This is a genomic window from Tabrizicola flagellatus (assembly GCF_046295235.1).
Lineage (GTDB): Bacteria > Pseudomonadota > Alphaproteobacteria > Rhodobacterales > Rhodobacteraceae > Tabrizicola > Tabrizicola flagellata_A.
The window spans coordinates 1-56,281 of sequence record NZ_JBKBLV010000019.1 but is presented as its reverse complement, the minus strand read 5'-3'; the positions used below and the strand labels follow the sequence as shown (position 1 = coordinate 56,281).

Genomic DNA, 56,281 nt, shown 5'->3' with positions numbered 1-56,281 from the left:
TGCCATTTCACCAGCGGCGTCTTGTTCATCGCCGGCGCGCGTTTCGGCCGGTCGGTGAAGAACAGCCGCGCCCGGGGGCCGCCCTGGATCCAGAGGTTGCGATACAGGGGGTTGCGGCTGATGACGTAGTTGCCGCTGTCGAAATACTGCGCGATCTCGAAGGGGTTCTGCCCCTCGCGGTAGGGCTGTTCGTGCATCGCGCCCCTGGGATACATGTCCAGCATCATGGCCGAGAAGCTGGGCGTCTCGGCGCTGTCGAGCCAGTCGGTCAGCGCACGCAGCGGGCGGGTCTCGCAGAAGGGATAGACCAGGAATTCGTCCACATCCACGGTCAGGCACCAGCGCCCGTGACCGTGCCGGCGCAGAAGGTGCATCAGCCAGTCCATGCCGAAGCGCGACTGTCTGTAGCTGTGCGTGGTGGACCAGAGCGAAACATCGGGCTGATCGGCCAGATATTCCCGAGTGCCGTCGTCGGACCCGTTGTCGACGATGAGGAAGTGGTCGATCCCGAGCCTGCGGTAGTAGGTCAGGAAGTAGGGCAGGCGGATGCGCTCGTTGCGCATGGTCGAGAACAGCAGGATCGGCTGCGCCGGAAGGGTGGCGGTGCGGTCGGCGACGGCGGTCAGCTGGCGGCCCCGACGCCAGGCCCGGGCAAGCAGGTAGCGCCGCTCTGTCCGCAGCCGGATCAGCATCCTCAGACCCATCGCCCGCCCCCTGCGTCCGAGACCCGCCCCGTCATATCCAGCCGCCCCGCGACATCAGGCCCAGAGCCTCCATCTGCCGCCAGCCGGTGTATCGGGTGGACGCGCCACAGTGCAAGACCGGGTCGGCAGTCAGCCGGTCGTAATAGGCGGCATACTGGGCCGCATCCCCGAAATGCTGGCCGCGCGCCTTTTCCTCGGCCGACCGTTCGGTAATGCCGGGCAGAAACTTGGTGTGCAGAAGGATACCCGAGGTCAGCTCTCCGCCATCGGTGGCATAGACCTGGTTCAGCCAGGCGGGCAGAAGGGAATGGGTCGAGTTGACGTAGGCCTGCCGCCAGTGCCAGCGGACCAGCGGGATCTTGTTCAGCGTTGGGGCCTTGCGGGGGTCCGCCGCGAAGAAGGCCCGCGCCCGGGCGCCGCCCTGGATCCACAGGTTGCGCATCCGTGGCTGGACCTGGACCTGGTAATTGCCGGCGTCGAACCAGCAAAGATGCGCCAGCGGATCCTCGTCCGGCGCGACGGCACCCTGCGAGACCTGGCCTTCGGGATACATGTCCACCGTCAGCGCGCCAAGGCTCGACCGGCCCTGCCGGTCCAGCCAGTCGGTCAGCGCGGGAAGCGGTCGGGTCTGCCAGTAGGGGTAGATCAGAAGCTCGTCGGCATCCAGCGTCAGGCACCAGTGCCCGTGCCCGTAGCGCATCAGGAGCCAGGTCAGCCAGTCCATCCCGAAGCGCGAGGCCTTGTAGCTGCCCTGAGTATGCCAGAGCGAGACATCGGGCTGATCGGCCAGCAGCCGGGACGTGCCATCCGTGCTTGCATTGTCCACGAAAAGGAAATGCCGCACCCCCAGCGCGCGGTGGTGACGCAGGAAATGCGGCAGACGGTGGGCCTCGTTGCGGACACAGGAAAAGCCGAGGATATCGCCCGCGGCGATCTGCGCCGTCCGGTCGGCCAAGGCAGACAGCTGTCCCCTGCGACGAAGGGCTCGCAGCAACAGACGCTGCCGGTTCCGGCGCAGCCTGAGCGCAAGCAGCGCGCCTGTCAGCCCGCGTGGAGGGTCGTCCAGGGCGCCGATCGGGCAGGCATGTGGCAGCCGCCGAATGGGCGAGAGTGCCGATCCCAAGCCTATTGCGCCGCCTTCTGCATCGCGGTCAGGTCGTTGAGGAAGCTGGCGAATTCCTGCCCGAACTCGGGCCGGGCCAGGCCGAAGGCGACGGTGGCCTGCAGGAACCCGATCTTCGAGCCGCAGTCATAGCGCTGGCCGCGGAAGCGCAGGCCGAAGACCGAGTTGGGCTTCTTCGCTTCTTGCGCGATGGCGTCGGTCAACTGGATCTCGCCGCCGGCGCCCTGCTTGATCTTGTTCAGATTTGTCAGCACCTTCGGCGTCAGGATGTAACGGCCGATCACCGCCAGGTTCGAGGGCGCATCCTCGGGGCGAGGCTTTTCCACCATGCCCTTGACGCTGACGATCTCGCCATCGTCCCGGTCGATGTCGAGGACCCCATAGCTGGAGGTCTTCTTCGGAGCGACTTCCATTGCCGCGACCATGCAGCCGCCGGTTTCGGCATGGGCCTCGACCATCTGTTGCAGGCAGGGCTTCTCGGCCGCGATCACGTCGTCGGGCAGAAGCACGGCGAAGGGTTCGTTCCCGATCAGGCGACGGGCGCACCAGACGGCATGGCCAAGGCCCATCGGCCGGTTCTGCCGGACATAGGCGATGGCGCCGGAATCCATGTTGGTGTCCTTGAGGATCTCCAGCAGGTCGGTCTTGTTCTTGCGCCGCAGTTCGGCCTCGAGCTCCGGCGCGTGGTCGAAATAGTCCTCAAGCGCCGACTTTCCGCGCGAGGTGACGAAGATGAATTCCTTGATCCCGGCCGCGCGCGCCTCGTCGATGGCGTACTGGATCAGCGGACGATCAACGAGAGTCATGATCTCTTTCGGGATCGACTTGGTCGCGGGGAGGAATCGCGTGCCAAGCCCCGCAACCGGGAATACCGCCTTGGTGATCTTTCTGCTCTTCATCTGACTCGTCCCAACTTCGTCCGGTCTGGCGCAATGCTTCTGGCTCAATGCTGATCGCAGCCGAATCTGACCTTAAACGGGCAGCGCCGCGGCAATATTCGTAACCTGCATCAGTCCCCCGGCCTTCGCATCAAAAAAAGACTACAAAAAGACAATCCATACCGCCGTTGGCGGAATCACGGGGAATTTTCGGCAAGCATCGTCTCGATGACCGGCACGTCGGACGGGTTGTTCAACTCCCAGAACTGGCGGCCGCGCGATTGCACCTCGACACACAGCACCGGACGACCCTGTTCGAGGAAGCGCAGCTGTTCCAGCCCTTCCAGCTGTTCCAGCGGGCCCATGGGCCAGGTCGGATAGGCAGCCAGCGCGGCGGGGCGGTAGGCATAGACCCCCACATGGTGAAAGACCGGCGTAGGTTCGTCCGGGGCATAGTCGGACCCGGTATAGGGGATGACCTCCTTCGAGAAGTAGAGCGCGCGGCCCCCGGCGCCGAAGACGGCGGTCGTCCCGCCCACCCGGCCGGCGCGGCGGTCGGCCAGAAAGCCCGCGACCGCCCGGCCGTCGCAGCGCAGGACGGGGGTCGCGATGTCGGCCTGCGGATCCCTGGCGAGCCCGGCCACCAGATCCTCGACGAACCAGGCCGGCGTCAGCGGCGCATCGCCCTGGAGGTTCACCACCACGTCGAAACCCGGCAGCTTCGCGGCTACCTCGGCACAACGTTCGGTGCCGTTTCTTGCGGCGGATGAGGTCATCACCACCTCGGCCCCGAAGCCGCTTGCATGGTCGGCGATGCGGTCGTCGTCGGTGGCCACCACCACCCGGTCGATGCCCTTCACCGCCATTGCCGCTTCCCAGCTGCGGCGGATCAGGGTTTTTTCGCCGTCCGGGCCGCGCAGCGCGACCAGCGGCTTGCCGGGATAGCGGGTCGAGGCATAGCGGGCGGGAATGGCGATCAGGGTCTTCATTTCAGCACGACTCCCGGGGCGAAAGCGATGAAGAACGGGTTGTCCCAGCCAGGCTTGCCATAGCCCAGCGCAGCATGGTCGTCGAAGCGCACGACCCGCCCGCCCGCGGCGCGCAGGACGGCGTCGCCCGCCGCCGTGTCCCATTCCATCGTCCGGCCGAGGCGGGGGTAGAGGTCGGCCTCGCCACTTGCCACGAGGCAGAACTTCAGGCTGGAGCCTGCGCTGGTCATGTCGCGCACGGCGTAGCGGCCGATGTAGTCGTCGGTGGCCTGGTCGCGGTGCGATTTCGAGGCCACCACCATCAGAGCGGCATTGTCGGGGGTGGAGACGCGCAGTTGCCGCAGCGGTCCGGGCTCGGGACCGAAGGGGCCGGTCTCCTCGACCGCCGTGCCGTCGGGCCGGGTGTAGAACAGCCGCGCCTTCGCGGGCGCATAGACGATGCCGCAGATCGGCACGCCGTCCTCGACATAGGCGATGTTCACGGTGAAATCGCCGCGGCGCTGGACGAATTCCTTGGTACCGTCCAGCGGATCGACGATGAAGAAGGTTCGCGCGGTCAGGGCGTGGCTTGCGACCTGTTCCTCGGTGATCAGCGGCACATCGGGAAAGGCCGCGCGCAGACCGGCCGAGATCACCGCATCGGCTGCCATGTCCGCCTCGGTCACGGGCGAGGCATCGCCCTTGGCGCGGACCTCGAAATCGGGGCCCGCATAGACCTGCATGATCCGGTCGCCGGCCTGCAACGCCAGTCGGCGAAAAAGCGGCACGAGTTTCTGAAGATCCATGACCGCTCCCGTGGCGATTGAAGAACCTGACGCGCGCCCTTATCCTGCCTCGTCAACGGAACGGCAAGGTTTCCTGTGGAAACATGCCGGACGAGACAGGGTTTGCGGCATGTTCCGGCACCGGCAATACGACCGATCGTGGTTCAGTCTGGGGTTCGAGACCCTGGAACTGATCTACCATGTCGCGGTGCGCAACATGCGCAAGACCCATCACAATGCGGTCCTCGGCCTTGTCATGGCGATCATCCAGTCGCTGCTGATGCTGCTGGTGATGTATTTCATGATGAGCCTGTTCGGCATGCGCAGGATCGCGGTCCGCGGCGACTTCATGCTGTATGTCATGTCGGGCGTCTTCATGTTCATGACCCATATCAAGGCGATCGGCGCGGTCGCCTCGGCCGACGGGCCGACCTCGAGCCTGATGATGCATGCGCCGATGAATCCGATCATCTCGATCATGGGGGCAGCACTGGGGTCGCTCTACCAGCAGACCCTGGCCGCTGCGGTCATCCTGTTCGTCTATCATGCCGCCATTACCCCGGTGACGATCGATGACCCGGTCGGCATGATGGGCATGTTCCTGTTGTCGTGGTTCAGCGGGATCGGCATCGGCATGATCTTCCTGTCGGCCATGCCCTGGCAGCCCGAGGCCGTCAGCATCATCAAGACGCTCTATCAGCGGATCAATGTCCTTGCCTCGGGCAAGATGGTGCTGGCCAACAACCTGCCGCCAACCCGCAGGGACTGGTTCGACTGGAACCCGCTGTTCCACACCATCGACCAGGCGCGCGGCTTCGTGTTCCTGAACTACACGCCGCGCTATACCAGCTATGACTATGCCATCTGGTTCGCGCTGGCCTGCATCCTGATCGGCCTGATGGCCGAGTTCTTCACGCGCCAGCACGCCTCGGCAAGCTGGAACAAGCGGCACTGACCGGAGCAGGTCGAGGGACTTGCCCTGGAAGTTCAGTCATCCAGCAGCCGGTCCATGGCGGCGGCGGCATGGTCCGGGTCGCCCTTCTCGATGGCGGCGACAAGGGCTTCGTAGTGCGGGGTCCGCGCGGCCGCCAGTCCTTCGGGCGGGGCGAGGAGATCCGAGGTCAGGCGACCTTGCACCGCATGCGCGATGCCGAACTCCAGAAGCGCGGTCGCGGCGCGCAGGAAGGGATTGCCCGAGGCCTCGGCGATCACGCGATGGATCTCGAACTCGGCCATGGCGAAGGGTTCCGGCTGATGGGTCATGACGCTGCGCTGGTTCAGCCAGTAGTAGAGCAGCCGCACATGTTCCGCCTCGCGGTTTGCCGCAGCCTGGCGGGCGGCCTGAAGCTCCAGCCCGCGACGCACCAGCCGGAAATCGGCCAGGAAGGCGGGCGAGGGGCCGCTTTCCAGCTTCCAGGTCAGGATCTGGCGGTCGAAGAGGTTCCAGCGCGACTGCGGCAGCACGCGGGTGCCGACCTTGGCGCGCGCCTCGACCAGGCCCTTGGCCTCCAGCGTCTTCAGCGCCTCGCGCAGCACGGTGCGCGAGACGCCGAAACGGTCCATCATCTCGGCATCGCCCGGCAGGCTTGAGCCTACGGGCATCTCGCCGGACACGATGGCGCGGCCGACCTCGTTTATGACGTAGGAATGGAAGTTCCGCGCCGTCTGCCGCCCGGAGAGCGTTCGGATCAGGCTCCCGGGTTCGCTCATCTCGCTTGGTCCAAGAGGTTACGTTCGGCGCGGTCCGGCCCGGAACACCAGGCGTTGCAGCACGATGAACATAAACAAAAGCACGCCGACGACAATCTTGGTCCACCAGCTGCTGAGCGTGCCGTCGAAGACGATGTAGGTCTGCACCAGGCCCTGCAACATGACCCCGATGAAGGTGCCGGCGACAAAGCCGTAGCCGCCGGTCAAGAGCGTGCCGCCGATCACCACGGCGGCGATGGCGTCCAGTTCCACCCCAAGGGCGTTCAGGCTGTAGCCGGCCGAGGTGTAAAGCGAGAAGACCACCCCGGCGAGGCCGGCGAGGAACGAGGACAGCGCATAGATCGCGATGGTGGTGCGGGCGACGGGCACACCCATCAACGCGGCGGAGGTTTCCGACCCGCCGAGCGCATAGACGTTGGATCCGAACCGCGTGCGGTGCGCAAGAAGGATCGCCACGGCAAAGACCATGAGCATTATGATCCCGACCACGGTCAGGCGGCCTCCGCCCGGCAGGAGGATATAGCTTTTCGATACCCCTGAATAGAAGGCGTGCTGGATGCCGATGGAATCCGGCGACAGGACCGAGGCGCCGCCTCGGGCGAGGAACATGCCGGCGAGGGTCACGATGAAGCTGGGCACTTTCAGATAGTGGATGGCCGCCCCCATGATCGCTCCGAACCCGGCGGCGACGGTCAGGGCGATGGCGAAGGCCACCAGCGGGTGCAGGTTCAGCCACATGATGAGGACGGCGATCAGGACGGTGGTGAAGCCGATCACAGCGCCCACCGACAGGTCGATCCCGCCCGACAGGATCACGAAGGTCATGCCGACGGCGGCAATCCCGAGGAAGGCGTTGTCGGTCAGGAAGTTGCCCAGGACCCGGGTCGAGAACATCGCCGGATGCTGCGTCACCGCCAGAAGGTAGGCGAACAGGAAGATGAGCGTGGTGGCCAGAAGCGGGCGCAGGCTGCGGGTCATTGCGATTTTCCGGGCAGGCGGCGGAACAGGCGCGCCGACAGGGGGGATTGCAGGACGAGGATCACGATGATGACGGCGGACTTCACGACCAGGTTGAACTCGGGCGAGAAGCCCGAGATCAGGATGCCGGTGTTCATCGCCTGGATGATCATCGCGCCCAGGACCGCCATCGGGATCGAGAAGCGCCCACCCATCAGCGAGGTGCCGCCGATGACTACGGCAAGGATCGCGTCCAGCTCCAGCCAGAGGCCGGCGTTGTTGGCATCCGCACCGCGGATGTCCCCGGCGACGATCAGGCCGGACACCGCGGCGCAGAAGCCCGCGAAGGTATAGACGATGAGAAGCAGCGCGCCCGAGGACAGCCCGGCGAACCGCGCGGCCGAGCGGTTGATGCCCACCGCCTCGATCAGAAGGCCAAGCGCGGTGCGGCGGACGATCAGCGTGGCCAGAAGCATCAGCGTGAAGGCGATGACCACGGGCATCGGGAAGCCGAGGAACGACCCGGTGCCGATGAAGATCAGCACGGGGTCCGAGAAGGTGACGATGTAGCCTTCCGTGATCAGCTGGGCGAGCCCGCGGCCCGCGACCATCAGGACCAGGGTCGCGATGATCGGCTGGATCTCCAGCACGGTGACGAGGATCCCGTTCCACAGCCCGCAGACCAGCCCTGCGCCAAGGGCGGCCAGCACCGCCATCCAGGCGGGATAGCCCGAGGTGACCATGACCGCCGCAACGGCCCCGCTGATCGCCATGACGGCACCGACCGACAGGTCCACGCCCTTGGTGGCGATGACCATGGTCATCCCGATGGCCAGGATCGCGACCGGCGCGCCCCGGTTCAGCACGTCGATCAGGCTGCCGAAGAAGCGGCCGTCCTGCCAGGTGACGGTGAAGAAGCCGGGGAACAGTAGCCAGTTGACGAAGAGGACGGCGGCAAGGGCGATGACCTGCGGCCGGGTCACGAAGCTCGCCAGCGGGCGCGGGCGCGGCAGGGGCGGCTCGGTCGTGGGACGAAGATCGACGGTCTGACGGGTCACGGGCGCACCTCTTGCGGAGTTCCGGCGATAGCCTGGACGATGGCGTCCGAGGCGATGTCGGGGCCGGCGAGTTCCGCCACCATCTCGCGGTCGCGCATGACGACGATGCGGTTCGAATAGGCCACCACCTCGTCCAGCTCCGACGAGATGACGAACAGCGCCAGCCCCTCCTCGCGCAGGCGGTTGATGCTGCGGACGATCTCGGCATGGGCGCCCACGTCGATGCCGCGGGTGGGCTCGTCGAGGATCAGGAAGGTCGGGTCGATCGCCAGCCAGCGGGCGAGGATCACCTTCTGCTGGTTGCCCCCGGACAGAAGCTTGACCGGCATGTCGTGGTTGGCCGCGCGGATGTCCAATGCCTCGGCATAGCGGCCTGCGAGTTCGACCTGGTCCTCGCGGTTCAGGGCCTTGAACCAGCCAAGCTTGGCCTGAAGCGCGATGATGATGTTTTCCCGCACGGAAAGGTCGCCGAAGATGCCGTCCAGCTTGCGGTCCTCGGGGCAGAAGCCGAAGCCCGCCGCCACCGCCTGCGCCGGGTTGCGGATCGTCACCGGCTTGTCATCGACAAGGACCTGCCCGCCCTCGGCGCCGTCGACGCCGAACATCAGCCGCGCCACCTCGGTCCGGCCCGAGCCGAGAAGCCCTGCCACCCCGACGACCTCGCCTTCGTGGACCGCGAGGTCGAAGGGGGCCAGTCCCTTGCGGTTCAGCCCCTTGAAGGCGACGCGGACCTGGCCGCGCGTCGATCCGGCCAGCGCGGTCGGGTGGTGTTCGAAGGCCACGTCCTTGCCCAGCATCATGCGCACGACATCGGTGGTGTTGAGTGTGGTCAGCGCCTGGGTCGCGACCTTGCGGCCATTGCGCAGGATCGTCACGCGGTCGGCCAGGTCGAACACCTGGTCGAGGAAATGGGTGATGAAGATGATCGCCAGACCCTTGGCCTTCAGTCCGCGCACCACCTCGAACAGGCGTTGCACCTCGTTGCGGTCAAGGCTGGCGGTCGGTTCGTCCAGCACCAGAACCTTGCCCGACAGTTCCACCGCGCGGGCGATGGCGACGATCTGCTGGACGGCCACGGAATATTCGGAAAGCTCGGCCCGCACGTCGATATCAAGCCCGTAGCGGGACAGAAGCTCGCGCGCCAGGGCGTCGATCCGGCGGCGATCGACCAGGCCGAAGCGCGTGGGCTGGCGGCCGAGGAACAGGTTTTCCGAGACCGACCGGTTCGGCAGGAGATTGACCTCCTGATAAACCGTGCCGATCCCGTAGCCTTGCCCGTGCAGCGGATCGCGCAGGTGGATCGGCTGGCCGTCAAGCAGAAGCTCGCCCCCGTCGGGCTGATAGGCGCCGGTCAGGATCTTGATCAGCGTGGACTTGCCCGCGCCGTTCTCGCCCAGAAGCGCGTGCACCTCGCCGGCATTGGCCGCGAAATCCACATTGTCCAGCGCGCGGTGCTGGCCGAAGACCTTCACGATCCCCCGCGCCTCGAGCACCGGCCGTGCGGTTCCATCGGTCATCACTGCCTCCCGTTCCGTCCGCCAACTGTCCGCCGATCCCGCGGATAAAGCAATTCCGCCGGGCGGGGCCCCTCGCCCCGCCCGGCGGCGCCCCGGAGAGGAAACCTAGTATCCGAGGCCTTTGCGCCGCTCGTATTCGCCCTGCGGGTCGTCTGCCGGGGTGTAGAGCTTCGACTCGGTGATGATGAACTTCGGCGGCACGGTGCCGCTGTTCAGATAGGCATCCAGCGCCTCGAAGGCGGGGCCGGCCATGTTCGGGGTCAGCTCGACCGTGGCATTGGCCTCGCCCGCGACCATCGCGGCGAAGATGTCCGGGACCGCGTCGATCGACACGACCAGGATGTCCGAGCCCGGCTTCAGGCCCGCATCCTTGATCGCCTGGATCGCGCCCACCGCCATGTCGTCGTTGTGGGCATAGACCGCGCAGATGTTCTTGCCCCCGTCCTCGGCCTTGATGAAGCCCTCCATGACTTCCTTGCCCTTGGACCGGGTGAAGTCGCCGGTCTGGCTGCGTATGATGGTCAGGTTGGCCTTGCCCGCGATGGCTTCCTCGAAGCCCTGCTTGCGGTTGATCGCGGGCGAAGAGCCCACGGTGCCCTGCAGTTCGACGACATTGCACTGCTTGTCGCCGACGGCACCCACCAGCCATTCGCCGGCCACGCTGCCTTCCTTCACCTGGTCTGAAGCGACCGAGGTCAGGTAGAGGTCTTCCGGCCCTTCGATGCCGCGGTCCAGAAGGACGACGGGGATACCCGCTTCCTTGGCCTCGGTCAGCACCTCTTCCCAGCCGGTGGCCACGACCGGAGCGACGAGGATCGCATCGACGCCTTGCGCGATGAAGCCGCGGATCGCCTTGATCTGGTTTTCCTGCTTCTGCTGCGCATCGGCGAACTTCAGGTCGATGCCCAGATCAGCCGCCACCTGCTTGGTCACCGAGGTCTCCGCCGCGCGCCAGCCCGACTCGGACCCGATCTGCGAGAAGCCGATGACCTTGCCCTGAAGACCTTCCGCATAGGCGGCTGAAAGCAAAAAGCCACTCAGTCCCGCGCCAAGCGCGAGAGCCTTGAAAACGTTCATGATTTCCTCCCAATGGAAAACTTGGCCACTCTCCTCGGGTGGCTCAGGGGACGTTATCAAAAGTATTACTATATGCAACAAATTTGTTCCCTGTGCCTTGCGTGACCCAGCCGGACGCGGCCGTCGGGACGGTCGATGCCGGTTTCTGCCCAGAGCCCGACCGGATAGCGCGCAAGGCCCCCTGCACCAGATGCAGAGCATCATCTTATGCGGGCGCCCCAGCCAATTCCGCTACAGGTCCGCACCGATGCGGAAGATTCGCCACAATGCCCGTCATGCAACCGTTGCAGGCCGGAAAACGCCTGCCTATATACGCCTCACACGGGCGCCGGGCCGCCAGACCCGACGTCTTCTCTCAAGGCGGGGATGCCTTCTGATCCAGGGTCCTTGCCGGAACATCGCCTGAACCAAAGGGATACACACATGGCCAAAGTCATCGGTATTGACCTCGGGACGACGAACTCCTGCGTTGCCATCATGGATGGTTCGCAGCCCCGCGTCATCGAGAACTCGGAAGGCGCGCGCACGACGCCTTCGATCGTCGGCTTCACGGAAAGCGAACGCCTTGTCGGCCAGCCCGCCAAGCGCCAGGCCGTGACCAACCCCGCAAACACCATCTTCGCCGTCAAGCGGCTGATCGGCCGCCGCCTGGGCGACCCCGAGGTCGAGAAGGACAAGAAGCTTGTCCCCTACAAGATCGTGGACGGCGGCAACGGCGACGCCTGGGTCGAAGTGCGCGGCGAGAAATACAGCCCCAGCCAGGTCTCGGCCTTCATCCTGCAGAAGATGAAGGAAACCGCCGAGTCCTATCTGGGTGAACCCGTCACCCAGGCCGTCATCACGGTTCCGGCCTACTTCAACGACGCCCAGCGTCAGGCGACCAAGGACGCCGGCAAGATCGCGGGTCTGGAAGTCCTGCGCATCATCAACGAACCGACTGCGGCCGCGCTGGCCTATGGCCTCGACAAGAAGGAATCGAAGACGATCGCCGTCTATGACCTTGGCGGCGGCACCTTCGACATCACCATCCTGGAAATCGATGACGGCCTGTTTGAGGTAAAGTCCACGAACGGCGACACCTTCCTTGGCGGTGAAGACTTCGACATGCGCATCGTCCAGTACCTCGCGGACGAGTTCAAGAAAGAGCATGGCGTTGACCTGACGCTGGACAAGATGGCGCTGCAGCGTCTGAAGGAAGCGGCGGAAAAGGCGAAGATCGAGCTGTCGTCGTCCCAGCAGACCGAGATCAACCAGCCGTTCATCAGCATGGACAAGAACACCGGGCAGCCTCTGCACCTGGTGGTCAAGCTGACCCGCGCCAAGCTGGAGAGCCTGGTCGATGACCTGATCAAAAAGTCGATCAAGCCCTGTCAGGCCGCGCTGAAGGATGCCGGCGTGTCCAAGGACGACATCGACGAGGTCGTGCTCGTGGGCGGTATGACCCGCATGCCGAAGGTGATCGAAGAGGTCACCAAGTTCTTCGGGAAAGAGCCGCACAAGGGCGTGAACCCGGATGAAGTCGTGGCCATGGGCGCCGCGATCCAGGCCGGCGTGCTGCAGGGCGACGTGAAGGACGTGGTGCTGCTGGACGTGACCCCGCTGTCGCTGGGGATCGAGACGCTGGGTGGCGTGTTCACCCGCCTGATCGACCGCAACACCACGATCCCGACCAAGAAGTCTCAGGTCTTCTCGACCGCCGAGGACAACCAGAACGCGGTGACGATCCGCGTGTTCCAGGGCGAGCGGGAAATGGCCGCGGACAACAAGCTGCTCGGTCAGTTCAACCTGGAACAGATCCCGCCCGCGCCCCGCGGCGTGCCGCAGATCGAGGTGACCTTCGACATCGACGCGAACGGTATCGTGTCGGTTTCGGCCAAGGACAAGGGCACGGGTCGCGCGCAGCAGATCACGATCCAGGCCTCGGGCGGTCTGTCGGAGGCCGACATCGAGAAGATGATCAAGGACGCGGAAGCGAATGCCGAGGCCGACAAGGCCCGCAAGGAGCTGGTCGAGACGAAGAACCAGGGCGAAAGCCTGCTGCACTCGACCAGGAAGAGCCTGGCGGAACATTCCGACAAGGTGGACCCGTCCACCGTCGAGGCGATCGAGCTGGCGATGAGCCCGCTGGAAGACGCGCTGAAAGGCGAGGATGCCGGCAAGATCAAGTCGGCGATCCAGAACCTGACCGAGGCCGCGATGAAGCTGGGCGAGGCGATCTACAAGGCGAGCCAGGCCGAAGGTGGTTCGGGTGACGACGAGCCACGCCCGGTGGACGACGACGACATCGTCGATGCCGACTTCGAGGACTTGGGCAACAACAAGCGGAAGTAAGCCGCGGGAACACGGGAAGGGGGCGGTCTGGCAACGGGCCGCCCCTCCTCGGTTCCAGATGGGGGTTTTGCCGTGGCAAAGCGCGACTATTACGAAGTGCTCGGGGTCAGGAAGGGCGCTTCGGCCGAAGAGCTGAAGAAGGCCTATCGCCAGAAGGCGAAGGAACTGCACCCTGACCGGAACGCCGACAATCCGCAGGCCGAGGCCCAGTTCAAGGAAGTGAACGAGGCCTACGACGTCCTGAAGGACGAGCAGAAGAAGGCGGCCTATGACCGCTTCGGCCATGCAGCCTTCGAGGGCGGCATGGGCGGTGGCCCGCGTCCTGGCGGCTATGGCCAGCAGGGCGATTTCGCATCCGCGTTTTCGGATGTGTTCGAGGACCTGTTCGGCGATTTCATGGGCCGCGGTGGCGGCGGTGGTGGTGGTCGCAGCCGGGCGCAGCGCGGCTCGGATCTGCGCTACAACCTGCGGGTTTCGCTGGAAGAGGCCTATACCGGCATCCAGAAGACGATCCACGTTCCGACCTCGGTCACCTGCGACACCTGCCACGGGTCGGGGGCCGAGGGAGGCGCCGAGCCCGTCACCTGCCCGACCTGCAACGGCATGGGCAAGGTCCGGGCGCAGCAGGGTTTCTTCACCATCGAACGCACCTGCCCGCAGTGCAACGGCATGGGCCAGATCATCAAGAACCCCTGCCGGACCTGTGGCGGCCAGGGTCGGGTGCAGAAGGAGAAGCAGCTGTCGGTCAACATTCCGCCGGGGGTGGAGACGGGCACGCGCATCCGTCTGGCCGGCGAGGGCGAGGCGGGTCTGCGCGGCGGGCCGAATGGCGACCTCTACATCTTCATCGAGGTGAAGGAGCACGCGCTCTTCCAGAGGGACGGCATCCACCTGTTCTGCCGGGTGCCGGTCAGCATGCCGACGGCCGCCCTTGGTGGCGAGATCGAGGTGCCGACGATCGACGGCGGCAAGGCGCGGGTGAAGGTACCGGCCGGGGCGCAGTCGGGCAAGCAGATGCGGCTGCGCGGCAAGGGCATGCCGGCGTTGCGGTCGTCGAACACGGGTGACATGGTGATCGAGCTTGCGGTCGAGACCCCGGTGAACCTGACGGCGCGGCAGCGCGAGCTTCTGCGCGAGTTCGAGAAGCTGAGCGAGGAGAACAACCCCGAAAGCTCCAGCTTCTTCGGAAAGGTCAAGGGCTTCTGGGACGGGATGAAGGGCTGACCCTTTCGTAGGGTGGGCAAGTTGCCCACCCTAATCTTGCGCAGCGCCGTTAACTGTTCCTCAACCATGAGCTGCGTATCCTGGCGCTATGGTCAGGTCCTTCGACGAGCCGTTTCTGCCGTTGGTCGCGCCTGCGGGGGATGCCGATGAGGCGGAACCGCAGGCGCTGACCGGGCGGCTGCCGTCCTACATCGCCGACCACCGCCAGCGCCTGCGCGACCGGTTCATGCAGGCGGGCGGCACGGCGCTGCCCGATTACGAACTCCTCGAACTTGTCCTCTTCCGCGCCATTCCCCGGCAGGATGTGAAGCCGCTCGCCCGGCTCCTCCTCGACACGTTCGGGGATTTCAACCGGGTCATCACCGCCTCTCCAGCGCGCCTCCAGATGGTCAAGGGGGCCGGCCCTGCCGTGGTGCTGGAGCTGAAACTGGTCGAGGCCGCCGCGCAAAGAATGATGCGGGCGCGGGTGATCCAGAAGCCGATCCTGTCCTCATGGGACGCGCTGCTCGACTACTGCCACACCACCATGGCGCACCGCGAAACGGAACAGTTCCGCGTGTTGTTCCTCGACCGCAAGAACGTGCTGATCGCCGACGAGGAACAGGCCAAGGGCACCGTCGACCATGTTCCCGTCTACCCGCGCGAGATCGTCAAGCGGGCGCTGGAACTGAACGCCAGCGCGCTGATCCTCGTCCACAACCACCCCTCGGGCGACCCCACGCCCTCGGATGCGGACCTCAGCATGACCCATCAGGTCAAGGACGCCTGCGAGGCTTTGGGCCTGACGCTCCACGACCACCTCATCATCGGCAAGTCGCGCGAGCTGAGCTTTCGCTCACGGGGCTACCTTTAGCCCAACGGTTGCGCTACGCATGGGCGCATGAGCGAATTCGACCTTGTCATCTTCGACTGCGACGGCGTCCTGATCGACAGCGAGATCATCAGCGCGCGGATGCTGGTGGCCGAACTCGCGCGTCTTGGCCTGACCATCGACCTTCCTTACGTCGAGTGCCATTTCCTCGGCCGCAGCTACCCCGTGGTGATGGAAACGATCCGGCGCGAGTTCGGCCTGGACCTGCCGCCCGAGTTCGAGACGCAGTATCGCGAGGCGCTGCTGGCCGCCTTCCAGAGCAGCCTCAAGGTCGTCCCGCATGTCCACGAGGTGCTGACAGGGATCGGCGTGCCGTTCTGCGTCGCCACGTCTTCCTCCCCGCGCCGGGTGGAGATGTCGCTCAAGCTGGTCGGCCTGACCGATCTGGTCGGAGACCGGGTCTTCACCTCGACGATGGTCGCGCGCGGCAAGCCCGCACCGGACCTGTTCCTTCATGCGGCCGAAAGGATGGGGGCCGCACCTGGGCGGACGCTGGTGATCGAGGACAGCCTGACCGGGCTCCGCGCCGGGCTTGCGGCGGGAATGACCGTCTGGCGCTTTGTCGGAGCCAGCCACCTCGGACCGGAGGCTCCGGAAGAACCGCCGGATGCCAAGCCGCATCGCAGGCTTGTCAGCTTTGCCGACTTCTTCCAGATTGCCCCGGGTCTGAAATCCGTCCGGGAACCGGCATGAGCACCGAACCAAGCCTGCAGGACGAAGCCGCCCGGGCCGGATGGCTGTATTACGTCGCCGGGATGACCCAGGACCAGATCGCAGCCGAGCTGGGCGTCAGCCGCCAGCGGGCGCAGAGGCTGGTCAGCCGGGCGATGGCCGAGGGGCTGATCCAGATCCGCCTGGTGCACCGGATCGGCGCCTGCCTCGACCTGGAGCGGGCCCTGACGGAACGCTACCGCCTGACACGCTGCCGCGTGGCCCCGGGTCTTGGACCGGGGGGTGATCCGGCAAGAGCCATCGCCACAGCCGCCGCAGCCGAGCTGGAGCGCGTTCTGCGCATAGACACGCCGCAGGTCATCGCCTTCGGCACCGGACGCGCCCTGCGTGCGATGGCCGAACAGCTTACCCGCACCGACCCGGGGCAGCACCGCATCGTCTCGCTTCTGGGCAACATCGCGCCGGACGGGTCTGCAACGCTCTACGATGTGATCAGCCGCATCGCCGAGAAGCTGAACGCCACCTATTACCCGATGCCCGTGCCCGTGATCTCCGACACGCCGGAAGAGCGCGAGTTCTTCATGCATCTGCGCCCGGTGCGAACAGTGTTCAACCTGGCCCGGCAGGCCGACATCACCTTTGTCGGCGTGGGGCAGATGGGCCCCGACGCGCCCCTTGCCCTGGACGGCTTCGTGACACCCGATGCGCTGCGAGAGTTGCAGGAGCTTGGCGCGGCTGGAGAGATCTGCAGCTGGGTCTATGATGCTCAGGGTCGCTACATCGACACCCCACGCAATGCCCTTGTCGGCGGTGTGCGCGTCGAACCGGGGCAAAGCAAGCCGGTCATTGCGGTGGCGGCCGGCAGTGCAAAGGTCATGGCCATCCGGGCGGCGCTGACGGGGCGCATCGTCAACGGCCTTGTCACCGATGAGCCCACCGCCACCGCGCTTCTGGCAGCTTCCTGAACAGTGCACGCGCAGCGAAAGTTTGGGCTTGACGACTCATGGCGCATTGTGGGCATTTACTCATGCGGTGAGGATTTGCTCAACCGTCAGAGGGAGGAACTATAATGACCATCTCGCTCCGCGCCCTTCTGGGTGCGACGGCTTCGCTCGCCCTTTCGGGTGCGGCGATGGCCCAAACCACCATCACCGTCGCCACCGTGAACAACGGCGACATGGTCCGAATGCAGGGCCTGATGGACGACTTCAACGCCAAGAATCCCGACATCAAGGTGGAATGGGTGACGCTGGAGGAAAACGTCCTGCGCCAGAACGTCACGACCGATATCGCCACCGGCGGCGGGCAGTACGACGTGATCACCATCGGCACCTACGAGGTTCCGATCTGGGGCAAGCAGGGCTGGCTGGAAAGTCTGAACGACCTGCCCGCCGATTATGACGTGGACGACCTTCTGCCCGCGATCCGCGGCGGTCTTACGGTGGACGGCACTCTCTATGCCTCGCCCTTCTACGGCGAAAGCTCTATGGTGATGTATCGCACCGACCTGATGGAGGCCGCCGGGATGAGCATGCCCGAGGCGCCGACTTGGGCCGACATCGAGAAGGCCGCCGCTGCCATGACCAACAAGGATGCCGGCATCTACGGCGTCTGCCTGCGCGGCAAGGCCGGCTGGGGCGAGAACACGGCCTTCATCACCGCCATGTCGAACAGCTTCGGCGCGCGCTGGTTCGACGAGAACTGGGTGCCGCAGTTCGACCAGCCGGAATGGAAGGCCACGATCGACTTCTACCTCAACCTGATGAATAACTATGGCCCGCCCGGTGCCAGCAACAACGGGTTCAACGAAAACCTGACGCTGTTCCAGCAGGGCAAGTGCGGCATGTGGATCGACGCCACCGTCGCGGCCTCGTTCGTGACCAATCCGAAGGATTCGACCGTGGCCGACAAGGTCGGTTTCGCGCTGGCCCCGGACAACGGGCTTGGCAAGCGCGGCAACTGGCTCTGGGCCTGGTCGCTGGCGATCCCGTCTTCGTCGGATGCCAAGGACGCGGCCAAGGTTTTCATCGACTGGGCGACCAACAAGGACTATCTGGCGCTGGTCGCATCGAAGGAAGGCTGGGCGAACGTGCCTCCGGGCACGCGGACCTCGCTCTATGAAAACCCGGAATACGCCAAGGTGCCGTTCGCGAAAATGACGATCGACAGCATCAACTCGGCCGATCCGAACAACCCGACGGTCAAGCCGGTGCCCTATGTCGGTGTCCAGTTCGTCGCCATCCCGGAATTCCAGGGCCTTGGCACCACGGTGGGCGAGATCTTCTCGGCCGCGCTGGCCGGCTCCAAGACGGCCGACCAGGCGCTGGCCGAGGCGCAGGCTGCCGTCACCGAGGAAATGAAGGCCGCGGGCTACATCCAGTAACATCGACCGCGGGGGACTGCCTCCCATTTCCCCCGGGATCACCTTCGGCTTGCGGATCGCGATGTCCGCAAGCCGACCTTCCCCTCGATACGCGCACGAGCCGGTTGCGTGGCCCCCGTGGAGGCCGCACCCTTTCGTCATCTGCTTCGGGAGAGAGTCCCATGTCCACGCATTCCAGCCGCCTCGCTGCCCGGATGATGGTCGCGCCGTCGGTCGTCGTGCTGCTGATCTGGATGATCGTGCCGCTGGCGATGACGCTTTACTATTCGTTCCGGCTCTACCGACTTCTGTCGCCGGACCGGACCGGATGGGTCGGGTTCACGAACTATCTCTGGTTCTTCAACTCGCCCGACTTCTGGCTGGCCCTGTTCAACACGCTGGCGCTGGTGGGGGGCGTGCTGGTCATCACCGTCGTCCTCGGCATCCTGATCGCGCTTCTGATCGACCAGCCGGTGAAGGGCCAGGGCTTCCTGCGCATCCTGGTGATCGCGCCGTTCTTCGTGATGCCGCCCGTCGCCGCGTCGATCTGGGAGAACCTGTTCATGCACCCGCAGAACGGGTTGTTCTCGGCCATCGCCCGGGGCTTCGGGGCGCAGCCGATCCTGTTCCTGGAACAGTATCCGATGCTGTCGGTCATCGGCATCGTTTCATGGGAATGGCTCCCGTTCGCCACGCTGATCCTTCTCACGGCGCTGCAATCGCTGTCGTCGGAACAGCTCGAGGCGGCCGAGATGGACGGGGCGTCGGCCTTCAGCCGCTTCCGCTACATCATCCTGCCCCACATGACCCGAGCGATCACCGTGGTCATCCTGATCCAGACGATCTTCCTTCTGGGCATCTTCGGCGAGATCTTCACCACGACGCAGGGCGGTCCCGGATCGGCGTCCACGACGCTCCCCTACATGATCTTCAAGCAGGCCATTGCGGCCAAGGACATCGGGCGGGCGGCGGCGGGAGGCATCATCGCGGTGATCCTGGCGAACATCGTGGCCTATTTCCTGATGCGCGGCCTTGGCCGGAACCTGGAGAACTGACATGGCCCGCGCGCTTTCCCCCCGCCGCATGTGGATCACCACCGCCGCCGCCTGGGCCGTCGCCATGCTGATCTTCTTCCCGGTCCTGTGGATGATCCTGACCAGCTTCAAGACCGAGCCCTCGGCCGTTGCCATGCCGCCGCAGTTCCTGTCGGCCGACTGGACGCTGGAGAACTATGCCGAGGTCTGGGCCCGGTCGGATTACCCCCGGTTCTTCTGGAACTCGGTCGTCATCGCGGTCGGTTCCACCCTTCTGGGCCTGGTGATCGCCATTCCGGCCGCCTGGGCCATGGCCTTCGTGCCGGGCAGGAAGACCAAGGACCTTCTGATGTGGATGCTCTCCACCAAGATGATGCCCGCCGTCGCGGTGATGATCCCGCTGTACCTGATCTTCCAGCGGCTTGGCCTGATCGACACCAAGATCGGCCTCGTCCTTGTCCTGATGCTGATGAACCTGCCGATCATCGTCTGGATGCTGTACACCTATTTCAAGGAAATCCCCGGCGAGATCCTGGAAGCCGCGCGCATGGACGGGGCTAATCTCTGGAACGAGATCGCCTATGTCCTGACGCCCATGGCGCTGCCGGGGATCGCCTCGACGATGCTTCTCAACATCATCCTCGCCTGGAACGAGGCGTTCTGGACCATCGTCCTGACGACCACCAAGGCGGCGCCGCTCTCGGCCTTCATCGCCAGTTTCTCGGCGCCGCAAGGCCTGTTCTACGCGAAACTCTCGGCAGCCAGCGCAATGGCCATCCTGCCGATCCTGATCCTTGGCTGGTTCAGCCAGAAGCAACTCGTCCGCGGCCTGACGTTTGGTGCAGTCAAGTGACGGGCGGCGCGGTGAAGTGAGGAAATCATGGGCAAGATCCAACTGACCAAGGTCCGCAAGGCGTTCGGCGAGGTGGATGTCATCCCCGGCATCGACCTGACCATCGAGGATGGCGAGTTCGTCGTCTTCGTCGGGCCGTCGGGCTGCGGGAAGTCCACGCTGTTGCGGCTGATCGCGGGGCTGGAGGATACGACCTCTGGCACCATCGAGATCGACGGCAAGGACGCGACCAACCTGCCGCCGGCCAAGCGCGGCCTGGCGATGGTGTTCCAGTCCTACGCGCTCTATCCCCACATGACGGTGCGGAAGAACATCGCCTTCCCGCTGAAGATGGCCGGGATGGACCAGGCCGAGCAGGACCGACGGGTGGAACGCGCGGCCAAGGTGCTGAACCTGTCCAACTACCTCGACCGCCGTCCGGGCCAGTTGTCGGGCGGCCAGCGCCAGCGCGTCGCCATCGGCCGCGCCATCGTGCGCGAACCGGCGGCCTTCCTGTTCGACGAACCCCTGTCGAACCTCGACGCCGCCCTGCGCGTGGGCATGCGGCAGGAGATCAGCGAACTGCACCAAAGCCTCAAGACCACGATGATCTACGTCACCCACGACCAGGTCGAGGCGATGACCATGGCCGACAAGATCGTCGTCCTGAACGCCGGCCGGATCGAGCAGGTCGGCGCGCCGCTGGACCTGTACAACCACCCGCGCAACCTGTTCGTGGCGGGCTTCATCGGCTCTCCGCGCATGAACTTCATCGAGGGCGCCGAGGCGGCCAGGCACGATGCCCATACCATCGGCATCCGTCCCGAGCACATCGCCGTGGGCGATGGCCCGTGGGAGGGGGTCGTCGGTCTGTCCGAACATCTCGGCTCCGACAGTTTTCTCAAGGTCGCTGTGGACGGCATCGGCACCCTGACTGTCCGCGCGCCGGGCGAGGTGAACGCACATCACGGCGACCGCATCAGTCTTGCCCCCACGGGCAAGATCCACCGATTCGACACGAACGGACTTGCACTATGAGACTTGCCGGAAAATCTGCCCTGATCACCGGGGCCGCGCGCGGCATCGGGCTGGCCTTCGCCCGCGCCTACATCGCCGAGGGGGCCGAGGTCGCCATCGCCGACATCAACCTTGACGCCGGCCGCGCGGCGGCCGATGCGCTTGGTTCCATGGCACATGCCATCGCGCTGGACGTGACACGGCAGGACTCGATCGACGCCGGTTTCGCCGAAGCCATCGGACGGATGGGCAAGCTCGACATCCTGATCAACAACGCCGCGCTGTTTTCCGCCGCCCCCATCACCGAGATCACACGGGCCGACTACGACCGCCTCTTCGCAGTGAACGTGGCCGGCACGCTCTTCTGCCTTCAGGCGGCCGCACGCCACATGATCGACCGCGGCCAGGGCGGCACGATCATCAACATGGCGTCCCAGGCCGGCCGACGCGGCGAAAGCCTGGTGGCCGTCTATTGCGCCACCAAGGCCGCCGTCATCAGCCTGACGCAATCGGCCGGGCTGAACCTGATCCGGCACGGCATCAACGTGAACGCCATCGCGCCCGGCGTGGTGGATGGCGAACACTGGGACGGGGTGGATGCCTACTTTGCGAAATACGAAGGCAAGGCCCCCGGCCAGAAGAAGCGCGAGGTCGGCGCCGCCGTTCCCTTCGGCCGCATGGGCACGGCCGAGGATCTGACCGGCATGGCGATCTTCCTTGCCACCGACGAAGCCAGATACATCGTCGCCCAGTGCTTTGGCGTGGACGGCGGCAACTGGATGGCGTGACCCATGGACCTTGGACTTGACGGAAAACTGGCGGTGATTTCGGGCGGGTCGGTTGGCATCGGCCGTGCCGCTGCGCGCACACTGGCACGCGAGGGCGCGCGCGTGCTGATCGCCGCCCGCGACGGCGCCCGCGCGACAGAAGAGGCCGCCCGCATCCGAGCCGATTTCGGCGGCGACGCGCAGGCCGTCGCCGCTGATGTGACGACGGCCGAAGGCTGCGCGGCCGTGGTCGCGGCGGCCGCGACGATGGGCGGGGCCGAGCTTCTGTTCAACAACGCCGGCACCGGCTCGAACGAGACGATCCTGGACGCGCCGGACGAGAAGTGGCTGCACTACTGGAACCTGCATGTCATGGCCGCCGTGCGCCTTGCCCGGGGCCTCGTGCCGCAGATGCAGGCGCATGGCGGCGGCGCGATCCTGAACAACGCCTCGATCTGCGCGGTCCAGCCGCTCTGGTACGAGCCGATCTACAACACCACCAAGGCGGCGCTGATGATGCTGTCGAAGACCATGTCGACCGAGTTCATCCCGCTTGGCATCCGGGTCAATACGCTGAACCCGGGGCTGATCCTGACGCCTGACTGGATCAAGACCGCCAAGGCCCTGGCAATGGACGGCGACTGGCAGGGCTATCTGCAATCGGTCGCCGACGAACACGCCCCGATCCGCCGCTTCGGCACGCCCGAGGAACTGGCCGATGTCGTTGCCTTCCTGCTGTCACCGCGCGCCAGCTACTGCACCGGCTCTACCTACCATGTCGATGGCGGCATGCTGAAAACCGTCTGAGGCCCCGAATGTCCCCCACCGTCACGCTTCCCGCCTACGACCGCTCGCGCCTGACCCCCGGCATCGTCCATATCGGGCTCGGCAACTTCCACCGTGCCCACATGGCCGTCTATCTGGACGACCTGTTCAACCTCGGGTTCGACCACGACTGGGCGATCCTGGGCGCCGGGGTGCGCGAGGGCGATGCCCGGATGCGCGAGGCGCTGAAGGCGCAGGATTGCCTGTCCACGGTGATCGAGCTGGACCCGAAGGGCAAATCCGCCCGCCGGGTGGGGTCGATGATCGACTTCCTGCCGGTAGAGGCGGACAACGCCGCGCTGATCGCGGCCATGTCGCGGCCCGAGATCCGCATCGTCAGCCTGACGGTGACCGAGGGCGGCTATTTCATCAACCCGGCGACCGGGCAGTTCGACCCGACGCATCCCGAGATCGTCGCCGATGCCGCGGACCCGCACCGGACCGCCTTCGGCGCGATCATCGCGGCGCTGAAGGCGCGTCGGGCCGCCGGCGTGGTGCCCTTCACCGTCATGTCCTGCGACAACCTGCCCGGCAACGGCCATGTCACCCGCGCCGCCGTCACCGGCCTTGCCGCACTTCGCGACCCGGACCTGGCCGACTGGATCGCGGCCCATGTCGCCTTCCCGAACGGCATGGTGGACCGCATCACCCCGGCGACGGGCCCGCGCGAACGGGCGATGGCGGCGGCCTTCGGACTGGCCGACGACCCCGTGCCCGTGACCTGCGAGCCGTTCCGGCAATGGGTGCTGGAGGACAACTTCCCCGCCGGCCGTCCGGCCTGGGAAAAGGTCGGGGTCACGCTGACCCCGCATGTCCACAATTTCGAGCTGATGAAGATCCGCATCCTGAACGGCGGCCATGCGACCATCGCCTATCCCGGCGGGCTGATGGACATCGAATATGTCCACGAGGCCATGGCCGACCCGCTGATCCGCGGCCTGCTCGACAAGGTCGAGGTGCACGAGATCATCCCCTACATCCCGCCGGTCCCCGATACCAACCTCGGCGACTATTACCGGCTGATCGTGGACCGCTTCTCGAACCCCGAGGTGGCCGATACCGAACGCCGGCTCTGCCTCGACGGGTCCAACCGGCAGCCCAAGTTCATCGTGCCCTCCATCCGCGACGCGCTGGCCGCCGGCGGTTCGGTCGAGGGGCTGGCGCTGGTCTCGGCCCTGTGGTGCCGCTACTGCTTTGGCGAGACGGACAGCGGCACGCCCATTCCGCCGAACGACCCTGACTGGGACGCGCTGGTCGCCCGGTCGCAGGCGGCAAAGGTGCGCCCGGCGGCCTGGCTGGAGATGACCATGGTCTATGGCGATCTCGGGCAGAACCCGCGCTTTGCCGCGGCCTTCGAGCGGCACCTGAACCGGCTCTGGGCCGTGGGCACCCGGCAGACGCTGACCGAGTTCCTCGCCTAAGGCGCCGGTGCCATGACCGGCGCGGTGCCGGTCGGAGTGAAGTCGGGGACCACCCACAGCTCTACCCGCCGGTTCAGCTGGCGGCCGACCGGGGTTTCGTCGCAGGCCATCGGCAGTGCCTCGCCAAAGCCCTCGACCACGGGCATCTGCGCCGGCGACAGGTCGGGGGCCACGGCGGCCAGCTCCTGCGCCACCCGCGCCGCGCGGTCCACGGACAGGGCAAGGTTCGCCTCGGCCGCGCCCGAGCCATCCGAAAAGCCCGCCAGCACCAGCTTCTGGTCGCGGAACTGCCCTGCGGCGATAAGCTGGGCCAGATCCTCCAGACTGTCCTGCGAGGTGGCGTCCAGCGTGGATGACCCGTCCTCGAACCGGAAGGTGAAGGACAGTCGGTCCGCCCCGTCCATGATCCCGGCTAGGCGCTTCAGCTCTTCCAGCGTCACATCCTCGCCTGCGCCCTTGATCGCGTTGATCAGCCGCAGCCCGTCCGCCGTCATTGGCTGGCGCGTGGGCGAGCGGTCGATGAACCCCGCCGCCGTAACCGCCGCATCCGAGGCCGGCGTGCGCAGGAAGGCCAGGAACTCGCGCGTCATCAAGGGCAGCCGCCGCTTGGCCGACAACAGGAAGACCGGCAGCGACAGCGGGTAGTCCCCCGCCTTGATCGCCAGAGTCGTGGGCAAAAGCGGAAATCCGCAGGAATCGGTCAGCGGCATCCGCCGCGCCGGAACGATGGCCGACCGCCCGGTCAACGCGATGGCCCAGGGGTCCTTTGCCACCGCCTCGGCCAGGGTCGCCAGGTCGGGATGGCGCACGTCGGCCGCCTCTTCCGCCTGCTGCAACCGCGCGGCGACGGCCTGCTGCAAATCGGTCTCGGGCGCCAGCGCATGCAGCACCACGGGCATGTCCGGCCCGCCGATCTGCGCCCAGTTGTCCACCTCTCCCGCCAGCACGCGGGCCAGGTCGATGGTCGAGATCGCCGGCGTAGGATTGTCGGGCGCGACGATGGCGACCATGCCGTCCATGGCAATGGAATGGGCGGCGAACCCCGGCTCGGAATCGAACGACAGCTTCAGGTCGGCAGACCCGGAACTGACCGCGGCACTGGCGGCTTCGGGCGGCAGGGGTTGAAAGGACAGGTCGGCCAGCACCTGTCGCGTGACCGGGTCAAGGATGCGGGCGGCAAAGCCATCGCCGGCCTGGGGTTCGTAGATCAGCCCGCGGGCCTCGGCAAAGGCCTGGAACAGGGTCGGCAGCAGGGCGGCCGCATCCGGGGCGCCGACCACGCGGATCTGCGCCCTGGGGGCGACCAGTTCGGGACAGGCCGGTCCCTCGCAGATGACGCCCTGACCGTCGACGGTCAGCAGGCCGTAACTGGTATTGATCCGGTAGAACTCGCCATCATAGCCCTGCAGCGTCCCGCTCAGAACGATACCGCCCTCGCGTGCCACCAAGGTCACGTCCTGGGCGGCAGCGGAAACACAAGATATTGCCGCAACGCACAGCGCCGCCAGCCCTGCCTTCACACCCATCAACTGCCAATCCGGAGCCTACTTCGGAGTGGCGAGTTTCGGAGCAGGCGAAAGATTCTTCAACAGCAGAATGTCACCTGCCGTGCCGCACAGCGGAACCGCAACATCGCGTTCCTGCGTCGTGGTGAGGCCATTGGCGGCATAGACGGTGCCCAGCCGCAGGGTCCGGCCGCAGGAGGCGGGGGTGATCCGCAGCTCGGCCAACAGCGAGACGTCGCCCAGATCTCGGCCCGGCACCGAATAGACATGCGCCATGACAGGGGACTGCACATCCGGCGACCCGAAGGACATCATCCGTGGCGGCTCACCCGCAGACGACGCAGTGGTGGCCACCAGCACTCGGTTGCCCTCGGTCGCACGCAGTTCGACCTCGGCCGGCCATTCCCAGGTCACGGCCAGACGCGCGTAGGACACTGCGTCGGGGACGGTGACCTTGCCCAGCACCAGGCGGGACTCGGCCAGGTAGACAGCCACCAAGGCATCGGACTTGAGGGCCGGAATCAGCATCCGGGCAGAGCCGCCGGCGTCGGTCCGAGTGGCGAAAGCCATGCCGGAGTGACGCAAGACGATCCGTTCGCTGCGATTGCAGGGCGCGGACAGCGACAGCAGGATCATCGCGCCGGGGGCAGCCTGCAACTGCATCGCCGGACGGCATTTGTCGCCCGCGATAGCCGGGGCCGAGGCCGCGACCGGGGTGATCCCGATCAGCGTGCCCAGCGGTGTCTGTGCTGGCGCGCCAAGCGAGGCCGACGGCGGCACAGCGTCGGCACCGATGCCCGTCGGGGCCGCGCGGTCAGCTGCGAAGCGCTCCGTGGCCGTCAGCACCAGCGATTGCGTGGTGCCTCGGCCCTTCTGACTTTCGGCGGTATGGGCCGCCAACGCGGCGACCGCCACGGCGGCGGTGATCCGCAGAATCTTTTTGCCCCAAAGCATGGCAGTGCCCCGGTACGAGAATCGCACCGTTTACCGCTAGAGGCCAATCGGGGCGGAGAAATGGCATTAATTGGGTACGGATACGGATTGCTGCCAAAACGTCATGAAAACGCCGCGTCGATTGACGCGGCGCCCGATCTGCAGTGGTTGTCGCGATCTCAGGCGATGCGCCCGTGACAATGCTTGAACTTTTCACCCGAGCCACAAGGGCAAGGGTCGTTCCGGCCGGGGTTGCCCCAGGTCGAAGGATCGGCCTCGACAAAGCCCGCGCGCGCGGCGGCCACCGAAGCCGCGGCCGCGGTTGCGGCGGCGGCAGGTCCCGCTGCTGCGGCTTCCACCACCTTCGGCTGCGTGGCGGCCTGCTGTTCGGCCAGCATCTGCCGCATCATCTCTTCCTGCTCTTCCCGGGTTACCGGGCGGATGCGCGACAGCTGCTGAGTGACCTGTTCGCGCAACGAGTTCAGCAGGCCCTCGAACAGCTGGAAGGCCTCGGTCTTGTATTCGTTCAGCGGGTCGCGTTGGGCATAGCCGCGGAAGCTGACCACGGACCGCAGATGTTCGAGGCGCAACAGGTGCTCGCGCCACTTCGTGTCGATGGACTGCAGAAGCACCTGTTTCTCGATGGTCTGCATCGTGGTCAAGCCGAAGGCCTCGGTCTTTTCGGCCATCATCTTGTCCGAGGCTTCAATTATCCGTTCCTTGATCACAGCCTGATCGACGCCCTCTTCGGCGGCCCATTCGACAATGGGCAGATCGAGGTTCAGCATCTCGCGGCAGGCGGCGGTCAGGCCCTCGGTGTCCCAGGCGTCCGGGTAGGACTTGGGCGGCATGTTCAGATCGACCAGGTCCTCGATCACCTGGTGGCGCATGTCGGCGGCCACGTCGGCGACGTGGTCGGCCTGCATGATCTCCATCCGCTGCTCGAAGATCGCCTTGCGCTGGTCGTTCATCACGTCGTCGAACTTCAACAGTTGCTTGCGGATGTCGAAGTTGCGGGCCTCGACCTTGGCCTGCGCCTTCTCGAGGCTCTTGTTGACCCAGGGGTGGACGATGGATTCGCCTTCCTGCATCCCCAGCGTGGACAGGATCTTGTCCAGCCGTTCGGATCCGAAGATCCGCATCAGGTCGTCTTCCAGGCTCAGGAAGAAGGCCGAGCGCCCCGGGTCGCCCTGCCGGCCCGAGCGGCCGCGCAGCTGATTGTCGATCCGGCGGCTTTCATGGCGTTCGGTGCCCAGCACGAACAGGCCGCCGGCCTGTTTGACCGCCTCTTCCTCGCCGACATGCGCGGCCTCGATCCGGGCGCGAATGGCGACGTGATCGCCGTGGGGCTCGGCGGCGATGGCCTCCAGCACCTTGAACTCGACGTTGCCGCCCAGCTTGATGTCGGTGCCCCGGCCTGCCATGTTCGTGGCGATGGTCACCGCGCCCAGCTTGCCGGCGTCGGCCACGATCTTCGCTTCCTGCTCGTGCTGGCGCGCGTTCAGCACGTTGTGCGGAATGCCGGCCCCTTTGAGCAGGGCCGAGAGCTGTTCGGATTTCTCGATCGAGGTGGTGCCGACCAGGATCGGCTGGCCCTTCTCGTGCGCTTCCTTGATCGCCTTCAGGATGCCGTCGTATTTCTCGCGCGCGGTGCGGAAGACCTGGTCGTGCTCGTCGATCCGGGCGACGGGGCGGTTGGTGGGCACCTCGACCACGCCGAGGCCATAGATCTCGCGGAATTCCTCCGCCTCGGTCGCCGCCGTGCCGGTCATGCCGCCCAGCTTTTCATAGAGGCGGAAGTAGTTCTGGAAGGTGACGCTGGCATAGGTCACGTTCTCGGGCTGGATCTTGACGCCTTCCTTCGCCTCGATGGCCTGGTGCAGACCATCGGACAAGCGGCGGCCCTTCATCATCCGGCCGGTGAATTCGTCGATCAGCATCACCTCGCCATCGCGGACGATGTACTGCTGGTCCTTGAAGAACAGCTTGTGCGCCCGCAGTGCCTGGTTGACATGGTGCACGATCGAGGTGCTTTCGGCGGCGTAAAGGCTCTGCCCCTCGGGCAGGATGCCGGCCTGGCGCAGCAGATCCTCGATCACGTCGTTGCCTTCTTCCGTCAGCGTCACGCTGCGGGTCTTTTCGTCCACCGCGTAATGTTCCGGTTGCAGGTGCGGGATCACCTTGTCCACGGCCTGATAGAGCGGGCTGCGGTCCTGGCTGGGGCCCGAGATGATCAGTGGAGTCCGCGCCTCGTCGATCAGGATACTGTCCACCTCGTCCACGATGGCATAGTAATGCCCGCGCTGCGCCATGTCCTCCAGCGAGGATTTCATGTTGTCGCGCAGGTAGTCGAAGCCAAGCTCGTTGTTCGTCGCATAGGTGATGTCGGCCCGGTAGGCCGCCATCTTTTCCGCATCGGGCTGGTGCGAATAGACCACGCCCGTGGTCATGCCAAGCTGGGCATAGACCTTGCCCATCCATTCTGCATCGCGCTTGGCCAGATAGTCGTTGACCGTCACGACGTGCACGCCCCGACCGGTCAGCGCGTTCAGATAGGCTGCGAAGGCCGCGACCAGCGTCTTGCCCTCGCCCGTCTTCATCTCGCTGATGTTGCCCTGATGCAGGAACATCGCCCCCTTCAGCTGCACGTCGAAGGCCCGCAGCCCCAGTGCCCGCCGCGCCGCCTCGCGGCAGTTGGCAAAGGCTTCCGGCAGGATCGCATCCAGGCTTTCGCCGCCCTCCTGCACCCGCTTCTGGAACTCGCGCGTCTTGGCGATGATGCCCTCGTCCGACACCGCCTGGTATTCGGGTTCCAGCGCATTGATCTGCGCCACCACCGGGCGGACGGACTTTACCTTGCGGTCGTTCGGCGTGCCGAACATCTTCCGCGCAATCGACCCCAGTCCCAGCATTTCATCTCCCGAAGGGCAGCTTCTGACAGCATCGTGTGACCCTTGGGCTTGCCCGGCCCCGACAGCTTCCCTAGAAGGGCCTGTGTATGACCGGATGGCCCCGCTTCACGCGACTGTCGCGATGTAAGGGGAAGGCCCGGGATAGTCAACTTGGGCAGGCGGATCGCCCCGATCAGGAGATGGTGAAAATGACGAAACGTTCTGCTTTCTGGCCGGCTCTCGCCCTGGCCGCCACCCTGTCCGGGCCGGTGTTCGCCGAAGGCGAGACGGCCGACACCGTGGTCGCCACCGTGAACGGCACGCAGATCACCCTCGGCCACATGATCGCGTTGCGCGAAAGCCTGCCGCCGGAATACCAGCAGCTGCCGGACGACGTGCTGTTCAAGGGCATCTTCGAACAGCTTATCCAGCAGGAGGTGCTGGCACAGTCGGTGCCCGACCTGCGCCCCCGCGCCCTGGCCACCATCGACAACAACAAGCGCGGCCTTGTCTCGGGCATCGCCATCGAGGCCATCGTCAAGGACGCCGTCACCGACGCGGCGCTCCAGGCCGCCTATGACGCCCGCTTCAAGGATGCCAAGCCCCAGAGCGAATACAATGCCGCGCATATCCTGGTCGCGACCGAGGAGGAGGCCAAGGCGATCAAGGCCGAACTCGACGCCGGCGGCGACTTTGCCGAGATCGCCAAGGCCAAGTCCACCGATACCGGCTCGGGCGCCAACGGTGGCGACCTTGGCTGGTTCGGCCTCGGCATGATGGTCAAGCCCTTCGAGGATGCCGTCGTCGCCGCCAAGGTGGGCGAGGTCGCCGGCCCGATAAAGACGGATTTCGGCTGGCATCTGATCCTGGTCAAGGAAACCCGGGTCGCCGAAAAGCCGACGCTGGACCAGCTGCGCGACGAACTTGCAACCGAGGTCGAGAACGCCGCGATCAACGCCAGGATCGAGGACCTGACCAAGGAGGCGACCGTCACCCGCGAGGGCGAGGGGCTGGATCCCGCGCTTCTCAAGAACTCGGCGCTGATCGACTGACAACCTGGCCCGGAGGCAAGGCACATGGCAAAGACCGACTGGAAGGCCGAAGCGAAGGCGCTGAAGAAGAAGGTCCGCAAGCTGAAGGACAGCCTGACCGCAGCTGCCGGCCCCGTGGCCGAGGCTGTGCAAGAGGCGGTGGGCGACGTCGTGGCGGCGGCGAAGAAGGCAATGAAGCCGGTCTCGCCGCTGGCGCCCGAGCATTTCCCCGCGCTGCCCGCGATCAAGGGGGCAGAATTCGCCGCGGTCGAGGCCGGAGTGCGCTACCAGAACCGCAAGGACGTGATGCTGGTGCGCCTTGCCCCCGGCACCACGATCGCTGGCGCCTTCACCCGGTCTTCGACCCGCTCGGCCTGCGTCAGGGACTGCCAGGCAAAGCTGGCGATGAAGGTGCCGGCCGATGCCGGCGCGGCGATCATCGTGAACTCGGGCAATTCCAACGCCTTCACCGGCAAGCTGGGGGACGAGGCCGTCGCCGCCGTCACCGGCGCCGTGGCCGAGGCACTCGGGGTGCCGGCCAGCCGCGTGTTCTCGTCGTCCACCGGCGTGATCGGCGAGCCGCTGCCCTTCGAGAAGATCACCGCCAAGGTTCCCGACCTGGTCGCTGCACTGACCGAGGACGCGGTGGAAATGGCCGCGCAGGCGATCATGACCACCGACACCTTCCCGAAAGGCGCCGCCGCCACCGTCCAGGGCGAGGGCGGCACGATCCACATCGCCGGCATCGCCAAGGGCTCGGGCATGATCGCGCCCGACATGGCCACCATGCTGGTCTATATCTTCACCGACGCGAAGATCGGCGCCAACCAGTTGCAGAAGATCCTGTCGCGCAACGTGGACGACACGTTCAACTCGGTCACGGTGGACAGCGACACCTCGACTTCCGACACGCTGCTGATCGCCGCCACCGGGCAGTCCCCGGCGGCCGAGGTCAAGGGGCCGGTGCTCAAGGCCTTCGAGACCGCGCTGCGCGGCGTGATGCGCGACCTTGCGCTTCAGGTCGTGCGGGATGGCGAAGGGGCAACGAAACTTGTCGAGGTGCGCGTGACCGGCGCGGCCTCGGACGATGACGCGGCCAAGGTCGCCTTCGCCATCGCCAACTCGCCCCTCGTCAAGACCGCGGTCGCCGGGCAGGACCCGAACTGGGGCCGCATCGTCGCCGCCATCGGCAAGTCGGGCGCCGAGGCCGACCGCGACCGCCTCACCATCCGCTTCGGCGACATCCTCGTGGCGCAGAACGGCTGGCGGAACCCCGACTACCGGGAAGAGGACGGCGCCGCCTACATGCAGGGTCAGGAACTGCTCTTTGCCGTGGATCTCGGACTCGGCAAGGGCCGGCGCACGGTCTGGACCTGCGACCTCACCGCCCGCTACGTCGAGATCAACGCCGACTACCGCTCCTGATCTTGCCCTTTTGCAAATACTCCACGGGGGGCCGGGGGGTGTGAAACCCCCCGGGGGCCTGCCAACGGGAACCCGGCCATGAAGATCGTCCTCGTCTCTGCCGTCGCCCTGATCGACCCCGACGGCCGCGTGCTCCTCGCCCAGCGGCCGCAGGGCAAGTCGTTGGCGGGCCTGTGGGAATTCCCTGGGGGCAAGGTCGAACCCGGCGAGACGCCCGAGGCCGCCCTGATCCGCGAGTTGAAGGAAGAGCTGGACATCGACACCTGGGCCTCCTGCCTGGCGCCGCTGACCTTTGCCAGCCACAGCTACGACGACTTCCACCTGCTGATGCCGCTCTTCGCCTGCCGCCGCTGGCAGGGGACGGTGCGGTCGCTGGAGGGTCAGCAGCTGGCCTGGGTCAGGCCGAACCAGTTGCGCGACTATCCCATGCCGCCCGCCGACCTGCCGCTGATCCCGATCCTGCGCGACTGGCTCTGACCGCCGCTCGTCGAAGCCCTTCGGGCACTCCTCGCCTCGCCGGCGAGGAGAAGCCGAAGGCGCAGGGCGCGCCTTTCGCACGAAAACGCCGGACCCGAAGGCCCGGCGCAATCCTTTCCCAATCCCTAACGCCCGCAACCAAGTCCCTGACGGGAAAGGGTTTCCGGCGTTTGTCCACCGTGGACAGGCGGATCAGTCCAGCTTGCGCTGGACCTCCTCGCGCTCGAAGATCTCGATGACATCGCCCTGGCGGATGTCCTCGTAGTTCTCGAAGGCCATCCCGCATTCCTGGCCCGAGATGACTTCCTTCACCTCGTCCTTGTAGCGCTTCAGGGTCTTCAGCGTGCCCTCGTGAATCACCACGTCGTCGCGCAGCAGGCGAACACCGGCCGAGCGGCGTGCCACGCCTTCGGTGACCAGACAGCCCGCGACCTTGCCCACGCCCGAGACCTTGAAGACCTCCAGGATCTTCGCATAGCCGATGAAATGCTCGCGTACCTCGGCCTTCAGAAGACCCGAGGCCGCCGCCTTGATATCGTCCACCAGGTCGTAGATGATCGAGTAGTAGCGCAACTCGACGCCCTTCTGCGTCGCCGCGGCCCGCGCCGTCGCATTCGCCCGGACGTTGAAGCCGATGATCGGCGCCTTCGATGCCTCGGCCAGCGCCACGTCGGTGTCGGTGATGGCCCCCACGCCCGAATGCAGCACGCGGACGCGCACCTCGTCGTTGCCGATCTTTTCCATCGCCTGGACGATGGCTTCGGCCGAGCCCTGCACGTCGGCCTTGATCAGGATCGGCAGTTCGGCGACCGACTGGTCGGCCTTGGCTTTGGCCATCAGCTGTTCCAGCGTGGTCGCGGCCCCTGCGGCGGCCCGCTTGTCCTTGGCGGTCTTGATCCGGTAGTCGGCGATCTCGCGCGCCTGGGCTTCGGTTTCCACCACGTTCAGGGTGTCGCCCGCCGACGGCGTGCCGCTGAGGCCCAGCACCTCGACCGGGACCGAGGGCCCGGCTTCCGGGATGGTCTCGCCCTTGTCGTTGATGAGAGCGCGGACCTTGCCCCACTGCTCACCGACAACGAAGATGTCGCCCTTCTTCAGCGTGCCGTTCTGGACCAGCACGGTCGCCACCGGGCCGCGGCCCACGTCGAGCTTGGCCTCGATCACCGCGCCCGAGGCCGCCCGGTTCGGGTTGGCCTTCAGTTCCAGCACCTCGGCCTGCAGCGCGATGGCTTCCAGAAGGTCGTCCAGACCCTGGCCCGTCTTGGCCGAAACCTCGACATCCTGCACGTCGCCGGACATCGCCTCGACCACGACCTCGTGCTGGAGCAGGTCGGTCCGCACCTTCTGCGGGTTCGCCTCGTGCTTGTCGATCTTGTTGATCGCCACGATCATCGGCACCTTGGCGGCCTTGGCGTGGTTGATCGCCTCGACCGTCTGCGGCATCACGGCGTCATCGGCCGCGACCACCAGCACCACGATGTCCGTAACCTGCGCCCCGCGCGAGCGCATCGAGGTGAAGGCCGCGTGGCCGGGCGTGTCGAGGAAGGTAATGACCTGGCCGTTGGCCGCCTTCACCTGATAGGCGCCGATATGCTGGGTGATCCCGCCAGCCTCGCCCGAGACCACGTTGGTCTTGCGGATCGCGTCCAGAAGCGAGGTCTTGCCGTGATCGACATGGCCCATGATCGTCACGATCGGCGGGCGCGGCTTCAGATCCTCGGGCCGGTCCTTCACCGTGTCGATGACCTGTTCCACGTCGGCGTCCGAGACGCGGACGGCCTTGTGGCCGAATTCCTCGATCACCAGTTCGGCGGTATCGGCGTCGATGGCCTGGTTCATCGTGACCATCATGCCCATCTTCATCAGGGCCTTGACCACGTCGGCCGCGCGTTCGGCCATGCGGTTCGCCAGTTCGCTGACAACGATGGTTTCCGGCAGCTGCACGTCGCGCACCTGCTTTTCGGCCTTGTGGCCGAGGCCCAGAGCCTTGGCCCTGGCCTTTTCCTGCTTGCGCTTGATGGCGGCCAGACTGCGCTGGCGGCCGCCTTCATCCGAAATCGCATCCGACAGGGTCAGCTTGCCCGAACGGCGGCCCTCTTCGCCACTGCGCTTGGCGCCGCGGTCGGCACGCTCGTCCTTTTCCCGGTCGGTCTTGCGGGGCGAGAGCCCCGGCTTGGCCGAAGCTGGGCCGCGCGCGTCATCACCGGCCACGGGCGCAGCCGGAGCAGCGCGGTCCGCGGGCTTGGCAGCGGCCGGCGGCGGCGTGGCGGAACGCGAGCGGGTGCCCAGCACCTCTGCCTTGCGGGCTTCGGCAGCCGCGGCACGCGCGGCGGCCTCGGCCCTGGCAGCGCGTTCCTCTTCCTCGGCCTTCAGGCGCAGGGCCTCGGCGCGTTCGCGGTCCTCGCGTTCCTTGGCCTCGATTTCCTCGCGGCGGCGGGCGCGGTCCTCTTCGCGGGCACGCTCTTCCTCCGCGCGGCGTGCGGCTTCCTCGGCCTCCCGCGCCTTGGCGGCGCGCAGGGCGGCAAGGCGACGCTCCATCTCGGCGTCGGAAATCCCCGCCGGGCGCTTCGACGGATCTCCCAGACCCGTGGCAGCCGAAGGCGCACCGGCGCCGGACGCCCCCGGCTTCACCGGAGTGGGCACCAGGACGCGCTTGCGCTTGGTTTCGACCACGACGCTCTTGGTCCGGCCATGGCTGAAGCTTTGCTTCACCTGTCCGGAACGGGGGGCGCCCCCAAGGCCAAGAGGTTTCTTGCCGTCAGTATCGCTCATGCGTTCTTCGTATCCTTCATGGCGGTCTCGCCGCCGTCATCCCCGTCCGTCCAACCACGCAGACCGGCGAGTTTTGCCGCTTCCTCTACAACACGGGACCTGAGTCCGCCAGCGGCAAGCGCGGCGTGTATCGCACGTTCGCGCCCGAATGCCAAACCGATTTCCCCAGCCGAAAGGCAGCCGATGAAGCCGTTTGCGCCATCGGGCGCGTGCAGCCTGGTCTTGCCCCGTTCCGACCCGTCGCTGGCCTGGACCAGCGTCGCCGCCGTGCCCTTGACCAGCCAGTCCTTCACCTTCTCGTAGCCCGTCACTGCCTCGCCGGCCTTGCGGGCCATCGACAGAAGATCGACGGTCCGCTGCGCCACCAGCGTCTCGACCAGATCGGCTAGCCCATCCGGCGCCTTCACCGGCTGGCGCGCCGCGCGCGAGAAGAGGTTCTTCTTCACCGCCTTCTCGATCGCCCCCCGGTCGGCCGAGACGTAGATCCCGCGGCCCGGCAGCTTGCCCAGGACATCCGGGACGATCTGCCCGTCAGGCCCGACGCAAAAGCGGACCAACCCCGCCTTCGGCTGGCTTTCCCCGGTCGCAATGCACTTGCGTTCCGGTTCGTCCCGTTCCTTTTCCCGGCCGCCGCGCGTCATGGCGCGTAACCCCGAGGCCTGAGATCAGGCCTCGGCCTCCTCGTCGTCGGCAACCTCTTCTTCCGGCTGCTCCAGTTCCGTCGGGTCGACCCAGCCCAGCATGACGCGCGCGGTCATGATGAGATTCTGCGCCTCTTCCAGCGACATGTCGAACTTTTCCAGGACCCCTTCGTCCTTCTTGCGCTGGCCGTTTTCCGTGGTCCAGCCGCCGGCCAGTTCCCAGTCGGCGCAGGTGGCGAAGTCTTCCAGCGTCTTGATCCCGTCCTGGGCCAGAGCCTCGAGCATCTGCGGGGTCAGGCCCTCGAAGTTCACCAGGCTGTCCTCGACCCCCAGGGCGCGGGCGTTTTCCATCGCCTTGGCATTGGCCGCCTCAAGATAGTCGCGGGCGCGGGCCTGAAGTTCGGCGGCCGTGTCCTCGTCGAAGCCGTCGATGGACAGAAGCTCGTCCAGATCGACATAGGCGACTTCTTCCAGGTTGGTGAAGCCTTCGGCGACCAGAAGCTGGGCCATCATCTCGTCCACGTCGAGCGAATCCATGAACAGCTTGGTGCGTTCGGCGAATTCGGCCTGGCGGCGCTGCGATTCCTCGGCCTCGGTCAGGATGTCGATGTCGAGGCCGGTTAGCTGGCTGGCAAGCCGGACGTTCTGGCCGCGACGGCCGATGGCGAGTGACAGTTGCTCATCGGGGACCACGACCTCGATCTTCCCAGCCTCTTCGTCGAAGACGACCTTCGAAACCTCGGCCGGTTGCAGCGCGTTCACCAGGAACGTCGCGGTGTCCTGGTTCCACGGGATGATGTCGATCTTTTCGCCCTGAAGCTCGTTCACCACGGCCTGCACGCGGCTGCCGCGCATGCCGACGCAGGCGCCGACGGGGTCGATGGAGTTGTCGTAGCTGATCACGGCGATCTTGGCGCGGGAACCGGGGTCGCGGGCGACGGCCTTGATCTCGATGATGCCGTCGTAGATTTCCGGCACTTCCATCTTGAAGAGTTCGGCCATGAACTGCGGGTCGGTGCGCGACAGGAAGACCTGTGGCCCGCGCGGTTCGCGGCGCACGTCCTTGATGTAGCAGCGGATGCGGTCGCCGATGCGGTAGGCTTCGCGGCCGATCTTCTCGTTCCGGCGCAGGATGCCTTCGCCGCGCCCGATATCGACGATTACGTTGCCGTATTCCTCGCGCTTGACGGCACCGTTGATGATGGTGCCCTTGCGGTCCTTGAATTCCTCGTACTGGCGGTCGCGTTCCGCCTCGCGGACCTTTTGCAGGATCACCTGCTTGGCCGATTGCGCGGCGATGCGGCCCAGGTCGACGGGCGGAACCTCATCCACGATCTCGTCGCCCACCTTGGGGTCAGCAAGGTAGGACTTCGCCTGCTTCACCGTCAGCTGGGCATGGTGGTTTTCCACCGCGTCGTCCTCGACCACGGTGCGGACACGGGTAAAGGTGGCGCGGCCGGTCTTGCGGTCGATCCTGACGCGGATGTCCATTTCCGCGCCGTAGCGCGACTTGGCGGCCCGGGCGAGGCTGTCCTCCATCGCCTGGATCACCAGATCCGGGTCGATCATCTTTTCACGCGCAACGGCTTCGGCGGTCTGCAGAAGCTCCAGCTGGTTGGCCGAGGTGATAGCCATGGGTCTCTCCCTAGTGTTTCGTCTCGGGGGCGGGCCCGACGCTATCGTCTGCGTCCTCGTCCCCGTCAATTTCCTCGATCGCGTCGAACTGGCCATCGGCGGGTTCCGCCACTTTCTTCTGGCGCAGCATCTCGGTGATCAGCGCGTCCGACAGGATCAACTTGGCATCCGACAGCCAGTCGAACTTCAGCCCGATGGTCACGTCTTCGCCGCCTTCTTCGATGGTGATGAGGACCTCGTCCCCTTCCACCCCGGCCAGATCGCCCTTGAAGCGGCGGCGGCCGTCGATCAGTTCGGTCGTCTCGACCCGTGCTTCCCAGCCCTTCCAGGTCTCGAAATCCTTCAGCCGCGTCAGCGGCCGGTCGATACCGGGGGAGGAGACCTCCAAGATATAGTTGTCCTCCAGCGGGTCTTCCACATCCAGCACGGCAGAAACGGCAGTGGAAATCTCGCCGCATTCATCGACCCCGATCCCGCCCTCGGGACGGTCGGCCATGATCTGCAAGACGCGCGTCTTGCCACCCATCAGCCGCAGGCGGATGAGCTCGAAGCCCATGCCTTCGATCACCGGCTGGACGATGTCGGCCAGGCGGCGGTCGATGGCGGTTTTCGCGACGAGATCGGTCATCAGGGTTCCAAAACGAAAAAGCGGACCAGGCGGCCCGCTCGCATCTTCCGGTAGCTTCGAGTTTGGACCCCGAAACCGCTGTTGCTGTCGATATAGGCCGTTGACCCGAGGGATGCAAGGCCGTTCTCCCCGACCCCGAAGCCTTTTCCCCCGATCGACCTGTATTATCCTTGACTCGTGCCGACCACGAAGAGGCTGCCCATGGTGCCCGTCAACACAGGATGCGAGCCGTCGTATGTTCTGAACATCGCTCAGTTCGAGGCGGTGGAACGACCGATCGGCTTTGCCATGCTGAACGCCATCCTGGCCATCCAGCTGGATCTTCAGAGAACGGTAAAGCTCAGGCCCGAGGAATGCATGGTGTTCCTCGTCATCGTCGCCGCCACCGTCCAGAGGTTTATGCGGGCACCCTCCGCCAGCGAGGCGCTGCTGACCCGCCAGCAGCTCCCGCCCGAACTTCGTGGCCACATCTCGCGCCGCCGGATTGCCGAAGCCCTCGACCTGCCCGTCGAGACGGTGCGCCGGCACGTTGACCGGCTGTTGCAGCGGCAACTGGTGGTCGAAAGGGGGCGCGGGCAGATCTCGACCCCGGGCGGAACCCTCGCCAGGTTCAGCGAGAACGGCACGACCCTGTCGGTCGCGCGACAGTTCCTCGGGGTGGTCAGGACGATGGACCGCCTGGGCGCGCTGTCGAGGACGCGGACTATGCCCTGATCCGTGCGACGCCCCGAGGCAACGGGGCGTCGTTGCGGTCCGACCGGATCACTGGGCGGGCATCAGAACCGAGAAGCGGCCTTCGGTATCCTCGGTCAGTTCGTCCCTGATCTCGGCGCCGCGGGCACAGAAGCGCGCAGGGTCATAGGCCGCGACTGCGGTCAAACCGCCGAGGCTCATCGCATAGGCCCCCATCACCATGTCCACGGCCAGATTGTTCTGACCCTCCTCCGTCATCGCCTGGAGGCCGGACAGGATATCGGACATCACCGCCGCGAATTTCGTTTCATCGACGGCATAGCCTTCGCAGTTCTCGGCCAGCGCGCGCTGCTGCGCGACGATCAGGAGACGCAGGCTGTCGCCCGGCGACAACAGGCCCGACTGGTCGGTCATGATGCGCTCGAGCGCCTTGGTGTTCACCGCCTTCTCCATCCGCGCGACCGGATCGATGGTCGCGGGATCTACCGGGGTCTGGGCTTCTTCCGCCGACACGGGCGGCGCGGCCATCAGGCTTGCCGCTGCCAGAACGAGGATATGACGAGACTTCATGGTTTTCCTTTCCGTGCCGAGGGGTCAGATGCCGAAGATCCGCCGGGTCCAGCGATAGGAGAAATGCCCGTCCTTGAAGCACTGTCTGGGCTTCGGCAGGCAGATCACATCCCTGGCCGGGCTGAACGGGTCGCCGTAACGGTCTTCGTCCCAGCCGTCCGGGTCGTTCTTGGCCTTGGCAACCGCGACGCCAAGGATCGCAAGGGCCGCAAGCGCGCGGGCAATGTCTTCCTTGTCCGGCTTCGCCGCAACGGGAACCGGCATCGCCACCAGCGCCGCGACGGCCATCGCGGCGATACCACCTTTCAGAACCCTCATTGTTGATCCTCCTCCAGCTTCCAGACCGCAGTCCGCACGGCATGGCCCGACCCGGGCCTGCCGACGCCGAAGGTAGCCAAGGGAATCATGTCTTTCCTCAAGACATGACCCGGATCGGGTCATTTCCTTCCGGGCCTCAGACCCGGCGGAACACCATCACCAGGCCGCGGTCGTCCTTGTGCGGATGGTCCGCGCCCTCGTAGATCGGGATGTCGCGCCAGGCGACCGGGGTGATCCGGCCATGCGCCACCATGCGGGCGAGTTCCGAGCCGAAGCCGGCCCCGTCCAGCACCGGGCCGATGGTGCCGCAGGCAAAGACCGCGCCGGGGCGGGTGATGCGCAAGAGTTCCGGAAAACATTCCGGGCCGACATGGCCGTGGGTGAAGGTGCCGCAACTGACCACCGCGTCATAGCTCGCGTCGGGGATCTCCAGGGCCTTGGTCAGGTCGCCAAGCATCAGCTTGCGATACAGGCCCTTGGGCCGCGCGACCTCTAGCATCTCGGGCGTGATATCCAACGCGTCCACCGTCAGCCCGCGCAGGTGTTCCGCCACCAGGCCCGTGCCCGCGCCGATGTCCAGGATTTCGGCCCCTTGCGCGATCTCGCCCTTCAGGATCGCCGCGATCTCGCGCGGGGCGATGTAGCCCCAGGCCGCGCCGAAGCTTTCGTCGTAGGTCTCCGCCCAGTCGCCATACATGCGACGGGCGTCCTCGGGACCGTTGATCTGGTAGGCTTCATCCAAGTCGTAGGCGTCTTCGGTCATCTGCAATCCTCCGTCATCGCGGCTGTGATGCTACTGTCCTGTCACAGAGAGATGACGGATCGCCGGGAACCGGCCGCCGCTAATCGGTTGCCCCCCGATTGAAGGGGCCGGCACAAGCTGCAATAGTCCGGGGAATGCAAGTAAAGGGGTCAGGCTGGATGTATGCCGGTCCGAAGACATCGCGGCTCCGGTGCGCGCTTGGCCTTCTGGTCGGGATGCTGGCGGCATCCCCCGTGCTGGCGCTCGACCGGCTGGACATCTCGGTTGTCGGCGGGTCCGAGGCGCTGACGAAGGCGGTGACCGATGCGGCGATGGTCCGGTCGCTGCAAGAGCAGGGCCAGACCGATCCGCAGGACCTGCTGGCGGCAGCGCGGTCGGATTACGCGCATATCCTCGCGGCGCTTTATGCCAAGGGCTACTACTCGGTCGACATCCGCATCCTGATCGACGGTCGCGAGGCGGCGGCGATCCCTGCGCTCGAGGCGCCGCGTGCGATCTCGACCATCCGCATCCAGGTCGATCCCGGCCCGCCCTTCCGGTTCGGCCAGGTGCGAATCGCCCCCCTGGCGCCGGGGACGGACCTGCCCGAAGGCTTTCGCACCGGCGCGCCGGCGGAAAGCGGCCAGGTGCAGTCGGCGGTCGATGTCGCCATCGCCGCCTGGCGCGAGGCCGGCCATGCCAAGGCCTTCGTGGGAGAGGAGCGGGTGCTGGCCGATCATGCTGCCCGGCGGATCGACGCCGATGTCAGCCTGACGCCCGGGCCCCGGCTGCGATTCGGGCCGCTTACCGTCACCGGCGAACAGCGCATGCGCGAGGCGCGCATCCGCAAGATCGCCGGCCTGCCCGAAGGCGAGACCTTCAGCGAGACCGAACTGCGCCGGGCCGAGACGCGGCTGCGCCGCACCGGCATCTTCTCGTCTGTCGCGCTGACCGAGGACGACCAAATCACCGCGCCGGATCTACTGGGCATCAGCGCGGCCGTGGTCGAGCAGAAGCCGCGCCGCTATTCGCTGGGTGTCGAAATAGCCAGCCTGGATGGCCTGTCGCTTTCGGCCGCCTGGCTGCACCGCAACCTTCTGGGCGGGGGCGAAAGGTTGGGGATCAAGGGCGAGATCACCAACATCGGCACCAGCCTCAGCGGCATCGATTACGGGCTGGAGGTGACGCTCGACCGCCCCGCGACGCTGAGTGCGGACACCTCGGCCGGTCTGGTGCTGAGCTACCGGCACGAGGACGAGATCGACTACAACCTTGACGCCTTCAGCTTCGGCCTGCGGTTTTCCCATGTCTTTTCCGAACAGCTGACGGCGCGGGCCGGGCTGACTTATGACACCGCTACGGGGCGAGACCCCGGCGGACGGTTCGACTTCCGCAACCTGTCGCTGCCCGCGGGACTGACCTGGGACCGACGCGACGTGGCGACGGATCCGACGAAGGGTTTCTACATCGATGCGACAGCCAAGCCCTTCCTGGGCTTCGGCACCACCGGATCGGGCTTGCGCGCCACGCTGGACGGGCGCATCTATCGCAGCCTCGGCTCCGGGGGCCGTTTCGTGCTTGCGGCGCGGGCGCAGGCCGGGGCGGTGTTCGGCCCGGCGCTGCTGGAAACGCCGCGCAGCGACCTGTTCTTCTCGGGCGGGGGCGGCACGGTGCGCGGCCAGCCCTATCGCTCGCTGGGGGTTGCCATCACGCGGGGCTTCCGGCCGCAATTCCTGATCGGCGGCAACCGATTCCTTGCCGCCTCGGTGGAACTGCGCGCCAGCGTGACCGAACGGATCGGGGTGGTCGGCTTTGTCGACTGGGGCAGCATCGGGGTCGATGGCTTCGCGGGTGATCTGGCCAATTCCCATGCCGGGGCCGGGCTGGGGCTGCGCTATGACACCGGGCTTGGCCCGATCCGGCTGGACGTGGCGGCACCGATCAGCGGCACCACCGGCGACGGGGTGCAGATCTATGTCGGCCTGGGGCAGTCCTTCTGATGCGGCGCGCGCTTGCCTTCGCCCTCTGCCTGCTCGCCCTGCCCGCCCAGGCGCAAGAGCAGGACGACCGCGACTACCTGACCGCCTTTCTGGAAGACACGCTCTCCGGTGCGGGGCGCAAGGTCACGGTGACGGGCTTTGCCGGCGCGCTTTCGGCCCAGGCCACGATCGAGCAGCTGACCATCGCCGACGACCAGGGCATCTGGATCACGCTCAACGGCGTGGTGCTGGACTGGTCGCGCTCGGCGCTTCTGTCGGGCGAGGTGGTGGTCAACGAACTGTCCGCCGACGAGATCATCGTCGCCCGCGCGCCCGTTGCCTCGGCCGAGGCTGTGCCCGCGCCCGAGGCGGCCGGGTTCAGCCTTCCCGAACTGCCGGTCTCGATCGATATCGAGAAGGTCGCCGCCGACCGGATCGAGCTGGGCACCGATCTGCTTGGCCAGCCGGTCACCGGCACGCTGTCGGCCTCGCTGCAACTGGCCGGGGGCGAGGGGCAGGCGGTGCTGGACCTGATCCGCACCGGCGACGGCCCCTCGGGCGAGGTGCGGCTGGACGCGGCCTATGCCAATGCGACGCGAGAACTGAAGCTGTCGCTCCGGGCCGAAGAGGCGGCGGGCGGGATCGCGGCCAGCCTGCTGGGCATCCCCGGCGCGCCCTCGACGCGGTTGCAGGTCGAGGGGCAGGGGCCGATCGACGATTTCGCGGCCGATGTCTCGCTGGCGACCGATGGCGCCGACCGGCTGACCGGCAAGGTGACGCTGCGGGCCGAGGACGGCGGGAACCGCCTTGGTGCCGACCTTGCGGGGGATCTCGCGCCGATGCTGGCGCCGGACCTGGTGGATTTCTTCGGCACCGAGGTCGGACTTAAGCTCGAAGCCTGGCGCAGCGCCGGCGGGCGGGTGCGGGTGGACCGTTTCGACCTGGCCGCGCGGTCGTTGGCGCTGACCGGCGCGGCCGAGATCGCGGCGGATGGCGTGCCCGAACGGTTGGAGGTCTCCGGCCGTCTGGCCGCGCCGGACGGGGCGCCGGTGGTGCTGCCGCTGGCCGACGGGACGAAAGTCACCAGCGCCGATTTCCGGCTGACCTCGGCGCAGGGCGACGCCGACAGCTGGTCGGGCAGCCTGGCGATCCGGGGGCTTGACCGGCCCGACCTGAAGATTGCCGACCTCGCGGTGAAGGGCTCGGGCCGGATCGGGCGCAGCGCGGCGGGGCGGAGCTTCGGCGGCACGCTAAGCGGCAACGCCACGGGCCTTCAGCCTGCCGATCCTGCGCTGGCCGAGGCACTCGGGCAGGCACTGACGGGATCGTTGCGGTTCTACGCGCAGGAAGGCGCGGCTGCGCTGCGGCTGACTGACATCCGGCTGGAGGGCGCGGGTCTTTCCGCGACCGGCGCGGTGCGGATCGAGGGGCTGGACCAGGCGCTGCGGATGACCGGCAGGCTGGCGGTCGAAGCTGCGGATTTCGCGCGGTTCTCGCGGCTGGCAGGCCGTCCGCTGGGCGGGGCGGGGCGGCTGGAGGTCTTGGGCGAGGCAAGCCGCCTGTCGGGGGTTTTCGACGCCGAGATCGCGTTCGATGGCACCGGCTTGTCCATTGGCCAGGCCGAGGCGGACCGGCTTCTGTCCGGGGCCTCGCGGCTGACCGCCTCGGTGCGGCGGGACGAGACGGGCATGGCCCTGCGCAGCCTGGACCTGACGGCGGGGGCCTTGCGGGCGAGCGCCAGCGGCCGGCTGGCCTCGGCCGGGTCGGACCTGACGGGAACGGTCAGCCTGTCCGACCTGTCGGCGCTGCGGGCGGGCTATGGCGGCGCGGTGACGCTGGAAGGCCGTTTCACCGGCACGCCAGAGGAAGGGTCGGTCAGTCTGAGAGGTCAGGGCCGGTCGCTGCGCATCGGCAAGCCCGAGGCCGACCGGGTTCTGGCCGGGCAGAGCGAGCTTGACCTCGATCTCGGCCTGAACGGCGGCGTGATCCAGGTCCGCTCGGCCCGTCTGCAGAACCCGCAGCTTTCCGCCACGGCGCAAGGCGAGATCAACGGCGCGGTGCGCCGGATCACCCTGGATGCGCGGCTGGCGAATCTGGGCCTCATCGTGCCCGAGGTATCCGGTCCGCTGACCGTGGCCGGGACGGCGGTGCAGGACGCGGCGGGCTATCGGCTGGATCTGCGCGGCAACGGGCCGGGGCAGATCGCCGCCCGGGTCGAGGGGCGGGTGGCGAACGACTTCCGCACGGCCGATCTGGCGATCAACGGCTCGGGCGAGGCGGGTCTGGCGAACCTGATCCTCTCGCCCCGGTCGGTGGCGGGCCGGGTCGGCTATGACCTGCGGCTGAGCGGGCCGCTGGCACTGGGCTCGCTGTCGGGCCGCGTCACCCTGTCGGACGGACGCATCGCCGACCCGGAACTGGGCATGTCCCTGCAACAGATCCAGGCCATCGGGCAACTGAATGGCGGCACTCTCCAGCTTTCGGCAACCTCGGGCCTGTCCACCGGAGGACGGCTGCGGGTGGACGGACCGATCCGCCTGGACGGGCGGCAGGAGGCAGATCTGACCCTGGCGCTGGACGGCCTGCGGCTCTACGACCCCGAGCTTTACGAGACGCGGGTCAGCGGCAATCTGGCCTTGCGCGGGCCTCTGGCTGGCGGGGCGATGCTGTCGGGCGCGTTGCAACTTGGGGAAACCGAGGTGCGGGTGCCGGCCTCGGGGTTCAGCTCGGCCGGGTCGCTGATGAACATCCGCCATGTCCGCGACACGGCGCCTGTGCGTGACACCCGGCGCAAGGCCGGCCTTCTGGATGCCATCGCCGCCGCGTCCCGCAATGCAGCGCCGGCACGGGCCATCGGGCTTGACGCGACGATCACCGCGCCGGCCCGAGTCTTCGTCCGCGGTCGGGGCATCGACGCCGAACTGGGCGGTAGCCTGCGGCTTCTGGGCACCACGGCGGACGTGCGTCCCGCAGGGGGGTTCAGCCTGATCCGCGGTCGGATCGACATCCTGGGCCGACGACTGGTCCTGTCGCGTGCCGACCTTGCGATGGAGGGCAGCCTGATCCCGCAGATCAGCATCGCTGCGGATACCGAAAGCGACGGAATCGTCAGCACGGTCACAGTCGAAGGCCCGGCCAATGACCCCGTGGTCCGGTTCACCTCGTCACCGGACCTGCCACAGGAGGAAGTGCTGGCACGCCTCCTGTTCGGGCGGGGTCTCGACAACATCTCGGCCTTGCAGGCCGCACAACTGGCCAATGCGGTCGCCATTCTTGCCGGCCGCAGCGGCGTGGGTCTCGTCGGCAACCTGCGCCGCAACTTCGGACTGGACGATCTGGAGGTGACGACTTCCGAGGACGGTTCCGCCGCGGTGAGGGCAGGGAAGTACATCAAGGACAACGTCTATACCGAGATCGAGGTCGACCAGGAGGGCAAGAGCCGGATCAACCTGAACCTCGACCTCAGGAAAGGGCTGACGGTCAAGGGCAGGCTCGGGGCCGACGGCGAGACCGGGATCGGCGTCTATCTTCAGCGCGACTACTGATCGCCCGCGTCGTCCCCGTCCGGTCCGCACATCACCACGCAGAGGAACAGGGGCACCACAAGCCATGGCAGCCAGCCCTTGCTGGAGGGTGACGCTTCCTTCACCTCGGGCTCCGGTTCCTCGACGACGACGACCGGGCCGCCGGCACTGGCCGGGGCAGCAAGACAGGCGATACAGAGGCTCAGCGCGATCAGCGGCTTCATGTGGCCCTCGCAGGCTTTCGGTCCCTCGGCCAGTCTGGTCCAGACGCTGACGATTCGCACCCATTCGTTGTCCGGCAGGCGCAGATTGCAGCGGGCTGCGCGGAGTCTGCACCCATGCGGTCAAGGTCGGGGTCGTGCCGGTGTGGCGGCCAGGGGCCCGGCCCAAAGGTCAGTCGATGACCTTCTCGAACTCCAGGTATCCGACCGCGCTGCTGGCCCATTGCCTCGACTTGCGGACGGTATTGCCCTCGATCCAGTAATCGTTGGTCACCTTGCCGTTGGGTCGGGTGCAGGTCTCGGTCACATGGGTAACCCCATGCGACTTGCCCAGGATCTCGACCGTTTCTGCGCCGACGACCACGGCGGCACAGTCGTAGGTCCGCCGCGTTCCGGCGTCGTCCGGGCCGAGGAAGTAGTAGATGCGCTGGTAGCTGGCCGCGCCTTTCAGCTGGGCCAGCGCGGGAGCATCAGCCGACATCAGGTCGGCCCCGAGACCGCGGGTCTGGATCAGCACGCCATTGCGGAGCGAGAAGTTGGCCTGCCCCTGCGCAGTCCATGTCACGACATCGGCCTTGGTATCGGCAATCGTCAGCAGGGCATCTTGCCCCAGCGCCTGGGCTTTGACCCGCAGGACGGGTTTGCCATAGGCTTCAAGCTCCTCTCGCCCGGCAGGCTTTGTGGCGCGCGCGGCTCCCGCGGCGCCCTTCCTTTCCTTGGAGACCGCGGATTTGGCCATCTGACCGACCGCAGCAACCAGAGGGTTTCCGCCGCCGCCGTCATTGCCGCAGGCGCCAAGCAGCGCCATCAGGGTGATGGCTGCAATCGCTTTCTTTGGAAATCTCACCGCCAGACCCTTCCCCAATCGGGGTCAAGTCCATCGGTGTGATACTCTCGGATCGACTCGTAGAGCCGCCCGTCCACATCGACCCGCGCGCCGCCATCGCCGCTGCCCGGACGCAGGGTCATGCCGAAGCCTCGCCGCGTCTCGGTGCCAAGTGCCCAGTTGAAGGGAATGGTGAACCGGATGCCCTTGTCGAAACCGCTTTCACCAAAGTCCTCCGCGCTGACATCAGTCACAGTGGCGAAGGCCCCGACCCTCCAGCCGTTCGCGAAGACGCGGTCGATCGAGATCGTCGCCCCGACATCGCCGGCAAGATACTTCCCGACGTCCAGCTGGCCGAGGTAGCCGTTGCCGAAGTCGTAGTAGGCCGACACATGGCCGGTCACGACATCGTAGTCGTATTCGTCGAAGCCCAGGCCACCATCCGTATCGCGCTGCCGCGTGTAGTTGGCCTCGATTCCCAGGGCCAGCTGGCTGTCCACCGGCTTCCACAGAAGCTCGCCCGACACACCGGCATGCATCCGCTCGAGATAGCCCACCGTGATGCGGGAATAGAAGTCCGGCGCCGGCCGCGCATACCAGGCGAACGTCAGCCGTTCCAGCGCGGGATCGCCGAATTCGGTATAGCGCGAGCCGTCGGTCCGCACATGCGGCAGAGGCGAGGTCGAGGGACTGCCAAGATCGGTGTTGCTGACAAGCTGCTTGTAGACCGAGCCCGCCACCACGAAACCCGGCGCGAAGTTGTAGCTTGCCGAGAGGCGCAGGCCGATGTCGCCCTTTGCCGGTTCCGCCAGGCGCAGCGCCGGCCGCAGGCCCCAGGAGAACCTGGGGTACAGGTTCTCGTCGCCGATGGCATAGGCAGGGACCGGCCCCGCATCGGTGACGATGACCCGCTCGCGCAGCAAGGTTGCATTGTCGGCGGTATACTCCAGCCCTTCCAGGTCGCTGCGGCGGATAGTGATCTTCGAGGCCCCCATGCCGTTGACCACGGGCACGATCTCGAACACCTCGACCGAAGCGGGCATGACATGGCTCAGCGCCCGCGCTGTTCGGCCCACGGCCTGCGAGCCCGCGTCGATCCGGCTGTTGCGGATGCGGACCTGCACGGTCGTCTCGGTGTAGGCGAGGTTCTCGACCGCAATTCCGTCGGCGGCAAGCCGCTTGGCCAGGTTCTTGCGCAGGATCGACCCTGCATCCGCTTGCGTCACCCAGCCGCCGTCATAGGCATCAGGGTCTGTTGCCCTCGACGGGCGTGCCTTGACAGGGGCGGGGGCAGCGCCGGCGATCCCGCCGGTGAGGCGGCTTTTCGGGTCAAGGATCACATGGAACGTCAACCCGATCTCCGAGCCGTAAAGCGAATAGACCCCGAAGCGCATGTTGGGATTGCGCTGATACTCGAAGCCGAAGTTGAACGGGCTGTCGCGATCGAACAGTCCGCGCACCTCGTCCTCGGTCACATAGGCGTCCGATGAATACTCGCCCTTGAAGGTCCAGGTGTCGCTGATCCTGTATTCGACGCCTGCGAAGGGCGCCGCATCGCCGCGGAACCATTGGTCGGCGTTGGGCGTGCCGGTCGGGCTGACCGGCGGGCGGTCGCCGAAGGGTGCCCCGATGCTGCCGTAACTGCCCAGCCGGCCCCAGCCGAGGCCTGCCGTAACCTTCAGCCGGTCGCCGAAATTCTTCGTCGCCGCGACATACTCCGACGAGAACAGCCCCTGTCCGGTCATGTCCTGCAGGCCGATGGTCAGGGCAGGGCGCCAGGTCCCTTCCTTCAGGATCTGGTAGCGCAGGTCGATGCTGCGGTCGGTTTCCTTGCTGTCACCTGGGATTACCGTGTCCCAATCGCGCCAGGTCTGGAAGCGGAATGACGCAGACAGCCGCTCGCTGAACTGGAAGCTGAAGGTCGTGCGAGTGATCGGGCCTGCCTGCGAGGTGCTGAAGGAAAAGGTCGCATCCTTCTGCGCCTCGCCCGACGGCATGTCGATCAGGCCGGTTGCCCCGTTGATATTCAGCGTGCCCGTGCTTTCGGCATGCGCCGGCGCAACGGTCAGCGCGGTGCTCGCGGCAAGCAGGGCAAGCAGGCGGATTTGCAGGATGTGCATGATGACCAGACCCGGGATTTCCTTGCAGTCTATGCGAAGATCGGGCGATCAGGGCAAGGGGCTTCGACGGGGAAGCCGGCACAATATCGGGGATATCGGCATTTCCGCCAACACGGCCGCTGGCCCCGTCAGGTGCTGTCGCTTTCCAGGCTGATCCGCAGTTCCCGCAGGACGGGCAAGAGCGCTCGCACCTTCTCGGGGCCGATCGACTGCACGACCTCGGCAATCAGCGGCACCACGCTGGCCACGGCCCCGTCGCGCGCCGCCCGGCCGCTGGGACTTATCGCGACGAACTTCTGCCGCGCGTCCTCCCAGTCGGGGCGGATGTGGACATGCCCGGCCCATTCCAGCTTGGCCAGCGTGTTGGTCATCGCCCCGCGGGTGACGTGGAAGGCCCGCGCCAGTTGCGCCGGAGTGCGTTCGTCGTTGATGCGCGCCAGATGGTTCAGCACGCTGAAATGCGACAGTTCCATCCCCTTCGGCAGCACCTTGGAAATGCGGTTCCGCGCCAGCTGATCTGCCATGAACAGTTCGCCGAACAGCGCGACCGCGATGTCATCCGCCTTGTCGCTTCCCTTCTCGCCGCTCATGGCCCTTCGAAGCTCCGGTCATGCCACAGCGACGGCACCCGACCGCGCGCCTTCTCGACCTCGGCCAGGTCCAGATCGACCAGCGTCACCCCCGGTTCGGTGCCCGCATCGGCCATGACCTCGCCCCAGGGGGCAATGGCCAGGGAATGACCATGGGTTCGACGGCCCTTGCCGTTGGCTTCCGGGTGGAACCCGGTCTGCGCCGGGGCCAGCACGAAACAGCCGGTCTCGATGGCGCGGGCGCGCAGCAGGGTCTCCCAATGCGCAGCGCCGGTGATATGGTTGAAGGCGGCCGGCACCGTGATGATCTGCGCCCCACCCTGCGCCAGACGCCGATACAGCGCCGGAAAGCGCACATCGTAGCAGACCGTCATGCCGATCGTTGCAAAGGCCGTCTCCACCACCACCGCCCGCGTGCCCGGCCGGTAGCCCTCGCTTTCGCGGTAAACCTCGGTGGGCGAGACGTTCACGTCGAACATGTGGATCTTGTCGTAGCGCGCGGCGATCCCGCCGTCCGGCGCGATCAGGAAGCTGCGGTTGGCAAGGCGGCCATCCGCGTCATGGGTCAACAGACCCAGCGAGCCGATCAGAAGCCAGATGCCCGCCGCCCGCGCCTCGGCCCGCAGCGCGGCCAGCGTCGGGTCGTCCTCCTCATGCCGGAACACGCTGCGCTGGTGCGCCCGGCTGGAGGACAGGCCGTTCGTCAGTTCCGGGGTCAGCACCAGGCCCGCGCCAGCGGCAGCAGCCTGACGCACAAGGCCGACCGTTACCGGGAGGTTAACCTCCGGGTCGTCGGTGACGGTCAGCTGGACCAGGCCCGCGCGCATCACGCGGCCAGAAGCGGGTCGAGCTTGCCGGCGCTGTCGAGGGCGTAAAGATCGTCGCAGCCGCCGACATGCACATCGCCAACGAAGATCTGCGGCACGGTACGCCGGCCGTGGGCGCGCTGCATCATCGCCTCGCGCAGGGCCGGGTCGCGGCTGACGTCGATCTCGGCGAAGGCCACGCCCTTTTTCTGCAACAGGCGCTTCGCCGCGTGGCAGTAGGGGCAGATGGGGGTGGTATAGATTTCGACCGGACGCATCGGGGCACCTCTTTCGCGCCCGAATATAGGGGTTCAGCCGTCTTTCGCAACGCGCGCCAGCGCCAGCACCGACACCGACCGCGCGCCGGCTGCCAGCAGCGCCTCGGTCGCCGCGGCAAAGGTCGCGCCCGAGGTCATCACGTCATCGACCAGAAGGATGTCGCGGTCCCGCACCCGCATGACACGCGCCTTCGGCACGACGAAGGCATCCAGCAGATTGGCAAAGCGCGCCTCGCGGCCCTTGCCGTCCTGGGTGCCGGTGGGCCGGCGGCGGGTCAGGGCGTCCGGGCAATGCTCCAGACCCGTCGCGCGCGCGATGCCCCGCGACAGAAGCGCCGCCTGATTGTAGCGACGCCGGAACAGCCGCATCCAGTGCAGGGGCACCGGCACGACCAACATCCCCGGCCGCAGGATCGGCTGCGCCGAGCGGGCCATCCAGTCCGATGCCGGTCGCGCCAGATCCATCCGGTCGCCATGCTTGAGCGCCAGGACCAGGTTTCGGGCATTTCCGTCATAGATCAGCGCGGCCCTTCCCCGGTCCCAGGGGCGTGCGACGGTCATGCAGTCGTCGCACAGCGCCCGCTCCTCGCTGTCCGGTCCGGGAAGCGGCGTTCCGCAACCGTCGCAGACGAGGCCGGCGATGAACGGGGTCTCGCGCCAGCAGTCGGCGCAGAGGCCGAAATCGGACTGCACCGGCGCCGCGCAGGACAGGCACTGCGGCGGGTAGATCAGATGCAGCGCGCCTTGCAATCCCATCCCTGCCTCCTAATGTCCCGCCGATGACCGAAGCCCCGATCCTGACCGACCGTACCGCACTGGCCCGCCACCGCGCCCGCGCCCGAACCCTGCCCGATCATGGTCCGGCGATGTTCCTGCATCGCCTCGCCCTGACCGACGTTCAGGAAAGACTCACCGAGGTTAACAGAACCTTTACGGCGCCGGCCGTGGTGAGCGGATTCCCCGAAATCTGGCGGGATCTGCGCCCGGATGCCCGGCAGGCTCCCGATGACGAGCGGCTGGACCTGGTGCCCGGCGCGCATGACCTGGTGGTGCATGCGATGGGTCTGCACTGGGCAAACGACCCGCTGGGCCAGCTGGTGCAATGCCGCCGCGCGCTGCGACCTGATGGTCTTTTCATTGCCGTCCTGCCCGGCGGGCGCAGCTTGCAGGAGTTGCGGACAAGCCTCGCCGAAGCCGAGGCCCGCGTGACCGGCGGGCTGTCTCCCCGCGTGCTGCCGATGGCCGAGATCCGCGACCTCGGGGGGCTGATGCAACGGGCGGGATTTGCCCTCCCGGTCGCTGACAGCCTTGTTCAGACTGTCGAGTATCGCGACTTCGCGGCGCTGATGTCCGACCTCAGGGCCGCGGGGGAAACCAATGCCCTGGCTGGCCGGCTGCGCCGCTTCACCTCCCGTTCCGTGCTGGCGGCGGCCGCGACAGTCTATGCCGGAACCTTTGTCACGGCGGAGGGACGACTGCGCGCGACGGCAGAGCTCTTGTTCCTGACCGGATGGGCGCCGCATGACAGCCAGCAAAAGCCGTTGCGCCCGGGTTCGGCCAGATCGCGGCTGGCCGATGCTCTGGGCGTTCCCGAGGGCCGACTGTCCAAAGACGGTTGACCCTGCCGACCCAGCCCTTATGTCCCGTGCTGAACCAGAGGGAAGGACTGACATGCCGGATGACCGGACGAAAGCCGCTGCGGCGGAGGAAGTGCGTCCCGGCGAGGGTCGGCTGGCCCATGCGCCGGCCGATCATCCGCCGGTGCGCCGTGCACGGGTCGGGATCCTGCTGGCGAACCTGGGCACGCCGGATGCCTACGACTACTGGTCGATGCGGCGCTATCTGAACGAGTTTCTCTCGGACAAGCGGGTGGTGGACTACCCGTCGTGGAAGTGGCAACCGCTGTTGCAGCTGATCATCCTGTCGAAGCGTCCCTTCACCTCGGGTGCGAACTACAAGCTGATCTGGAACGAAGAGCTGAACGAAAGCCCGCTTCTGACCATCACCAAGGCGCAGACAGCGGCGATCGCTGCGGCGATGGCCGACCGGCACGGGGCCGAGGTGATGGTCGATTTCTGCATGCGCTACGGCAACCCCTCGACCGAGTCGAAAGTCAGGGCCATGGTGGATGCCGGATGCGAGAAGATCCTGTTCTTCCCCCTCTACCCCCACTACGCCGGCGCCACCTCGGCCACCGCGAACGACCAGTTCTTCCGCGCCCTGATGAAGGAGAAGCGGCAGCCGGCGGTGCGGACGGTGGCGGAGTATTTCGACCACCCGCTCTATATCGACGCGCTGGCCAGATCGGTCGAGACGGCCTATGCGGCGCTGGATCACCGGCCGGATGTCCTGGTGGCCAGCTACCACGGAATGCCGAAGCGGTATCTGATGGAGGGCGACCCCTACCACTGCCAGTGCGCCAAGACGACCCGTCTGTTGCGCGAAAGGCTTGGGTGGGAGAAGGGGGCGATCGACACGACCTTCCAGTCGGTCTTCGGGCGCGAGGAGTGGCTGCGGCCCTACACGGTCGAGCATGTGGCGGAGCTGGCGAAGCAAGGAAAGAAGCGGATCGCGGTGATCGCCCCGGCTTTTTCCGCGGACTGCATCGAGACGCTGGAGGAGATCAACGGCGAGATCCGCGAGGCCTTCGAACATGCCGGCGGCGAGGTCTTCACCTACATCCCCTGCCTGAACGACGATGCGGCCCATATCGAGGCCCTGGTTGCGGTGATCGAAGAGAACCTCGGTGGGTGGTTGCCCCGGAAGGGGTGACGTGTCCACAGTGGACAGTTTGAGACTTCGTTGGAAAATCAATCGCTTGATTTTCCGCGTTAAGCTGGTCTTAAGGTTTGGAGCGTCGGCGGCAAGAGTCTCTTTTCCGACCCGCCTTGACGAGATATCCACCTTTGCCCGGCACCGTCGCCTCATGCGGTTCTTCGGTTGTCTGGTCGCCTTCCTGTTTTCCCTTATGCCGCTTGGAGCGTTGCCGCTGGCGGCGGGATCCTGCATCCTGCCCATCGAAGGCGAGGAGCCGATGAGCGAGGTGGAGCGTGATCAGCCCTACCGCCTTGCCACCCACCCGATCACCCCTCCAGGCTACGACGGGTTGCTGCTGCGGCCGCTGAACCGCCCGGATGAGCCGGAGTTCTACGAGATCGGCGGCTGGGACTATCGCAGGCTTGCAAGCTCCGCGCCCGGATCGAACATCTTCGACGGGGATCTGCGGCTCGCCACGGGGGGTGACCGTTTCCTTGCGGGTTGGGATGGACGCGTCCTTTGGCATCTGCCCTCCGGTTCGGACACCTGGGAGGAGGTTCGGCCGGGGGAGACGTGGTGGGGCACCGCCTTTGACGAAGGCAAGCAAGACTTCTAGGTCGGCTTCGGCCCGAAAGCACCGCTGCTGCATTGGTATGGAAAGGCCTTCGTCCCTACCGGCCCGATGCCTTCGGTGCTTGGGGAGGCCCCGTCGCCCCTGACCGAAGACGGATTGCCCTTGGCGATCCTGACCCTGCCCGGCGCCGGTGGCACCTTTGCCGTTGCTGTGGACTGGTACAATGAAGACGCGCGCAGCCTGTGGTTCCGGCCCACCGGCTGAGCGTGGGCCTTGGTCGCCACCCGGCAGGACCTGAATCGGCTGACACCGGGATTGCGGTTTCCGGGGCCGTTCCGGGATGCCGACGTGTCCGAGGACGGCCAGACGGTGCGGCTTTTCTCAAATCACCTGAAGGACGCGAGCGTCTTGCTGCGACGGGAACCTTACGGTTGGGTGCTGGAAGAGGCCGCGCCGTTCCAAGCGTGGGTGGAGCATCGCGGTACGGGCGTTCGCCTGACCTGGTCGGGGGAGTATTCCCAGAACCCGACCGAGCGTGTCCTTCTGCTCTTTGAACGATCCGTCGCGCACAAGCCGCCGGTCCTGCTGGCGCTGGACCCGGGAACGCTGGTGCCGCGACCTGTGAGCGAGGTCACGCCAAAGGTTGAGATCGGGGCGAAGACTGCCTTCAACCTGTCGAGAATTTTCGAAGTTCCCGGCGTAGACCCTTTGCTGGTGGAGACCGATACGGGCTGGATGGCCTTTGATGGCGACGGGTTCAGGGACCTTCCCGAGTTGGACGCCGATCGGATCGGGGAGAATGCCCGCATCTTCATGGCCGGACCGTTGGTGTTGATCCAGTCGCTCAAGGGCGTGTTCCGCCTGACGGATAGTTGGACGCGGAACCGGTCCAATCCTTCCCTGATGGGACGTCGCCCTCAGCGACGACGTCGATTGTCTGGCTGAAAGAGGCCCGGCTGTTCGTGGTGGTCGGTTCGAAAGCTCAGACGGTCCTTACCTCACGCGATTTCGTCCGCTTCGACAAGACGGTCTCGCCCGTGCCGATCAAGAGCGCGGTCGCAGCCTTGCCCGACCGGCAAGGGATGCTGCTGGTGGGGCCGGACGGGCTATACACGCTGGAGGCGGACTGCCCATGGTGAAGGACACCGGCACTTCCGGGTAAGGACAGGATCGATAGTCGCACTGAGATGGCCGTGGTAGCGTGATGCCGGATATGGCTGGGGACGGGATCAGGATGACGGCGCTGCATGGTAAGGCCCTGATCATGGGTAAGGCGGGCGGAGAGGTGCTGCACGCGGATGTGGGGCTGAGCTTCATGGGCGGGGTCGATGCAGCCACAGGAAGGATCATCGACGTCCACCACCCGCTGTGCGGCCAGTCGGTCGCGGGGAAGGTGTTGGCCATTCCAAGTGGACGGGGGTCCTGCTCGGGCAGCCTGGTGATCTTCGAACTGCTGATGAACGGCCAAGCCCCGGCAGCGCTGGTCTTTCGGCACAAGGAAACGATCCTGACGCTGGGCGTGCTGATCGCCGGAGAGCTGTTCCAGCGCGCAATTCCCGTGCTGCAACTGGACGAGGCCGGTTTTGCGGCGCTTTCCAGGGCCCGCCATGTGCGGATCGAAGATGATGCCATCTGGCCGACCACGGATCCAAGGCTCCAGCCCGCAAGCTTTGTGCTTCCCGAACCCGCTCCGGCAGATTTCGCCCTGAGCGAGCTTGACCGCCGCCTTCTGGCCGGAGACTTCGGCGAGGCCGCACAGACGGCGATGCGGATCGTTCTGCAAACCGCGCGGATCGAGGGCGCGACCGAACTGGTCGACGTCGACATGGCGCATCTTGACGGCGTGTTCTACCAGGGACCGGCCGGTCTGAAGTTTGCCCGCAGGCTGTGCGATATGGGGGCAAGGGTCCGGGTGCCGACGACGATGAACGCGATCTGCGTCGACCGGCGGCAATGGCGGGCGCAAGGCGTGCCGAAGGTGGTGGGCGAAGGCTCGGATGCGCTGGCGGATGCCTATGTCGAGCTGGGCGCAAGACCGACCTATACCTGCGCGCCCTATCTGCTTGAGCCGAGGCCCAGGGCGGGACAGAACATCGCCTGGGGCGAGTCCAACGCGGTGATGTTTGCCAATTCGGTGCTGGGCGCGCGGACGCTGAAGTATCCGGATTATCTGGATGTCCTGGTCGCCCTGACAGGTCGCGCCCCGGCGGCC

Annotated in this window: 53 protein-coding genes (1 of these 53 cut by a window edge); 26 read left to right on the top strand and 27 right to left on the bottom strand. The window is 66.4% G+C overall.

Features of this window, described 5'->3' with window-relative positions:
• The 5 genes from ACK4IU_RS10245 to cysQ all read right to left on the bottom strand — a co-directional run.
• A protein-coding gene (locus tag ACK4IU_RS10245) for a glycosyltransferase family 2 protein (RefSeq protein WP_409734595.1) crosses the window boundary here: on the bottom strand, window positions 1-704 show its 5' portion. 307 nt of this gene lie to the left of the window's left edge; only the first 704 of its 1,011 coding nucleotides appear in the window; its start codon is at window positions 702-704; the stop codon falls past the left edge of the window.
• 31 nt (window positions 705-735) lie between these two features.
• On the bottom strand, window positions 736-1,659 hold the full coding sequence (locus tag ACK4IU_RS10240) for a glycosyltransferase family 2 protein (protein ID WP_409734593.1): 924 nt from the start codon (window positions 1,657-1,659) through the stop codon (window positions 736-738).
• A gap of 170 nt (window positions 1,660-1,829) precedes the next feature.
• A complete protein-coding gene (gene galU / locus ACK4IU_RS10235) occupies window positions 1,830-2,726 on the bottom strand; it encodes a UTP--glucose-1-phosphate uridylyltransferase GalU (protein ID WP_409734591.1) in 897 nt (298 codons plus the stop codon).
• A gap of 176 nt (window positions 2,727-2,902) precedes the next feature.
• Entirely contained in the window at window positions 2,903-3,694 is a 792-nt protein-coding gene (locus tag ACK4IU_RS10230) for a 3-deoxy-manno-octulosonate cytidylyltransferase (protein ID WP_409734588.1), read from the bottom strand.
• Complete coding sequence (gene cysQ, locus ACK4IU_RS10225; protein WP_409734586.1) at window positions 3,691-4,479, bottom strand: 3'(2'),5'-bisphosphate nucleotidase CysQ; 789 nt, start codon at window positions 4,477-4,479, stop codon at window positions 3,691-3,693. Before cysQ ends, ACK4IU_RS10230 begins: the two co-directional genes overlap by 4 nt.
• 109 nt (window positions 4,480-4,588) lie before the next feature.
• Between cysQ and ACK4IU_RS10220 the strand changes: the two genes are divergently transcribed.
• Window positions 4,589-5,413, top strand: a complete 825-nt coding sequence (locus tag ACK4IU_RS10220; protein WP_409734584.1) for an ABC transporter permease — start codon at window positions 4,589-4,591, stop codon at window positions 5,411-5,413.
• 32 nt (window positions 5,414-5,445) lie between these two features.
• On the opposite strand, the gene ACK4IU_RS10215 is transcribed toward ACK4IU_RS10220, so the two are convergent.
• The 5 genes from ACK4IU_RS10215 to ytfQ form a co-directional block, all read right to left on the bottom strand.
• Window positions 5,446-6,168, bottom strand: a complete 723-nt coding sequence (locus ACK4IU_RS10215; protein WP_409734582.1) for a FadR/GntR family transcriptional regulator — start codon at window positions 6,166-6,168, stop codon at window positions 5,446-5,448.
• A gap of 18 nt (window positions 6,169-6,186) precedes the next feature.
• Window positions 6,187-7,146, bottom strand: a complete 960-nt coding sequence (gene yjfF, locus ACK4IU_RS10210; RefSeq protein WP_409734580.1) for a galactofuranose ABC transporter, permease protein YjfF — start codon at window positions 7,144-7,146, stop codon at window positions 6,187-6,189.
• Window positions 7,143-8,183, bottom strand: a complete 1,041-nt coding sequence (locus tag ACK4IU_RS10205) for an ABC transporter permease (protein ID WP_409734578.1) — start codon at window positions 8,181-8,183, stop codon at window positions 7,143-7,145. Before ACK4IU_RS10205 ends, yjfF begins: the two co-directional genes overlap by 4 nt.
• Window positions 8,180-9,700, bottom strand: a complete 1,521-nt coding sequence (locus ACK4IU_RS10200; RefSeq protein WP_409734575.1) for a sugar ABC transporter ATP-binding protein — start codon at window positions 9,698-9,700, stop codon at window positions 8,180-8,182. The genes ACK4IU_RS10205 and ACK4IU_RS10200 overlap by 4 nt, the downstream gene beginning before the upstream one ends.
• A 105-nt stretch (window positions 9,701-9,805) precedes the next feature.
• The gene (ytfQ, locus tag ACK4IU_RS10195; RefSeq protein WP_409734572.1) at window positions 9,806-10,777 is read right to left on the bottom strand and encodes a galactofuranose ABC transporter, galactofuranose-binding protein YtfQ; all 972 of its coding nucleotides are present in this window, start codon (window positions 10,775-10,777) and stop codon (window positions 9,806-9,808) included.
• A 423-nt stretch (window positions 10,778-11,200) separates the two neighbouring features.
• Here ytfQ and dnaK point away from each other — a divergent pair, with 423 nt between their 5' ends.
• The 12 genes from dnaK to ACK4IU_RS10135 all read left to right on the top strand — a co-directional run bounded on the left by dnaK (window position 11,201) and on the right by ACK4IU_RS10135 (window position 24,133).
• The gene (dnaK, locus tag ACK4IU_RS10190) at window positions 11,201-13,108 is read left to right on the top strand and encodes a molecular chaperone DnaK (RefSeq protein WP_409734569.1); all 1,908 of its coding nucleotides are present in this window, start codon (window positions 11,201-11,203) and stop codon (window positions 13,106-13,108) included.
• Between the two features lie 72 nt (window positions 13,109-13,180).
• On the top strand, window positions 13,181-14,332 hold the full coding sequence (dnaJ, locus tag ACK4IU_RS10185) for a molecular chaperone DnaJ (protein ID WP_409734566.1): 1,152 nt from the start codon (window positions 13,181-13,183) through the stop codon (window positions 14,330-14,332).
• A gap of 88 nt (window positions 14,333-14,420) precedes the next feature.
• Complete coding sequence (gene radC / locus ACK4IU_RS10180) at window positions 14,421-15,185, top strand: RadC family protein (RefSeq protein ID WP_409734563.1); 765 nt, start codon at window positions 14,421-14,423, stop codon at window positions 15,183-15,185.
• Window positions 15,186-15,212: 27 nt separating this feature from the next.
• Complete coding sequence (locus ACK4IU_RS10175) at window positions 15,213-15,896, top strand: HAD family hydrolase (RefSeq protein WP_409734560.1); 684 nt, start codon at window positions 15,213-15,215, stop codon at window positions 15,894-15,896.
• Window positions 15,893-16,840 carry a sugar-binding transcriptional regulator gene (locus ACK4IU_RS10170; RefSeq protein ID WP_409734557.1) on the top strand — a complete coding sequence of 316 codons (948 nt, stop codon included), beginning with the start codon at window positions 15,893-15,895 and terminating at the stop codon, window positions 16,838-16,840. The genes ACK4IU_RS10175 and ACK4IU_RS10170 overlap by 4 nt, the downstream gene beginning before the upstream one ends.
• Window positions 16,841-16,944: 104 nt before the next feature.
• Window positions 16,945-18,258, top strand: coding sequence for an ABC transporter substrate-binding protein (locus ACK4IU_RS10165; RefSeq protein WP_409734554.1), 1,314 nt, complete (start codon window positions 16,945-16,947; stop codon window positions 18,256-18,258).
• A 161-nt stretch (window positions 18,259-18,419) separates the two neighbouring features.
• A complete protein-coding gene (locus ACK4IU_RS10160) occupies window positions 18,420-19,292 on the top strand; it encodes a carbohydrate ABC transporter permease (RefSeq protein WP_409734550.1) in 873 nt (290 codons plus the stop codon).
• A 1-nt stretch (window position 19,293) separates the two neighbouring features.
• A complete protein-coding gene (locus ACK4IU_RS10155) occupies window positions 19,294-20,124 on the top strand; it encodes a carbohydrate ABC transporter permease (protein ID WP_409734547.1) in 831 nt (276 codons plus the stop codon).
• Window positions 20,125-20,151: 27 nt separating this feature from the next.
• Complete coding sequence (locus ACK4IU_RS10150; protein WP_409734544.1) at window positions 20,152-21,141, top strand: ABC transporter ATP-binding protein; 990 nt, start codon at window positions 20,152-20,154, stop codon at window positions 21,139-21,141.
• Window positions 21,138-21,908 carry an L-iditol 2-dehydrogenase gene (locus tag ACK4IU_RS10145; RefSeq protein ID WP_409734541.1) on the top strand — a complete coding sequence of 257 codons (771 nt, stop codon included), beginning with the start codon at window positions 21,138-21,140 and terminating at the stop codon, window positions 21,906-21,908. Before ACK4IU_RS10150 ends, ACK4IU_RS10145 begins: the two co-directional genes overlap by 4 nt.
• Window positions 21,909-21,911: 3 nt before the next feature.
• Window positions 21,912-22,694 (top strand): SDR family NAD(P)-dependent oxidoreductase, encoded by a 783-nt coding sequence (locus ACK4IU_RS10140; RefSeq protein ID WP_409734538.1) that lies wholly within the window; start codon window positions 21,912-21,914, stop codon window positions 22,692-22,694.
• A gap of 8 nt (window positions 22,695-22,702) precedes the next feature.
• On the top strand, window positions 22,703-24,133 hold the full coding sequence (locus ACK4IU_RS10135) for a mannitol dehydrogenase family protein (RefSeq protein WP_409734535.1): 1,431 nt from the start codon (window positions 22,703-22,705) through the stop codon (window positions 24,131-24,133).
• Here the strand turns inward: ACK4IU_RS10135 and ACK4IU_RS10130 are convergent.
• From ACK4IU_RS10130 to secA, 3 genes are all read right to left on the bottom strand, one after another.
• Complete coding sequence (locus tag ACK4IU_RS10130; protein ID WP_409734532.1) at window positions 24,130-25,587, bottom strand: phosphate ABC transporter substrate-binding/OmpA family protein; 1,458 nt, start codon at window positions 25,585-25,587, stop codon at window positions 24,130-24,132. The genes ACK4IU_RS10135 and ACK4IU_RS10130 overlap by 4 nt on opposite strands.
• A 90-nt stretch (window positions 25,588-25,677) precedes the next feature.
• A complete protein-coding gene (locus ACK4IU_RS10125) occupies window positions 25,678-26,592 on the bottom strand; it encodes a hypothetical protein (RefSeq protein ID WP_409734529.1) in 915 nt (304 codons plus the stop codon).
• A gap of 158 nt (window positions 26,593-26,750) precedes the next feature.
• Complete coding sequence (secA, locus tag ACK4IU_RS10120) at window positions 26,751-29,483, bottom strand: preprotein translocase subunit SecA (RefSeq protein WP_409734526.1); 2,733 nt, start codon at window positions 29,481-29,483, stop codon at window positions 26,751-26,753.
• A 188-nt stretch (window positions 29,484-29,671) separates the two neighbouring features.
• Between secA and ACK4IU_RS10115 the strand changes: the two genes are divergently transcribed.
• The 3 genes from ACK4IU_RS10115 to ACK4IU_RS10105 all read left to right on the top strand — a co-directional run bounded on the left by ACK4IU_RS10115 (window position 29,672) and on the right by ACK4IU_RS10105 (window position 32,395).
• Window positions 29,672-30,514: a peptidylprolyl isomerase gene (locus tag ACK4IU_RS10115; RefSeq protein WP_409734523.1), complete on the top strand. Its 843-nt coding sequence runs from the start codon at window positions 29,672-29,674 to the stop codon at window positions 30,512-30,514.
• Window positions 30,515-30,685: 171 nt separating this feature from the next.
• Complete coding sequence (gene argJ, locus ACK4IU_RS10110) at window positions 30,686-31,918, top strand: bifunctional glutamate N-acetyltransferase/amino-acid acetyltransferase ArgJ (RefSeq protein ID WP_409734630.1); 1,233 nt, start codon at window positions 30,686-30,688, stop codon at window positions 31,916-31,918.
• A 78-nt stretch (window positions 31,919-31,996) separates the two neighbouring features.
• Entirely contained in the window at window positions 31,997-32,395 is a 399-nt protein-coding gene (locus ACK4IU_RS10105; protein WP_409734520.1) for a (deoxy)nucleoside triphosphate pyrophosphohydrolase, read from the top strand.
• 192 nt (window positions 32,396-32,587) lie between these two features.
• Here ACK4IU_RS10105 and infB read toward each other — a convergent pair whose 3' ends face one another.
• Genes infB through rimP form a run of 4 tightly spaced genes read right to left on the bottom strand, consistent with a single transcriptional unit; the run spans window position 32,588 to window position 38,071 of the window.
• Window positions 32,588-35,167 carry a translation initiation factor IF-2 gene (gene infB / locus ACK4IU_RS10100; protein WP_409734517.1) on the bottom strand — a complete coding sequence of 860 codons (2,580 nt, stop codon included), beginning with the start codon at window positions 35,165-35,167 and terminating at the stop codon, window positions 32,588-32,590.
• A complete protein-coding gene (locus tag ACK4IU_RS10095) occupies window positions 35,164-35,808 on the bottom strand; it encodes an RNA-binding protein (protein ID WP_409734515.1) in 645 nt (214 codons plus the stop codon). The genes infB and ACK4IU_RS10095 overlap by 4 nt, the downstream gene beginning before the upstream one ends.
• 24 nt (window positions 35,809-35,832) lie before the next feature.
• Entirely contained in the window at window positions 35,833-37,443 is a 1,611-nt protein-coding gene (gene nusA, locus ACK4IU_RS10090; protein ID WP_409734513.1) for a transcription termination factor NusA, read from the bottom strand.
• Between the two features lie 10 nt (window positions 37,444-37,453).
• The gene (gene rimP, locus ACK4IU_RS10085; protein WP_409734510.1) at window positions 37,454-38,071 is read right to left on the bottom strand and encodes a ribosome maturation factor RimP; all 618 of its coding nucleotides are present in this window, start codon (window positions 38,069-38,071) and stop codon (window positions 37,454-37,456) included.
• A 201-nt stretch (window positions 38,072-38,272) separates the two neighbouring features.
• On the opposite strand from rimP, the gene ACK4IU_RS10080 reads away from it, so the two are divergent.
• Window positions 38,273-38,785, top strand: a complete 513-nt coding sequence (locus ACK4IU_RS10080) for a hypothetical protein (RefSeq protein ID WP_409734507.1) — start codon at window positions 38,273-38,275, stop codon at window positions 38,783-38,785.
• A gap of 48 nt (window positions 38,786-38,833) precedes the next feature.
• Here ACK4IU_RS10080 and ACK4IU_RS10075 read toward each other — a convergent pair whose 3' ends face one another.
• From ACK4IU_RS10075 to ACK4IU_RS10065, 3 genes are all read right to left on the bottom strand, one after another.
• Window positions 38,834-39,334: a hypothetical protein gene (locus ACK4IU_RS10075; RefSeq protein ID WP_409734505.1), complete on the bottom strand. Its 501-nt coding sequence runs from the start codon at window positions 39,332-39,334 to the stop codon at window positions 38,834-38,836.
• Between the two features lie 24 nt (window positions 39,335-39,358).
• Window positions 39,359-39,652, bottom strand: a complete 294-nt coding sequence (locus ACK4IU_RS10070; protein ID WP_409734502.1) for a hypothetical protein — start codon at window positions 39,650-39,652, stop codon at window positions 39,359-39,361.
• Between the two features lie 136 nt (window positions 39,653-39,788).
• Complete coding sequence (locus tag ACK4IU_RS10065; RefSeq protein WP_409734499.1) at window positions 39,789-40,415, bottom strand: class I SAM-dependent DNA methyltransferase; 627 nt, start codon at window positions 40,413-40,415, stop codon at window positions 39,789-39,791.
• Window positions 40,416-40,630: 215 nt separating this feature from the next.
• Between ACK4IU_RS10065 and ACK4IU_RS10060 the strand changes: the two genes are divergently transcribed.
• The gene (locus ACK4IU_RS10060; RefSeq protein WP_409734496.1) at window positions 40,631-42,394 is read left to right on the top strand and encodes an autotransporter assembly complex protein TamA; all 1,764 of its coding nucleotides are present in this window, start codon (window positions 40,631-40,633) and stop codon (window positions 42,392-42,394) included.
• Complete coding sequence (locus ACK4IU_RS10055; RefSeq protein WP_409734493.1) at window positions 42,394-45,918, top strand: translocation/assembly module TamB domain-containing protein; 3,525 nt, start codon at window positions 42,394-42,396, stop codon at window positions 45,916-45,918. The genes ACK4IU_RS10060 and ACK4IU_RS10055 overlap by 1 nt, the downstream gene beginning before the upstream one ends.
• Here ACK4IU_RS10055 and ACK4IU_RS10050 read toward each other — a convergent pair.
• The 7 genes from ACK4IU_RS10050 to ACK4IU_RS10020 all read right to left on the bottom strand — a co-directional run bounded on the left by ACK4IU_RS10050 (window position 45,912) and on the right by ACK4IU_RS10020 (window position 51,494).
• A complete protein-coding gene (locus ACK4IU_RS10050; RefSeq protein ID WP_409734490.1) occupies window positions 45,912-46,181 on the bottom strand; it encodes a hypothetical protein in 270 nt (89 codons plus the stop codon). The two genes, ACK4IU_RS10055 and ACK4IU_RS10050, sit on opposite strands and share 7 nt — an antisense overlap.
• Window positions 46,182-46,290: 109 nt before the next feature.
• Window positions 46,291-46,857: a YjbF family lipoprotein gene (locus ACK4IU_RS10045; protein WP_409734487.1), complete on the bottom strand. Its 567-nt coding sequence runs from the start codon at window positions 46,855-46,857 to the stop codon at window positions 46,291-46,293.
• A 104-nt stretch (window positions 46,858-46,961) separates the two neighbouring features.
• The gene (locus ACK4IU_RS10040; protein WP_409734485.1) at window positions 46,962-49,064 is read right to left on the bottom strand and encodes a YjbH domain-containing protein; all 2,103 of its coding nucleotides are present in this window, start codon (window positions 49,062-49,064) and stop codon (window positions 46,962-46,964) included.
• A gap of 128 nt (window positions 49,065-49,192) precedes the next feature.
• Window positions 49,193-49,654: a MarR family winged helix-turn-helix transcriptional regulator gene (locus ACK4IU_RS10035; protein WP_409734482.1), complete on the bottom strand. Its 462-nt coding sequence runs from the start codon at window positions 49,652-49,654 to the stop codon at window positions 49,193-49,195.
• Window positions 49,651-50,481, bottom strand: a complete 831-nt coding sequence (locus ACK4IU_RS10030; protein WP_409734480.1) for a carbon-nitrogen hydrolase family protein — start codon at window positions 50,479-50,481, stop codon at window positions 49,651-49,653. The genes ACK4IU_RS10035 and ACK4IU_RS10030 overlap by 4 nt, the downstream gene beginning before the upstream one ends.
• Window positions 50,481-50,738, bottom strand: a complete 258-nt coding sequence (grxC, locus tag ACK4IU_RS10025; protein ID WP_409734477.1) for a glutaredoxin 3 — start codon at window positions 50,736-50,738, stop codon at window positions 50,481-50,483. Before grxC ends, ACK4IU_RS10030 begins: the two co-directional genes overlap by 1 nt.
• Before the next feature lie 33 nt (window positions 50,739-50,771).
• The gene (locus tag ACK4IU_RS10020) at window positions 50,772-51,494 is read right to left on the bottom strand and encodes a double zinc ribbon domain-containing protein (protein WP_409734475.1); all 723 of its coding nucleotides are present in this window, start codon (window positions 51,492-51,494) and stop codon (window positions 50,772-50,774) included.
• A 23-nt stretch (window positions 51,495-51,517) separates the two neighbouring features.
• On the opposite strand from ACK4IU_RS10020, the gene ACK4IU_RS10015 reads away from it, so the two are divergent.
• From ACK4IU_RS10015 to ACK4IU_RS09985, 7 genes are all read left to right on the top strand, one after another.
• Window positions 51,518-52,357, top strand: coding sequence for a methyltransferase domain-containing protein (locus ACK4IU_RS10015; RefSeq protein WP_409734473.1), 840 nt, complete (start codon window positions 51,518-51,520; stop codon window positions 52,355-52,357).
• A 52-nt stretch (window positions 52,358-52,409) separates the two neighbouring features.
• On the top strand, window positions 52,410-53,510 hold the full coding sequence (gene hemH, locus ACK4IU_RS10010; protein WP_409734470.1) for a ferrochelatase: 1,101 nt from the start codon (window positions 52,410-52,412) through the stop codon (window positions 53,508-53,510).
• Window position 53,511: 1 nt separating this feature from the next.
• On the top strand, window positions 53,512-54,111 hold the full coding sequence (locus ACK4IU_RS10005) for a hypothetical protein (RefSeq protein ID WP_409734468.1): 600 nt from the start codon (window positions 53,512-53,514) through the stop codon (window positions 54,109-54,111).
• 66 nt (window positions 54,112-54,177) lie between these two features.
• Window positions 54,178-54,333 carry a hypothetical protein gene (locus tag ACK4IU_RS10000; RefSeq protein ID WP_409734466.1) on the top strand — a complete coding sequence of 52 codons (156 nt, stop codon included), beginning with the start codon at window positions 54,178-54,180 and terminating at the stop codon, window positions 54,331-54,333.
• A gap of 9 nt (window positions 54,334-54,342) precedes the next feature.
• Window positions 54,343-55,014, top strand: a complete 672-nt coding sequence (locus tag ACK4IU_RS09995; protein WP_409734464.1) for a hypothetical protein — start codon at window positions 54,343-54,345, stop codon at window positions 55,012-55,014.
• 20 nt (window positions 55,015-55,034) lie between these two features.
• A complete protein-coding gene (locus ACK4IU_RS09990; protein ID WP_409734462.1) occupies window positions 55,035-55,208 on the top strand; it encodes a hypothetical protein in 174 nt (57 codons plus the stop codon).
• A 95-nt stretch (window positions 55,209-55,303) separates the two neighbouring features.
• A partial coding sequence (locus ACK4IU_RS09985; protein WP_409734459.1) for an aconitase X occupies window positions 55,304-56,281 on the top strand: 978 nt, incomplete at its 3' end.

Bases quoted from the DNA above. Each gene is read 5' to 3' on its own strand.
- galU (WP_409734591.1), bottom strand. From the start codon at position 2,726: ATGAAGAGCAGAAAGATCACCAAGGCGGTATTCCCGGTTGCGGGGCTT.
- ACK4IU_RS10230 (WP_409734588.1), bottom strand. From the start codon at position 3,694: ATGAAGACCCTGATCGCCATTCCCGCCCGCTATGCCTCGACCCGCTAT.
- cysQ (WP_409734586.1), bottom strand. From the start codon at position 4,479: ATGGATCTTCAGAAACTCGTGCCGCTTTTTCGCCGACTGGCGTTGCAG.
- ACK4IU_RS10220 (WP_409734584.1), top strand. From the start codon at position 4,589: ATGTTCCGGCACCGGCAATACGACCGATCGTGGTTCAGTCTGGGGTTC.
- ACK4IU_RS10215 (WP_409734582.1), bottom strand. From the start codon at position 6,168: ATGAGCGAACCCGGGAGCCTGATCCGAACGCTCTCCGGGCGGCAGACG.
- yjfF (WP_409734580.1), bottom strand. From the start codon at position 7,146: ATGACCCGCAGCCTGCGCCCGCTTCTGGCCACCACGCTCATCTTCCTG.
- ACK4IU_RS10200 (WP_409734575.1), bottom strand. From the start codon at position 9,700: ATGACCGATGGAACCGCACGGCCGGTGCTCGAGGCGCGGGGGATCGTG.
- ytfQ (WP_409734572.1), bottom strand. From the start codon at position 10,777: ATGAACGTTTTCAAGGCTCTCGCGCTTGGCGCGGGACTGAGTGGCTTT.
- dnaK (WP_409734569.1), top strand. From the start codon at position 11,201: ATGGCCAAAGTCATCGGTATTGACCTCGGGACGACGAACTCCTGCGTT.
- radC (WP_409734563.1), top strand. From the start codon at position 14,421: ATGGTCAGGTCCTTCGACGAGCCGTTTCTGCCGTTGGTCGCGCCTGCG.
- ACK4IU_RS10175 (WP_409734560.1), top strand. From the start codon at position 15,213: ATGAGCGAATTCGACCTTGTCATCTTCGACTGCGACGGCGTCCTGATC.
- ACK4IU_RS10170 (WP_409734557.1), top strand. From the start codon at position 15,893: ATGAGCACCGAACCAAGCCTGCAGGACGAAGCCGCCCGGGCCGGATGG.
- ACK4IU_RS10165 (WP_409734554.1), top strand. From the start codon at position 16,945: ATGACCATCTCGCTCCGCGCCCTTCTGGGTGCGACGGCTTCGCTCGCC.
- ACK4IU_RS10160 (WP_409734550.1), top strand. From the start codon at position 18,420: ATGTCCACGCATTCCAGCCGCCTCGCTGCCCGGATGATGGTCGCGCCG.
- ACK4IU_RS10155 (WP_409734547.1), top strand. From the start codon at position 19,294: ATGGCCCGCGCGCTTTCCCCCCGCCGCATGTGGATCACCACCGCCGCC.
- ACK4IU_RS10150 (WP_409734544.1), top strand. From the start codon at position 20,152: ATGGGCAAGATCCAACTGACCAAGGTCCGCAAGGCGTTCGGCGAGGTG.
- ACK4IU_RS10145 (WP_409734541.1), top strand. From the start codon at position 21,138: ATGAGACTTGCCGGAAAATCTGCCCTGATCACCGGGGCCGCGCGCGGC.
- ACK4IU_RS10140 (WP_409734538.1), top strand. From the start codon at position 21,912: ATGGACCTTGGACTTGACGGAAAACTGGCGGTGATTTCGGGCGGGTCG.
- ACK4IU_RS10135 (WP_409734535.1), top strand. From the start codon at position 22,703: ATGTCCCCCACCGTCACGCTTCCCGCCTACGACCGCTCGCGCCTGACC.
- ACK4IU_RS10125 (WP_409734529.1), bottom strand. From the start codon at position 26,592: ATGCTTTGGGGCAAAAAGATTCTGCGGATCACCGCCGCCGTGGCGGTC.
- secA (WP_409734526.1), bottom strand. From the start codon at position 29,483: ATGCTGGGACTGGGGTCGATTGCGCGGAAGATGTTCGGCACGCCGAAC.
- ACK4IU_RS10115 (WP_409734523.1), top strand. From the start codon at position 29,672: ATGACGAAACGTTCTGCTTTCTGGCCGGCTCTCGCCCTGGCCGCCACC.
- argJ (WP_409734630.1), top strand. From the start codon at position 30,686: ATGAAGCCGGTCTCGCCGCTGGCGCCCGAGCATTTCCCCGCGCTGCCC.
- ACK4IU_RS10105 (WP_409734520.1), top strand. From the start codon at position 31,997: ATGAAGATCGTCCTCGTCTCTGCCGTCGCCCTGATCGACCCCGACGGC.
- infB (WP_409734517.1), bottom strand. From the start codon at position 35,167: ATGAGCGATACTGACGGCAAGAAACCTCTTGGCCTTGGGGGCGCCCCC.
- ACK4IU_RS10095 (WP_409734515.1), bottom strand. From the start codon at position 35,808: ATGACGCGCGGCGGCCGGGAAAAGGAACGGGACGAACCGGAACGCAAG.
- nusA (WP_409734513.1), bottom strand. From the start codon at position 37,443: ATGGCTATCACCTCGGCCAACCAGCTGGAGCTTCTGCAGACCGCCGAA.
- rimP (WP_409734510.1), bottom strand. From the start codon at position 38,071: ATGACCGATCTCGTCGCGAAAACCGCCATCGACCGCCGCCTGGCCGAC.
- ACK4IU_RS10080 (WP_409734507.1), top strand. From the start codon at position 38,273: ATGGTGCCCGTCAACACAGGATGCGAGCCGTCGTATGTTCTGAACATC.
- ACK4IU_RS10075 (WP_409734505.1), bottom strand. From the start codon at position 39,334: ATGAAGTCTCGTCATATCCTCGTTCTGGCAGCGGCAAGCCTGATGGCC.
- ACK4IU_RS10070 (WP_409734502.1), bottom strand. From the start codon at position 39,652: ATGAGGGTTCTGAAAGGTGGTATCGCCGCGATGGCCGTCGCGGCGCTG.
- ACK4IU_RS10065 (WP_409734499.1), bottom strand. From the start codon at position 40,415: ATGACCGAAGACGCCTACGACTTGGATGAAGCCTACCAGATCAACGGT.
- ACK4IU_RS10060 (WP_409734496.1), top strand. From the start codon at position 40,631: ATGCTGGCGGCATCCCCCGTGCTGGCGCTCGACCGGCTGGACATCTCG.
- ACK4IU_RS10055 (WP_409734493.1), top strand. From the start codon at position 42,394: ATGCGGCGCGCGCTTGCCTTCGCCCTCTGCCTGCTCGCCCTGCCCGCC.
- ACK4IU_RS10045 (WP_409734487.1), bottom strand. From the start codon at position 46,857: ATGGCCAAATCCGCGGTCTCCAAGGAAAGGAAGGGCGCCGCGGGAGCC.
- ACK4IU_RS10040 (WP_409734485.1), bottom strand. From the start codon at position 49,064: ATGCACATCCTGCAAATCCGCCTGCTTGCCCTGCTTGCCGCGAGCACC.
- ACK4IU_RS10035 (WP_409734482.1), bottom strand. From the start codon at position 49,654: ATGAGCGGCGAGAAGGGAAGCGACAAGGCGGATGACATCGCGGTCGCG.
- ACK4IU_RS10030 (WP_409734480.1), bottom strand. From the start codon at position 50,481: ATGCGCGCGGGCCTGGTCCAGCTGACCGTCACCGACGACCCGGAGGTT.
- grxC (WP_409734477.1), bottom strand. From the start codon at position 50,738: ATGCGTCCGGTCGAAATCTATACCACCCCCATCTGCCCCTACTGCCAC.
- ACK4IU_RS10020 (WP_409734475.1), bottom strand. From the start codon at position 51,494: ATGGGATTGCAAGGCGCGCTGCATCTGATCTACCCGCCGCAGTGCCTG.
- ACK4IU_RS10015 (WP_409734473.1), top strand. From the start codon at position 51,518: ATGACCGAAGCCCCGATCCTGACCGACCGTACCGCACTGGCCCGCCAC.
- hemH (WP_409734470.1), top strand. From the start codon at position 52,410: ATGCCGGATGACCGGACGAAAGCCGCTGCGGCGGAGGAAGTGCGTCCC.
- ACK4IU_RS10000 (WP_409734466.1), top strand. From the start codon at position 54,178: ATGCCTTCGGTGCTTGGGGAGGCCCCGTCGCCCCTGACCGAAGACGGA.